Below are 56542 nucleotides of genomic sequence, written 5' to 3'. Positions count from 1 at the left end.
TCGCCGCACAGCTCGAACGGCGGGCCGACGGCACGGACGGCACCGAAGGGTCGGCCGAGGCCGCCGGGGCGGGGGCCGCCTCGTGACCCGCGCACCCGACGCCCGGTCGGCCCCCCATGCCCCCGAGGCCGACCCCTCCGACCGGCCGGCGTCCTCGCGCACCCTGGTCGCCGCCCTCGTCGCCGGCGGTGTCCTCGCGGTCGCGCTGGTCGCCCTCACGGACGGCGTCGCGGCGGCCGGCACCGCGCTGGTGCTGCTCGCCGTCGTCGCGCTCGTCGCCGCCCGCTACGTCGCCGGCGGCGACGCCCAGGACAGCGGCTACCGCAGGGCCGTCCGGCTGCTGAACAGCCGCGCCCCCGCGCTCGGCGAGTGGCAGCGGATCGTGGACCACTCGCTCGGCGAGAAGGGGGCCGTGCACTTCGCCACCACGCTGCGGCCGCAACTCCAGCGGGTCTTCGCGGCCCGGCTGGCCGAGCAGCACGGCATCGACCCGGAGCGCGCCCCGCAGCGGGCCGCCGCGCTGGTCGGCGCCGACCTGTGGCCGTGGATCGACCTGAACCAGCCGCCGCCGGAGCCCGAACTGCCGGAGCCCGTGCTCGCCGCGCTGCTGGACCGGCTCGAAGCGCTGTGACCTGCCGCCGCGGTCCACACGTTCCCGCCCGCCGCCCCCGGCCCCGCCCGCTCGCCCCCGAGCGGGCCGCCCCGTTAGCCGAGTCCACCCCCGTCCGCCTGTTCGCCCAGCCTTCGCGAAGTGAGGAATGTCGTTGTGAGTAGTGAGAAATCGTCCGTCCAGGACGCTGTGACGCTGTCGCCGCAACAGGCCGGGGCACGGGCGGCCGAGGTGCTGGACGAGGTGCGGGGCGCGGTGGTGGGCAAGCCGGAGCCGCTGGCGCTGGTGATGCTGGGCATCCTGGCCGGCGGGCACGTGCTGATCGAGGACCTGCCGGGCCTGGGCAAGACGCTGCTGGCACGCTCCTTCGCGACCGTGCTGGGGCTGGACTTCCGGCGTATCCAGTTCACCCCCGACCTGCTGCCGTCCGACGTGACCGGGGCGCCGTTCTACGACCAGCGGTCGGGCGAGATGGTGTTCCGGGCCGGGCCGGTCTTCACCCACCTGCTGCTGGCCGACGAGGTGAACCGGACCCCGCCGAAGACGCAGGCGGCGCTGCTGGAGGCGATGGCCGAGTCGCAGGTCTCCGTGGACGGCAGCACCCGGGCGCTGCCCGACCCGTTCGTGGTGGTGGCGACCGCGAACCCGATCGAGTACGAGGGGACGTACACCCTCCCCGAGGCGCAGCTGGACCGCTTCCTGCTGCGGGTGCGGATGGGATACCTGCCCGCGGACGACGAGGTCGGCATGCTGCGGGCCCGGGTGGCGCGCGCGGCGCCGGAGGCCCGGCTGCGGCCGCTGTCGGGTCCGGCCGAGGTGCTGGCGATGCGGACCGCGGTGGAGCACGTCGAGGTCGACGACGACCTGCTGGAGTACGTGGTGGCGCTGGTGGGCGCGACCCGGGCGCACCAGCACGTGCAGGTGGGCGCGTCGCCGCGTGGCGGCCTGGCACTGGTGCAACTGGCGCGCGCCCGCGCGGTGATGGCGCTGCGGGACTACGCGACGCCGGAGGACGTGAAGTCGGTCGCGGTGCCGGCGCTGGCACACCGCGTGACGCTGAAGCCCGAGCTGTGGGTGCGGCAGATCGACGCGGACGAGGTGATCCGGGAGATCGTCGCGACCGTGCCCGCGCCGCAGACGCTGCCCCGAGCCACCGCCTCGTCATGACCGGGACGGCGCCGCCCGGCGGCCCGCCCGCGCCCGGCCCCACCCGCACCACCGGCCCCACCGGCACCGGGGCCCGTATGGACCCGTCGGACCGGCGCGCGCGGGCCGTCGAACGCGCCCTGGGCGGCAGGGCGCAGGCGGGGGAGGGCGCCGCCACCCACGCGCCGCCCGAGCCGCCGCGCGGCTGGCGGGTCGGTGAACGCGCCCTGGGCTGGAGCACCGTGGCCGTGGTCGGCCTGGCCGCCGCCCTGGTCAGCGGGCATGCGTGGGTGCTCGCGCTCGCCGCGATCCCGCTGACGCTGCTCGCGTTGTCCCTGCCGCTCGGCCCCCGCCCGGGGCGGGTCGAGACCACCGTGCGGGTCGACGCGCGGCGCTGCTTCGAGGGCGAGCAGGTCGTCGCCAGGATCGCGGTGGCCCATGACGGCACCGTCGGCCGGCTCGACCCCGGGGTCATGCTCGGCCCGGGCGTGCGGCTGGACGCGCTTGCCGTGGGTGGGGCCCATCTGGAACTGCGGTTCACCGCTGAGCGGTGGGGGCGGTGGACGTTGGGCACGGTGGATGTCGATCTCTATGACGCGGGGGGTGTGGCGCGGCGGACGGTGCGGGTGGATCTGGGTGAGGTGGCGGTCTTTCCGTTGCCGGCGGCGGCGGGGCTGACGCCGATTCCGGTGCGGTTGCCGACCCGGTTGGGGGAGCACGCGTCGCCGCAGCGGGGGGAGGGGATCGAGGTGATCGGGGTGCATCCGTATGTGCGTGGGGAGCGGCAGCGGCGGATCAACTGGCCGGCGACGACGCGGCGCGGGTCGCTGCAACTGCATCAGTTCGCGGCGGAGCGTGCCGCTGACACCGTGGTGATGCTCGATGTGCTGGGCGACATTCGTGATCCGGTGACGGGTCTGTCGTCGTTGGACGAGACGTTCCGTGCGGCGGCGGGCCTGGTCCGGGCGTATTTGCGGACGCACGACCGGGTCGGGGTGGTCGCGGTCGGCGGGACCACGCGGTGGCTGCAACCCGGCAGCGGCGACGCCTACTTCTACCGGATCGTGGAGAGCGTGCTGGAGGTCCGCAAGGACTTCGCCCACCGGGGCGCGGGACCGATCCGGCTGGCCCCGCGCGCGCTGCCCGAGGGCGCGCTGGTCTACGTCTTCACCCCGCTCACCGACCAGCGCATCCTCGACGCGCTGCACCAGATCCGGGCCGGCGCCAACCCGATGGTCGTCGTGGAGATCCCCTCCGGCGACCCGCAGGTCGAACCCGGTGACGACCACGCGGCCATGGCGCTGCGGCTGTGGCGGGCCAACCGCCAGGCGATCCGGTTCGCGCTGATCGAGCGCGGTATCGCGCTGATCGCCCACCAGCCGGGCCAGACCCTCGACCTGGCGCTGGCGCCGCTGCTGCGCACCCGCATCCACGGAGGTTCCCGATGAGCCGTATGGCGGGCGGCCCGCGTGTCGCCCGGCTCGCCGTCCGCTGCGTGGGCACCGCGCTCGTGGTGGCCGCCTGCGACCCGCCGGCCGCCGTGCACGGTTCCAAGCTGATGGTGGCGCTGGTGGTGGTGGCCGCGGTCCTGGGCTGGTGGGCGAGCCCGATGGTCGACGAGCGGCCCGCGCAGACCTCGATGCGCTGGCCGGCGCTCGCGGCCCGACGCCGCTGCACCATCCTGGCCGCCGCCTCGATCGTCATCGCCGCCATGACCGACCCGCCGGTGTGGCTCGGCGCGTGCGTCGGCGCCCTGCTGCTGGCCTACCTGCTGCTCACCGACGCCTGGACCACCGGCGCCACCGCCCCCACCGGGCGCCCCGAGCCCGGTACCGCGCTGGTGACGGCGGCCGCCTGCGCGCTGGTCTTCCTCGCCGCGGAAGCGCCGCTGGCGCACACCTCGTGGGCCCGGCTGGTCGCCGCGCCGGCCGTCGCCGCGACCACCACCTGCCTGGCGCTGGCCCTGCGCCACCGCGGCGCGGCGGCCGACCGCGCCGGAGCGGCCGAGCACGACGGGGCAGGCGGTCCGGGCAGTCCGGGCGGCGCGGGCCGCCCGGGTGGGGCGGGCGGGGGCCCGGTCGCCGGCCGGTAGCCGGGCCGGCGCGCCCGCCGCGACTGGAGCGGTTCAGCGCGCGGCCCCCCGCTCGTCAAGTGCCCCCTCTGTCATGTCGTGTTCGGCGTGCTTTACCGTTTGATCCGCGCCGTCCTTTGGCGCCGACGGACCAGCAGGCAGGGGAGTACGCATGAAGGACATCACGCCGGTCGCCGACGGCTGGGAGCTGCGGCTTCCCGACCGCGGCAGCGTGCCCGCGCAGGTGCCCGGCTGCGTGCACACCGACCTGATGGCCGCCGGGGTGATCCCCGACCCGTATCTCGACCGCAACGAGACCGAGGTGGCCTGGGTCGGCCGCGCGGACTGGACGTACGAAACGGCGCTGCCGCCGCTCGACGGGCCCGGCCACGAGCGCACCGACCTGGTCTTCGACGGGCTCGACACCGTCGCCGAGGTGCGGCTCGGCGGGCGCGTGCTCGGCACCACCCGCAACATGCACCGCGGCTACCGCTTCGACGTCACCGGCCGGCCGGACGCCACCGGCGGCACCCCGCTGGCCGTCGCCTTCACCTCCGCCTACACCGAGGCCGAACGGGTCCGCGCCCTGGTCGGCGACCGGCCGAACGCCTACCCCGAGCCGTTCCAGTACCTGCGCAAGATGGCCTGCTCCTTCGGCTGGGACTGGGGGCCGACGCTGGTCACCGCCGGGATCTGGAAGCAGGTGCGCGTCGAGCGCTGGTCCACCGCCCGGCTCGCCCGGGTGATCCCGCTGGCCACCGTCGACGCGGGCACCGGCCGGGTCGAGGCGCGGATCGAGCTGGAACGCACCCCCTCCGGCACGGCCCGGCCGCTGACCGTACGGCTGCGGGTCGGCGACACCGTCACCGAGACCACCGCCGCGCCCGGCACCGACCACCTCACGGTCGCCTGCGACGTGCCCGACGCCCGGCTGTGGTGGCCGCGCGGCTACGGCGAACAGCCGCTGTACGACTGCGAGGTGACCGTCCTGGACGGCGCCGACCCGCTCGACGCGTGGCAGCGGCGGATCGGCTTCCGCACCGTCGAGCTGGACACCGCGCCCGACGCGCACGGATCGGCGTTCACCCTGGTGGTGAACGGCACCGCGCTCTTCGCGCGCGGCGTGAACTGGATTCCCGACGACGTCTTCCCCAGCCGGATCGACGCGCGGCGCTACCGGACCCGGCTGGAGCAGGCCGTCGACGCGGGCGTGGACCTGGTCCGGGTGTGGGGCGGCGGGATCTACGAGAGCGACGACTTCTACGACGCCTGCGACGAGTTGGGGCTGCTGGTCTGGCAGGACTTCCTCTTCGCGTGCGCGGCCTACCCCGAGGAGCAGCCGCTGCGCGCCGAGGTCGAGGCGGAGGCGCGGGAGAACGTGGCCCGGCTCGCCCCGCACCCCTCGCTGGTGCTGTGGAACGGCAACAACGAGAACCTGTGGGGCTTCCGCGACTGGGAGTGGGAGCCGGAACTGGCCACCGACTCCTGGGGCGAGGGCTACTACCTCGGCGTGCTGCCGCGGATCGTGGCCGAGACCGACCCGACCCGCCCGTACTGGCCCGGCAGCCCCTGGTCCGGCTCCTGGCAGCACCACCCCAACGACCCCGACCACGGCACCGCCCACTCCTGGGACGTGTGGAACCGCACCGACTACACCGAATACCGCGACAGCGTCCCGCGCTTCGTCGCCGAGTTCGGCTGGCAGGCCCCGCCCGCCCACGCCACCGTCCGCCGCGCGATCGGCGACGAGCCGCTCGCACCCGACTCGCCCGGCATGCTGCACCACCAGAAGGCCGGCGACGGCAACGGCAAGCTCGAACGGGGCCTGGCCCGCCACTTCCCGGTCCCGGCCGACTTCGACACCTGGCACTACCTCACCCAGGTCAACCAGGCCAGGGCCGTCGCCACCGGCGTCGAGCACTGGCGCTCGCACTGGCCGCGCTGCGCCGGCACGATCGTCTGGCAGCTCAACGACTGCTGGCCGGTGACCTCGTGGGCCGCGATCGACGGCGACGGCCGGCCCAAGCCGCTCCACCACGAGCTGAAGCGGCTCTACGCCGACCGGCTGCTGACCTTCCAGGAGCGGGACGGCGCCCTGGTGCTCGCCGTGGTCAACCAGGCCGGGCAGGGGTGGTCCGGCGCAGTGCTGCTGCGCCGCGTCTCGGTCGACGGCGAGGTGCTCGCCGAGGCCCGGGTGCCGTTCACCGCGCCCGCCCGCACCGTCGCCGAGCTCCCGGTCCCCGAGCAGCTCCGGCCCGCGGCCGGCAGCACGACGCAACTCCTCACCGCCGATGCCGAAGCGGATGCCGATCCCGATGCGGATGCGGATGCGGGCTCCGGCGCCGACGGGCTGCGCGCGTACTGGTTCCCCGCCCGCGACAAGGACTTCGCGTACCCGCGGCCGCGCTGGGACCTGGAGTTGGCCGTCCGCGGGGACGGCGCCGGCGGCCCGGAGGGGGCCGCGCCCGCGGTCGAGATCACCGTCACCGCCCGCACGCTGCTGCGCGACCTGCTGCTGCAAGCAGACCGGCTCGGCCCGGCCGCGACCGCCGACCGCGGCCTGACCACGCTGCTGCCCGGCGAGCGCGCCACCATCACCGTGCACGGCTGGCCGCACCCCACCGCCGAGGCCGCGACCGCCGCCCTGCACACCGTCAACGCGGCGGTCGTACGGCAGGCGGTCGTACGGTAAGTTGAGCGCGGCGCCGCAGCGCGCCCCGCGACGAGCCGAGGAGGTGGGACCGATCAACCGCAGTACCGCACACCGGTCGCTCCCACCGTACGGCCGCGCGCACTGACGTCGACGTCACGCGGCGCCGGCACGGCCGGGGGAGCGCAGCACGCTTCCCGAAAGGCACCCCACGCATGTCGGAACCCCTCGCCCGCTCCCCGCGACCGCTGTGGCCGCACACCGACGACGTCGTCACCGCACTGCGCACCGCCGGGTGCGTCTTCGCTGAGGAAGAGGCGAGCCTGCTCCTCGCGGCCGCCCGGACCCCGGACGAGCTGACCGCGATGGTGGCGCGGCGCGCCGGCGGGCTGCCCCTCGAACACGTCGTCGGCTGGGCCGAGTTCGCGGGGCTGCGGATCGAGGTCGACGCCGGCGTGTTCGTGCCGCGCCGGCGTACCGAGTTCCTCGTCGCCCGCGCCGCCGCCCTCCTGCGCCCGGGCGCGGTGGTGCTGGACCTGTGCTGCGGGTCCGGGGCGGTCGGCGCCGCGCTCGCCGCGGCCCTGCCCGGGGTGGAACTGCACGCGGCCGACCTCGACCCCGCGGCCGTACGGTGCGCCCGCCGCAACCTCGCGGGCGCGGGCGGGCGGGTGTACGAAGGCGACCTCTTCGCGCCGCTCCCCGCCGGCCTGCGCGGGCGGGTGGACGTGCTCGCCGCCAACGTCCCCTACGTCCCCACCGGCGACATCCCCCTCCTCCCGTCCGAGGCGCGCGACCACGAGGCGCCGCTCGCGCTCGACGGCGGCGCCGACGGGCTCGACCTCCTGCGCCGCGTCGCCCGTTCCGCCCGCGCCTGGCTCGCCCCCGGCGGCACGCTGCTCTCCGAGACCAGCGAGCCGCAGGTTCCCCCCGCCCTGCGGGCCCTGCGCGCCGCCGGCTTCACCGCGACCACGGCCCACGACCCCGACTTGGACGCCACGGTCCTGATGGCGACCCGGGAGTAGCCCCGCGGGGCGCCTTCGTGCGGTGCACGCCTCCCCCCGGCAGGACACCACGCAGAAGGCGGAGGGCCCGGCCGGCAGCTTCTCACGGGACGGCGCGGCCGCGTGGCGGCAGCGCGTTCACCCCTCCAGATCCTTGCGCAGCCGAGCGAGCCCGTCCCGGATACGGGACTTCACGGTGCCGACGGGGACACCCAGGCGTTCCGCCACTTCCGGATGCCGCTCGCCGCCGCTCGTCCAGCTTGAGAAGGGCGGCGGGACACCTGGCCCCGGCGAGTCCCTACGGGCGTGCGCTTGCGCCGGCTTCGACGGTCTCGGGTCGGGGGAGGCGGCCGGCGGGATGGCCGGGGATGCCGATCAGGGCGTCGCGCGTGTCAGGGTGCTGTGCCAGGTGGGTGGTCGTAGCGGGGTCGGTGCGGCTGAGGAACGCGAGGTGCCTGATCGCGTGGGTCGCGACATGGTCGGTGGCAAGGCGTGGGGGAGTGGGACGGCCAGGTCGGGCCGCGTGAGCGATCGTGTCGGGCGGGGCCACCGCTGTCGCGGGGCGGCTCGGCTCGGGGTCCGGGTGGACGAGGTAGGTCAGGACGATGTGTCCTTCGTCGGTGGCCCGCCAACTGGTGGAGTGCACGAGGTGGTTGTCGTCGTCCTCGTCGAGACACGCGAGTCCGCGGGCGGTGTCGTCGGGATCGGCCCGATGTTCGAGGCGGCCGAGGAGTCGGCGGTAGACGAGTCCTTCGACCGGGTCGTGCCGCAGCACGAGGGCCTCGACGAGGACCGGTGGCGATGCAACGTGAGGAGCGGGCGCGTCCCGTCTGACAGGACCTTTGGTGTCGTGCATGAGGAGCTCCGCCTTCGCGTTCGGGCGACGCAGTGGTGCCGGGTGTCGCGGCCGTGCGCAGTTCGACGGGGCGCGCTGAGGCCGCGACATGACCTTATTGCGCAGTATGTGCAGTGGCATGTCGAGAGCCCCGGGACGTCACCCGTACGACGGCGGAGTGGAGTGGGGAGAGGCGGGTCTCGGCCGTTCGTCCTCGGTGAGCCGCCACGTGGTGCGCTCGGCGCCGTCGCGGATCTCGACGCCTCCGGCGGCAAAGGCCGCGCGCAGTCGGTCGGCGAGTTCGTAGGCGCCCTGGGATCGCAGTGATCGGCGCAGCTCCAGAAGGGGGCCGAGGACCCGGTCCAGGGTGCGGGCGGGTTCGCTCATGCCCTGCTGGGCGGCCGGGCCGAGCTGCCGGATCATGCCGCGAAGAACGGTCCGGGCCCACTGCGTGCCGCCCTCGTCCTCCTCGGTGTCGGCGGACCACTCGGCGATCACCGCGTCCAGGTCGAGCACCGCCTCGATCATGCCTGCGGCGTCTCCGATCCCGTGCGCGGTGTCGAAGCGGGCCTCGGCCGCGCCGACGGCTTCCTGGAGGGTCACGGGCGAGGGTACGGGTTGCGCCGACGGTCGATCGCCGGCCTCGTGCGGGCCGGGTACGGATATGGGCACGGCCGTGCCGCCGGCAACGAGTTCACGCAGGTCGTCCAGCGTGAAGTTCGTGCCGGCGGGGACCGTGGTGCTGATGCCGCCGCGGCGTACGGTCAGGACGCCGTGTCCCCATACGCGCGCTCGGCGGTGCGCCAGGTCGATGACGAGCGCGGTGTGCTCGTCGATGCCGAGGACGGCGCTGCCGTCGGGGAGTTGGCGTTCCATCGCGGTGAGGCGGGTCTCGCTCAGATAGCAGTAGCGGGTGTCGTGGGTGCGGCCCTCGGCGTTGTCGTAGTGCGGGATCACGGTGACCGGAAGGCCGAGAGGGCCGAGCAGGTCGAGTCCGCTCAGCCACCGCGGCGGGTGCCCGGCCTTGTAGATCTCGTACACCGGCAACGCGGCGAGCCCCACGGTGCAGGCTGCCGCGGATGCCATCACCGTGACGCCGTGGCCCCGGCGTACCCGTTCGACGAAGACCTCGGCGAGACCCTGCGCCTCCCATCGGCCGAGTGCGTAGGAGGGACTGCCGGGACCGCTGAAGACCCAGTCGGCCCTGCGCACGTGGTCGCGAGCGGCGTCCGGGCCTGCATGCGCCGAGGCGCCCGCCGGGGCGTCGTCGTCGGGAAGCACGACGGTGGCCAGGCCCACGCTGCGCTGGAAGTACTCGCGGGCGCGGGCGGAGATGTCGTCGCGGTTGATCTGGAACCCGTAGGGCGTCTCCAGGATCAGGGCGTCCGGGTCGGCGGGCAGCAGGGCGGCGAGTTCCCGATGCAGCGTCACCATCGTGGGGCTGGTCTCGCCGGAGCCCATCAGCGCGAGAATCCCGTGTCCGGTCGTCGGCATGACCTCACCCCCCTGGACGATGCGGGAACGCGGTCTCGGGGCATCGATGCCGGACCTCACGCTCCCGCGGCGCCGCTATGCGTACCCCCGGTGCGCCGCGTCCATCCGTTGAGGGCCGCATACGGCCGGAACCGGACTGCGGCCGGGCGCCGCAGCAGTCGGGAAGGCGCTTGGGGGCTTACGGAGTTCAGGGGGTGCGAACGGTCCGGGCGGACAGGTGAGCGGGCGCGCCACCGAGCCTGGTGTAGAGGTCCGTCCACTGGCGGTCGGCGTCGGTGGGGGGTTTGCCGTCGCAGAACGCCTTGGTGCCGTTGGCGGTGTAGTAGTGCATGAGTTGGAGGACGGAGATGGTGTCGGCGTGGGCGCCCGCCGTGTAGGGGAGCGCGGGTTGCTTGGTCTGGTGCACCCGGCAGGTGGGGGAGGGGGTGGCGGTCTGGGCGTCCAGCGGTCCGGTCGTGGGGCCCGCGCAGGCGCTGAGGGCGGCCGCGGCGAAGACGGTGGTGAGAGCGGCGGCGAGCGGGCGGCGGATCATGTCGTGCTCCCGTTTGGTCAGAGGACGGTCGGCAGGCTGCGTGCCATCAGTCCGAGGCCGACGACAAGGACGAGTGCGGCGGTCAGCAACGCGGTGTGCGGGGCGATACGGCGGGCAAGGGCGAATATCGGCCGGTCACTGAGGCCGCCCAACCGGCCGCCGAGCCGTACGAGGAGGAGGCCGACGCCGGTGAGGGTGGCTGCCATGCCGAGGCCGTAGGCCACGACGAGTCCGGCGCCGAAGGCCGTCCGGCCCAGCGCGATGGCACCCAGGAGGACGACCAGGGCCGAGGGGCTCGGAACGAGTCCGCCGGCGATGCCGAGACCGACCAGGCCGCGGGTGGTGAAGGGTTGGGCGCCGGAGGGGGTCGGTGCGTGGCTGTGGTGGTGTCCGAACAGGCCATGCCGGTGCGGTTTTCCGTGTCCGTGATCGTGGGCGTGGCCCACACCGTGGTCGTGGTCCTGCTCATGGTGGTCGCGGTCGTGGGGACGGTCGTGTGCGTGGTGGCCCGCGGTGCCGTGCACGTGGTCGTGGCTGTGAGGCGGGGCGTCCTGGGCAGTGGTGGCGACCGCGGCCGGACCGCTCGCGCCGACGAGCGCGGGTTGGGGCAGGTCCGTTGCCGCCGCGTCGTCGAGTGAGGAGCGGGCCTGGTTGCGGGCGCGCTTCGTCGCGTCGAGGAGGAGGCCCGCGCCGACGACGGCGACCAGCGCGCCGCTGGCGACGCCGAGCCAGTTCAGGACGGTGTCGCCTGCCAGTGAGGAGAAGGTGGTGAGGCACAGGCCGATGATGAGGACGCCGGCGGTGTGAGTGGCGGTCACGGTCGCGCCGACGGTGATGGCGTCGCGGGTCCGCCCGCGCTTGCCGGCGAGGTAGGCGGCCATGACGGTCTTGCCGTGTCCGGGCAGCAGGGCATGTCCCGCGCCCAGGACGATGGAGAGCAGGACGGCCAGGAGACCGACGGGGACGGTGAGGCGCCGGGCCCCTGTCAGTGCGGTGAGGTGCTGGGAGAGTGCCTCGACCCGTGCGGTCAGGCCACCGCTGTGGACGGAGGGGCCGCTTCCGGCGGTGGTCGACGTGCCCTCTCCGTTGACCGCCGTGAACTGTGCGGTGATGTCGCCGCGGGGGGTGGCGAGCAGGTCGCGCGGATAGTGTCGCAGTTCGTCGGAGTCCGACTTCCGGGGGACGGTGGACTGCCGCAGGTGGGTGCCGGCGCCTGTCGCGGTGATCTCGTTCCACCCGACGCGGCTGGTGTCGGCGCCGGTGGCGACGCGCAGTGTGACCGGACCGGCCGTCAGGTTCAACGGGGCGTGCAGGCGGCATTCGAGCCGGCTGGTGTGCAGACCTGCCTGGCCCGGACGGTAGGCGAACGTGACGGAGGCCGCCGTCCAGTTCAAGCGCGTCGGGGCGGTGACCTTGAGCTTGCGTGCGGTCTCGGCGCAGCGGGCGGCTGCCCACGCCGAACGCTCCGCCGCGCTCTGCTTTCCGTCGCCGTTGCTGTCGACGCTCGGGGCGGCCTGGAGCGTGGGGATCTCGGCGGTGTCGGTCACCGCGAGGACGTCGACGCGGTCGGGGCGCAGCGTGAACCCGGTGTAGTGGTTGATCGAGAAGTTCCCCAGCGGGTGGGCCTGAGCGGCGGGCGCGGCTGCCGCGAGCAGCCACGTGACGCCGGCAGCGGTGGCCGCCACCCGGCAGGCGAGCGGGCGCTTCGTCATGGGATGGCCTCCTGGAGCAGCGGGGGAGCTCAGTGCGTGCGGCCTGTCACCGTGCTCAGGGCGTGGCCGGACATTCGGCCTGGTCCGCTGGCACCGTGGGCGTCGCCATCGGACGCCGACCTTCGAGGGCAGGGGACAACGCAGTGAGTGATGACCGGATGCGGGGTTCCCACGCCGTGGCATCGCACTCCGATCACCCACGCGGCCCTGCCGGACGACCCGGTCGGCCCCATGCATGGCCTGTTCGCGCCGACCGCACGGCTCTCGGACGCCGCCCGCGGGGCCCTGGCCCGTGGGCCACGGGCGCCGCCCGAGCGCGCGGGGGCTCGGCCGGGCTCTCCCCCCGTGTGCGCTAACACCGCCTGCCTGGTGGTCGTATCTGCCTCTACCTTGCAACAAGGAGCTTCGTGCCCTGACACCAGCGCGCCCCTGCGGACGAAAGACGAGCGCCGATGGCCGCCACCGCACCCCCCGCCCCGCCCACCGCAGCTTCTCCCTCGCGTCTCGCCCGCTTGGCGCGCCTGATGACCCGCCCCGAGTGGGGACGTCTGGCCGCGATGGGAAGCTTCATCGCGGGCCTGCACATCGTGGGCTGGTTCACGCTCGTCGCGGTGGTGGCGCCCGGGCACTACAGCGCGGGCGGGCAGTCCTTCGGTCTGGGCATCGGTGTCACCGCCTACGCACTCGGTATGCGGCACGCCTTCGACGCCGACCACATCGCGGCCATCGACAACACCACCCGCAAGCTGATGGGTCAGGGCCGGCGCCCGCTGTCGGTGGGCTTCTGGTTCTCCCTCGGCCACTCCAGCATCGTCTTCGGCCTCACCCTCCTGCTCTCCTTCGGGGTGAAATCCCTGGCCGGGCCGCTGCAGGACGACTCATCGACGCTCCACACGGTCACCGGCCTGGTCGGGACCGCGGTCTCGGGAACGTTCCTGTATGCCATCGCCGCGGTGAACCTCGTGGTGCTGGTGGGGATCTGGAAGGTCCTGCGGAGGATGCGGGCGGGGCAACTGGACGAGCAGGCGCTGGAAGAGCAACTCGACAAGCGGGGCCTGCTGAACCGGCTGCTCGGCCGGGTGATGAGGTCGATCGACAAGCCCTGGCAGATGTACCCCGTCGGGCTCCTCTTCGGCCTCGGCTTCGACACCGCCACCGAAGTCGCGCTGCTGGTACTGGCCGGCTCGGGCGCGGCCACCGGCCTGCCCTGGTACGCCATCCTGTGCCTGCCCGTGCTGTTCGCCGCAGGCATGAGCCTGCTGGACACCATCGACGGATCGTTCATGAACTTCGCCTACGGCTGGGCGTTCTCCCAACCGGTCCGCAAGATCTACTACAACCTCACCATCACCGGCCTGTCGGTGGCCGTCGCCCTGGTGATCGGCACCGTCGAACTCCTCGCGCTGCTCGCCGACAAGCTGGCCCTGCACGGCGGCTTCTGGTCCTGGGTCTCCTCGCTGAATCTCAACACGGTCGGCTTCGTCGTGGTCGGTCTGTTCGCCGTGGCGTGGGCCGGCGCGCTGCTGGTGTGGAGGTTCGCGCACATCGAGACGCGATGGGCCGCCTCGATCCCGGTGACCGCGCCGCAGGCGCAGGATGCCGAGTGAACGCCGGCCCACCGAGGCCGCGTGCTCGGTCGGTGCCGGCGCCACCCGCATGGACCCGATACCGCGGGGAACGCCCCCCCGTTCGGCGGCGACGGATTGCGACCCCCGATCGCCCGTGGTGCCTTTACATGGAGCTTAAGCCGCACAACGAGCGGGTCCTCGAGTAGCCGCCGCCCACGGGCGGCGCGGCCGTGAGGGTTTCCGTGTGGGGCTTCGAGCGTCTCTGCTCTCCGCCGCCGCGCTCCGGGAAGGGGCACGGCCTGCCCCGAACGGATGACCCATGCATCGTCCCCGCCTGCCGCGCCGCAGAATATTCGCCCGGCCCGCTGAGCGTGTGCTCGCGACCATCGGCTCCCTGACCCTGCTGAGCGCCGCTGCCGTCGCCGGTCTCACCCCGGGCGTCAGCTCCGCCTCCAGCCACCGCGAGGCGCCGCTGATCGCCGGTGACCCGAAGGCCGACAACACCGACGTGTACGCGTTCACCAGCCCGGACAACCCCGACACGGTGACCATGGTGGCGAACTGGATTCCGTTCGAGGAGCCCAACGGCGGCCCGAACTTCTACCCGTTCGCGAACGACGCCCACTACAACATCAAGATCGACAGTGACGGCGACGGCAAGGCCGACACCACCTACACCTGGTCCTTCACCGACCACCTGCGCGACGGCCAGAACCAGTTCCTCTACAACACCGGCGTCGTCAACAACCTCGACGACCCGACGCTGAACTTCCGCCAGACGTACACCCTGACGGAGACCGACGCCCACGGCGACACCCGCACGATCCTGAAGGACGCGCCCGCGGCACCGTCGAACGTCGGCAAGGCGTCGATGCCCGACTATGCGTCGCTGCGCAAGCAGGCCACCGTCGCGCTGCCGGGCGGCGGCCGGACCTACGCCGGCCAGGCGGCCGACCCGTTCTTCCTCGACCTGCGGATCTTCGACCTGCTGTACGGCGGCAACCTCAAGGAGACCGGCCACAACACGCTCGCCGGCTACAACGTCAACACCATCGCGCTCCAGGTCCCCAAGAAGGACCTGGCGCTGAACCACAACGCCACCCGCAATCCGGTGATTGGCGTCTGGTCCACCACCGACCGGCAGGGCGCGGAAGTCGCCTCGTCGGCGGGCAAGGGCAGCGAAGGCACCGCCTCCCACGGCAGCGCCTCCCAACGCACCGCCAACTCCGGCGCGGACGACGCCGTCAACGCCGACGCGCCGGCCAAGGCGCTGCCCGGCAAGGACGGTGCGACGAGCTGGCACCAGGTCTCCCGGCTCGGCAACCCGCTGGTCAACGAGGTGGTCGTCCCGCTGAACTACAAGGACGCCTTCAACACCCTCAACCCTGACCAGGACCACACGGTGACGCCGGTCGTGAACGCGGTGAAGAACCCGATCGTGCCGAAGCTCATCCAGAGCATCTACGGCATCCCGGCGCCCGCCACCCCCCGCAACGACCTGGTGGAGATCTTCCTGACCGGTGTCTGCAAGGCGTGCGGGCCGATCAAGGCCGACCTCAACTCGCAGCTGCTCAACGCCGACGTGAACAAGGCCAATTTCACCCCGTCCGAGGAACTGCGGCTGAACATGTCCGTCCCGCCGACCGCCACGCCCAACCGGCTCGGCGTGCTCGGCCAGGACCTCGGCGGTTTCCCCAACGGCCGTCGGCTGAACGACGACGTCGTCGACATCGAGTTGCAGGCCCTCGAAGGCGCTGCGCAGACCGGCAAGATCGTTCCCGGACTGGCCTCCGGTGACGGGGTCAACACCCCCTACCGTCAGCCCGGGTCCACCTTCCCGTACGTGGCGCTGCCCAACACTGCTGCGGTGAACCAGGCTGACTCCGTGCAGCCCGGTGGCGGCGTCGGCGCCGGCTTCGGCGGCACCGCCTTCAAGGGCGGCTTCCCGATCGTGCCCGTGAGCGCCCTGGGCGGCGGCTCCCTGCTGGCCGCGGCCGGCGTCCTGGCCCTGCGCCGGCGGCGTACGAGCCGGGTGTGACCAGCCCCGCCGACACCGGCCGTCCGTCCTCCGCACCGGAGGGCGGACGGCCCCGGCGCGGGCTGACCCTGCCGCTGACCGCCGCCGCGCTGGCGGTGACCGCCGGACTGGTCCTGACCGCGGTCGGTACCTGGGGGCTCGTCTCCCGGCCCCATCCGCGGGCCGCGCCGGACATAGGAGCACTGCCCGCCCTGCCGACCGCGGGCGCGGCCGCACCGGCACCGTCCGCCGCGCCGCCCACCCGTATCCGGATCGCCGAGATAGCCCTCGACGACCCGCTCACCCGGCTCGACGTCCAGCAGGACGGCCACCTCGCCGCACCCCAGCAGCCCAGCCAGGTCGGATGGTGGAGTGACGGGCCCCGGCCCGGCGACCAGGGCGCCGCGGTGATCGTCGGCCACGTCGACTCCACGACCGGCCCGGCCGCCTTCTACAACATCTCCTCGCTGCGCCCCGGGGACGCGATCACCGTCGACCGCGCGGACCACACCCGCGTCGCGTTCACCGTCCGTGCCCTGCGGCTCTACGACAAGGACCACTTCCCCGACAGCCAGGTCTACGCACTGACCGGCGCCCCCGCCCTGCGCCTGATCACCTGCGGCGGCTCCTACGACCACGCGCAGGGCGGATACCGCGACAACGTCGTCGTCTACGCCACCCTCGCCGGCCGCGCCGCCACTTCGTCGCCCCACCCGACGGCCCCCGTCACACCCACCCGGAGCAGGAATTGACCACGTCGCCTCGCAGGCGCCCCTCGCGGCGCCGCACCGTACTGGCCGCCGGATTCACCACCGCCCTGGGAGTCGGGCTGTTCCTCGCCGGTGGCGTGGGACTGGCCCCCTGGCCCGCCGCGCCGACCGGTCACGGAGCGGCCCCTGCCGCCGAGGCAGGGGCGGCAGCCTCTCCGGCCGATCCCCTCGCCGCCGACATCACCGGCATCCAGACCCACCTGCGCCAGACCCCGGACGACGCCGTCGCGCTCGCCACTCTCGGCCTCGACTACGTCCAGCAGGCCAAGGCCACCGCCGACCCGACGTACTACCCCAAGGCCGAAGGCGTCCTCAAACGGTCACTGGCCCTGCAGTCCGCGGGGAACTTCACCGCGATGGGTGGCATGGCCGCCCTCGAAGCCGGCCGCCACCACTTCACCCAGGCACTGACCTGGTCACAACGGGCTCTCGCCGCCAACCCGTACAACTCCTCGCTCTACGGCACACTCGCCGACGCCTACACCCAACTCGGCCGGTACTCCGACGCCGCGGACGCCGTCCAGCACATGGTCGACATCCGGCCCGGATCGCCCTCCCTGTCCCGCGCCTCCTACGTCGCGGAACTGAACGGCGACATCCCCACCGCCCGGACCGACATGCAACGTGCCCTCGACGACTCCGCGGGCCCCGCCGACCAGGCATTCGCCTACTACTATTTGGGCGAACTCGCCTTCAACAACGGTGACCCGGCCACCGAACTCCACCAGGCGGCGACCGGCCTGCGGATCGCCCCCACCTACACCGCCCTCCTCCAGGCCAAAGCCCGAGCCGAAACCGCTCTCGGCAAGACCGGCGCGGCCATCGCCGACCTCACCGAGGCCGTGGGACGGGTTCCCCAGCCCGAGTACATCCTCCAACTCGGCGAGCTCTACCAGTCCCTCGGCCGCACCCGGCAGGCCGAACAGCAGTACCAGGTCTTCCGCGCCGAACAGAAACTCTTCAGCACCAACGGCGTCGCCCTCGACTCCGACGCCGCCCTCTTCGAAGCCGACCACGGCAACGCCGCGCAAGCCCTCACCATCGCCCGACAAGGCATCAAGACCCGCCCCTTCATGGACACCTACGACGCCCTGGCCTGGGCCCTGCACGTCAACGGCCAGGACACCGAAGCCCTCGCCGAATCCGACCAGGCCCTCGCCCAAGGCACCCGCAACGCCCTCTTCCACTACCACCGCGCGATGATCCACCGATCCCTCGGAGACAACGCCTCAGCCCGCGACGACCTCACCCAAGCCCTCGCCATCAACCCCCACTTCAGCCCCCTGCTCGCCCCCAAAGCACGGGCCGCCCTCGCAACCCTGAAGTGACCGGAGCAGCAAAGCCGCAGTCCCGCAGCGGTAGGCGACACGTGGAAGGCGCAGTCGGGGGCAGCTCCGGAGGCACGCGCCGGACGGGCGGGGCCGCACCCGCTCGGAGCGGACGGCTGCGCCGGGACGGCAGCACGCCGTACTGGTCGGAGCTCGTGCATCCGGCGGCGCCACGTTGCTGACCGCCGCAGCGATGTAGGCGCGTGGGACGTGGGCGGGACGGCCGAGCGGCGTCGAGGACATCGAAGCGGAGGCGGAGGAGTCGGCGGGCGCGCCGATCGCGGTGGCATTGCGGCCAGGTCGGCTCCGGCGGACAGGGCCCACCCCGTCACACGGGCGATGGCACCGGTCTCGATCAGCCCGCCGACGCGAGCCCGGGTGGCTCGTCGTAGTCAGAGTGCAGGGGAGCGAGGTACGCGGAACCGCCGGACGTGGCGGGCCGGCTCGGGGCTACGGCAGGATCTTGATCGCGCTGGACCAGTTCAGGCCGAGCCGGTCCTGGAGCGTCATGTGCAGGAACTGGAACGCCTCCAGTTCCTGGGCCCGGCGCAGGGGACCCGCGTCGACGGGGCGCAGGCCGCCGCTGCTGACGAGTTCGGTGACGGCGGACCGCGCCGCGTCGTCGTCCGTCGCGATGAAGACGTCCAGGGGCAGCCCGCCCACCTCGCCCGCCACCAGCGCGGTCGAGAAGGTCGTGTTGAACGCCTTGACGAAGCGGGCCCGCGGCGCCTCGGCCGCGATCAGGGAGACGGCTGCCTCGCCGGGCGGGGTGACGAGCGAGTCGAAGGTGGAGAAGTCCACGGGGTTGCAGATGTCCACCACGACCTTGCCCGCGAGGGCCTGTGCGTGCTCGCGGGCCACGCTCTTCGCCGCCTCGAACGGCACGGCGAGCACGACGATGTCGGCGCCGTCCAGCGCGTCGAAGTCGGCGCCGCTCGCACCCCCGCCGAGGTCGGCGGCGAGAGCGTCCGCCTTGGCCCTGGTGTTGTCCACGAGGCGGACCCGATGGCCGCCCGCCAGGGCGCGCGTGCCGATGCCGCGGGCCATCTTGCCCGCGCCGACGATCGTGATCTCCATGGGTGCCTCTTTCCTTGTGAAGGGCGCCGGGCCGCGGCCGGTCCGGTCAGCGCGGGCGGCGCCGCGCCGCGGGTCGATCGGGGAGCGGTACGGTCCGGTGACGCTGCCCGGGTACTCGACTCCCCGTCCGCGGAGGGGCGTTCAGGTCGCTGCGCGGCCCTCGGGCGGCGCCGGCAACAGGTCGATACCGCCGGGCACGGCCAAGACGCGCCGGGGGATGCGCGTACCACCGGCGCCGGTGGTGCCGCGCTGCTCCGGCTCCGGCCCGGTGGGTCGTGCTCCGGAAGGCCGAGGCCGGGGTGTCGGGGCGGGGATTTCGCGGACGCGACCTGGGACGTCGGCGCCCCTGCCATCCTGCGGGAGGCCGCGGACGCCCGCATCCGGAGCGGCGTCTCGGCGTGACCGGCGGAGCGCCGTATCCAGGGCGGCGAGTGTGTGCGCCCGGGGCCCGGGGCCTGGGGCCTGGGGCCGCGACAGGGCCGACGCCCTCCGGTTCGCGTCAGCCTCGGCAGGTCGGGATCGGCCGTCGCTCCCACCGGTCACCAGCGGTCACTCGGTCACCAGCGGTCACGCGCGGGCCCTCTGTCACGCGCGTGGGTCGGACGGACGGTGGCGGGTCAGTAGATCATCCGGAGGATCACCCCGGCCAGGTCGTCCAGGGCGCGTTCCCGTTCGGCCTCGGGCAGTTCGACGATCTCCGCGAGCCTGTGGTCGCGCACGACCGACACCATGCGTGCGAGTACGGCGGCGTCGATGCCTTCGGGGGCGTGCCCGGCGGTCCGGTCGCGCCGGATCTTCTCCGCGACGCCGTCCACGAACCGCTGCTTCGCGCGGCCCATGAGCTCTTCCATCGGGGGGTAGCCGCCGGCGAACCCGCTGGGCATGGCGCAGGCGAGGACCCTGCTGTTCTCCTGCCATATCCCGGCCACTCGCCGGAGCTGTTCGCCCAGCTCGTCCGGGCTGGGACCCCCGCTGCCGAACCACACGTGGGTCTGGCCGAGGCGTTCCCACACCTGGTCCATCAGCGCGGCGAGCACCGCCTGCTTGGTCGGGAAGTAGAAGTAGAAGCTGGTCCGGGAGATGCCGGCCGCGGCGGCGATCTCGTCGATGGTGATGTCGGCCATCGAGCGCTCGCCGACCAGGCGCCGCGTCGCGTCGAGAATCCGCTCCTCGCGCAACTCGCCCTTGCTCGGCCGGCCGCGCCGCCTGGCCGGACGGACGCCGGTGTCTGATGCCATGCCCCGATCCTAGCCTCCCGTCCTGTGTTGTCGACGGGCGTCGGCAATAATCGACATCCGTCGAGTCCGCGCGTTACTGTGCTCCCCATGCCTGATGAACGAACCTCGGCCGGGGTCGAACCCGCGGTCCCGGCGCGCCTTGTCGTCGTGACCATGGCGGCGGCGGTCTTCCTTCTCTCCATGATCCAGACGCTGGTGGTCCCGGTGCTGCCGGAGATCGGCACGCAACTGGGCGCGTCGGCCACCGCCGTCGGGTGGGTCACCACCTCGACCATGCTTACCGCCTCCGCCGTGACGCCCCTGCTGGGCCGGCTCGGCGACGTCTTCGGGCACCGCCGGGTGATCCTCGCGGCGCTGGTCGTGACGCTGGCCGGCAGCATCCTGGCGGCGGTCACGCACAGCATCGAGCTGCTGATCGCCGGGCGCGTCCTGCAGGGCGCGAGCTTCGGGCTCTTCCCCCTCGCGATCAGCGTCCTGCGCCAGGCGCTGCCGAAGGAGAAGCTGACCGGCGCGATGGCCGTCACCGCCTCCGCGCTGGGCGTCGGCAGCGGGATCGCCCTCGTCGCGACCGGCCTGCTGACACAAGGCGGCGCCGACTACCGGCGGATCTTCTGGCTCTGCGTCGGCATGACCGTGGTGGTGCTCGTCCTCTCCGCGATCGCGATCCCGCGGCTGCCCGGCCAGGGCGGCCGGGTCGACTACCGCGGGGCCGCGGTCCTGGGCGTCGGGCTCGTCTGCCTGCTCCTGCCGCTGTCCCAGGGGCACGCGTGGGGCTGGGGCTCGGTCAAGGTCATCGGGCTCTTCGTCGCCGCGGTCGTCATCCTGGCCGGCTTCATCGTCCTGCAGCGCCGTACCCGCGAACCCCTCGTCGCGTTCGCCCTGCTGGTCCGCCGGCCCGTCCTCGCGACCAACCTGGCCGCGCTGTGCATCGGCTTCGCGATGTTCAGCGTCTTCCTCGGGATCACCTACTTCGTGGAGACCCCGGACGCGGTCGCCGGGTACGGCTTCACCGCGTCGATCCTGCGCACCAGCGTCGTCTTCATGCTCCCCGGCGCGATCGTCTCGATGTTCACCGGACCGCTGGCCGGCCGTCTCGTCGCCCGAATAGGCCCGCGACTGGTCCTGCTGCTGGCCTGCGTCATCGGACTGGTCGGCATGGCGCTGCTGGCCGTGCTCCACGACACGACCGCCGAGGTCATCGTCGGAGTCATCATCTGCAACGCGGCCATCGCCGTCGCGTACGCGTCGATGCCGACGCTCCTGGTCATGAACGTGGGCCCGCACGAGACCGGGGTCGCCAACTCGATCAACTCCATCATGCGCACCGTGGGCGGCGCCATCGGCAGCGCGCTCGTCGTCACGATCCTCGCGAGCCAGGTCGCCACCCACCGCCTGCCCACCGGGCCGGTCTCGCTCCCCACCGAGAGCGCCTTCGTCTGGACCTTCGGCCTGGGCGGTGCCTTCTTCCTGCTCGCCGCGCTGCTGGCCCTCTTCGGCATCCCCCGCACCAGCAGCAGCCGGCTCACCCCCACCGAGGAACGCGAGGAGGAGGCGCTGAGCCTCGCCGGCGAGTTCGCGTCCTCCTCGATCGACCTGCGCGAGGCATCCCCCGAGCGCGGCTGATCCGTCGATCGGCGGCGCCCGCGCGTCCCGACGGTCCCCCTCTCCTCCCCGGGGCCGCTGAGCCGGATCGACCGCTTCTTCGCGTTCCGGGAGCAGCGCTCCGCGCGCGGGATCGTCCGGCGGTTCGGGGCGGCGGTCGACTCGCCGATCGACCCGTTCAACCGGCACCCACACCGCCGTGACTTCGTCCTGCGGGTGCCGCCGTCGACGCGGGCGGTCGGCGGGTTCTTCGCCGCCGCCGGCGGCCGGGAGTCGGCGCACGCCCGCAAGGAGGCGGTGGCGTGCGGGGACCACGTGATGTCGACGTTGATCTACATCGTCGGGGTGCGGGCCTCGGAGCTGTGCCTGATGCGGATGAAGGACCTGCGCCGCCGGTTGGGCCCTCGGAGCGCCTGGCCCGGGATCTGGCGGCGGGCCGAGTCCGGCGCGGCCGGCGGGGACGACCCCGACGCTGCGGAAGGTGCTGCACACCGCGGCCGCGCACTACCTGTCGGGGCCGGTGGCTGGGCTCAAGGCACGCCTGGTCGCGTCGGAGAACGCGAACGGGGACCTGCCCGAATTCCGCGCCCCGGCACTCGCCCGGCTCTCGGCCCGGCACGAGGAGATCGTCCATCTTCGAGCCACGCTCACTCAGGCCCGGCCGGTGACGCGACCACCAGCCGCCCGGACCACCGTGATCGGCTCGTGCGGCTGACGTCCGGCGCGGTCACCGAGCAGACACACCGCGCGGCAGCGCGAGCACCCGCGCGCTCGGGTCCGGCGCGTCCGGGTCCCGAACTCGATCAGTGATCAGGAAGTCGGCGAGCTCGAATGCTGCGGCGTGCTCGTTCTCGGTCAGCAGGAACGTCCCTCCGACCTCGTCAGCCTCCCATCCGTGGGCCAGCGCGTATTCGACGACCGCCCGCACATCGCGGGAGGTCGGATGGGCGCCGTCCGTCGCGCAGGCGCCCCAGGGTCCCGACGGGGTCTTCGACAGCAGGTCCACCTGCAGCACTCGGCCGTTCTTCCCGGAGCCCCACACACGCAAGCGGATGACCCGGTGGCAGTCGCCATCGCCCGGCACATGGCCGATCGTGGCTGTCCACGCGCATCTGCGGTTGCCGACACGCAACACGCGCAGTCTCGTCTTCACGCCGTCCTCCCCGCCTCGGAATACCCAAGGACGCACGATGCATCCGGGCACACGGGCAGCGCCAGCGAATATCCCCACGGCACCGGCGACGGTTGCGTCTCCGGAAGTGGTGTGGCGGGTCGGACCCGATCCGGGGGTTTGCCACGGCGTTCGGGTTGGCGCCCGCATGGAAAGACGGCCACCGGCTGATCTTCGAGGTGTCCGAGTTCCTCACCCTTGGAATCGTTGCGGACATCCATGACAGCCATGGCCGCACCCTGGCCACGCCGCACCCTGGTCGCGCCGACGATTCAGCCGGCTTCGCCGGCACGGCCCCGACAGCCCGAGGGGCGAGCCCGTCGGGCTGTCCCCGCGCTTCGGTCGCTCTGCCCGGCCTTCACCGAGGGAGGCTTGCGCGCGGTATCGCGCGGTGCAGGACGCGTCGGCGGTGGCCGGGGCGTGGTGCGGGCGCCGCCGTGACCCCCGCGGTGGGGTCGGAAGCGGGCGGCGAGGGGCGGGCACATGGGCGGGCTCGCTCCAGCATGCGTGCCCGTTATGTCCGTTCTAGCCTGGGAACGGCTGCGCGGGGTCTCCGGGTGCCGGGCTGAAGCCCACCGTGAAGGGCCCGAGGAGCGCCGAGGAGCGCCGAGGAGCGGCGCGGAGTATCGCGGGCCGGCGGACTGGCTCGATCTCTGGAGGACTTGATGCGTGCCGCTGTTGCGACAGGAGTTCACGAACCGCTCGCCCTCACCACGCGTGACGTCCCCGAACCCGGACCCGGCGAGCTGCTGGTGAAGGTCACCGCGTGCGGCATCTGCTACTCGGATCTGAACCTGCTCAAGGGCGAGTACCCGTTCGCCGCGTTCCCGGTCGTCCCCGGGCACGAGATCAGCGGGGTGGTGGCGGCGCTCGGCCCGGGGGTGAGCTGGCCCGAGGTCGGGACCGCCGTGGGGGGCCAGTTCCTCCACGACTCGGACGGCCACTGCGACTACTGTGCGCGCGGCGAGCCGATCCTGTGCCCGCGCAAGCGGATCACGGGGGTGGTGGTCGACGGCGGGTACGCCGAGTACACCGTCCTCAAGGAGGGGTTCGCCACGCCCCTTCCGGCCGGCCTCGACCCGATCGCCGCCGCACCCCTGATGTGTGCGGGTCTGACCGCCTTCAACGGCCTGCGGCAGGGCGGGGCGACCGCCTCGTCGAGGGTCGCCGTGGTCGGTGCCGGCGGCATCGGCGCCCTGGCGATCCGCTACGCCGTGGCGATGGGCGCCCGCGTCGCGGTGGTCGCACGGTCGCGGCGCGGTGAGGACGCCGCCAAGGCACTGGGCGCGGAGCTGTTCGTCGCCACCGACGACCAGGACCCCGGCGAGACCCTGCGGGCGTGGGACGGCGGCGCGGACGTAGTCCTGAACGCGGCTCCCTCCAACGCGCCCGCCGTCGCGGCGATGAGCGGGCTGGCGCCCGACGGCACTCTCGTGCTGTGCGGCTACAACACGGAACCCTTCTCCCCGCCCGCCCAGTTGATGATCCTCAACCGGTTGCACATCGTGGCGAACCCGTCCGGCTCGCCCCACGACCTGCGGGACACCCTGGCGTTCTCCGTACAGCACGGCATCCTCCCCGAGATCAGCACCGTCGACCTCGAACAGGCGCCGTCCGTGCTCGACGCGATGGACGCGGGCACCGCCCACGGGCGCAGCGTCATCACCTTCGCCTGACCGCGCTCTCGACATTCGTATCGGCCGCACCGACGTCCTGGCGGGCGGGCCCCGAAATCGCTTCGCCCGCGCTCGGCCGGTCCGGTACGGTCGCGGGGTTGGTTTCCGCCGGGCGCCCACGGGTGGGCGAGAGGGTTCCCCGGCGGTTCCCCCGCGGTTCCCTGGCTGAGAGCAGGTTGCGTGATGGCGTGTCGTATCGGTGAACTCGTGCTGGGTTGCCGCGACCCCGAGGTGCTGGCGCGGTTCTGGTGCGAGGTCCTGGACTTCGTCGTGCTCGATCGCGAGGACGACGGCTCGGTGGAGATCGGGCCGCGCGAAGGGTTCGGCGGTCCGCAGCCGACGATCTTCCTCAGCCGCAGGGACGAGCCGGAGCCCGGGAAGTCCCGGCTGCACATCGACGTCAACGCCACCGACCGGGACCAGGACGCCGAGCTCGAACGCCTGCTGGGGCTGGGCGCGCGCCCGGCCGACATCGGCCAGACGGGGGAGGAGTCGTGGCATGTCCTGACCGACCCCGAGGGCAATGAGTTCTGCCTGCTCAAGGCTCGCCTCAACCCCCTGTGAGGCTCGTGGGTCCCGCCCCGGCACCAGGTGCCCGGCGCCCGCACGTCAGCCGGGGAGCCGCCGAGACGAGGAACGGACCTGGACCCCTGCCGCGCGTGCCCGGTCGGTCCAGCTCCCGGGCGGGCCGCCGACGACGGTGACCGGCACACCTTGCCGCAGGAACTGCAGGATCAGCGGCCATGCCAGGCCCGCCAGGATCGGCGCGCTGCCTTCGAGCGTGCGGGCCCACGCGTCGAGATCGATCGTGACCCCGCCCTCCGCGGGGGCGTCGGCCTGGTCCGGATCGGCCTGGTCCGGTTCGGCGGGGCTCGGTTCGGCGGGGCTCGGATCGACCGCACTCGGATCGGCCGCGTGGCCGCTCTCCAGCAGAAGGCGCCGGTTGGCCGCAAGGAAGTCGACGGGACGCCGCGAGCCGCTTCCCGTGCCGCCGGCGAGGGCTCCGGCAACGGCTCGGCCGGCGCTGTGGGTGACGCGCGCCAGGTCGTCGAGGGTCGGTGCCATGAAGTACCCGTCGATGTCGCTGTCGAGGATGTGGCTGATGGGGCCCCGGAAGTCGGCGCCGTAGCTGTCGTCGGTGAACTCGGTGGCGAGGATGCGCGCTTGGGGGAACTGCCGGCGCAGGTGGCCGAGGAGCTGGGCGCTGGCGGGTGGGATGAGCACGATGTCGGCGTCCGGTCCGGCGTGGCGGATGTCCAGGAGGATGTGACCGGGACCGAGGCGCTGGGCGAGGGCGTCGCGGACGCGCGGCTTGAGCGCGATGGCGGTGACGACGATGATCGGCCCGCCTTCCGTGGCCTCTCCGACCAACTCCTCGCCCCGGGTGTCCGCTCGGCTCTTGGGGACGGGAAGGGCGGGCTCGCCGGGCGCGGCGAGGGTGGTGGGCGTGGCGGGCGACTTTGGCCGGACGCTTTCGGACCCGCCCGCGTGGTCCTGCTGCCGGTCGGAAGCCATGGCACACAAGACGCGTGGAGCGACAGGGCCGGTTCCGTGAGAGACCGCCCGGCGACGGCCCGGCCGGGGACGGTCAACCGGTCCGGGGTACCGGTACGGGTCCCGGCTGGGCGGTCGCGCCGGCGAGCAGGGCCTGGTGCGGGAGGGCGAGCCGGCCGTCGGGAGTGGTGAACCCCGCACTGAGCAGATCGAAGTGCCGTTTGATCTCCGCCCGGGTCGCGGCCGGTTGGGCGGCGATGAGGTGACCGGTGAAGCCGACGCCCGACGCCGCGCCCTGCCACCACTGCCCGGCGGAGGTCAGATGATCCCAGGCGAGGGTGCGGCAAGAGGGGTGGGCGAGGCCGGCGGCCGGCAGGAGGTCCAGCAGGCCCCGCTCGGTGCGCGGGAAGTCGGTCTCGGGCGGCAGCACCGCTCGGTGGGGTGGGCGCCGCACGCCGGCGGCCTCGGTCGCCCGTCCCAGCAGGGCCTGCCCGCTCCCGGCCGGCACGCACCACACCGTCACCGCGATCCGGCCGCCCGGCCGGGTCACCCGGTTCAGCTCGGCCAGCGCGCGCCGCGGCCGGCCGACGTGGTCCAGCACGAAGTTGGCGGTCACCGCGTCGAAGGTGGCGTCGGCGAAGGGCAGGACCGGCAGTTCGGCGACACGGACGTCGGCCGTCGGCACCGCCTGCGCGGTGAGCTCGACCATGCCCGGTTCGGCGTCGACGGCCGTGATCCGCGCGCCCCTTGCGTACGCCGCCGCGGCGACGTTCCCCGACCCGGTGCCGACATCCAGCAGATGGACGCCGGGACCGGCCCCGACGGCGTCGAGCAGGTCCCCGATCGGATACGCGCACACCGCCGCGAAGGACTCCGCGTACGCGACGGCCCGCCCCGACCAGATCGAGCGCCCGCTCTCGTCGAACCCGCTCCCGTCGAACCCGGTCACCGCGGCATCAACCCCCCTGGGACCCGGCACTTCGAGGCCGGGATCTGACCGTAGCGGACCTGCCGGTCCGGCCGCCACGCCCTATTCCGCGGGGGTGTCCGTGGCACGCAGCCCGGTGGACCACTTCTCCTCGATGTTGCCGAACTTCCAGACGGTCAGGGCGACGGCCCAGGTGAGGAAGAACAGGCCGACGATGACATAGCCGACGATGTTGAGGTCGAGCCCGCCGACCCAGTCCCAGAAGGCGCCGTGGAGGTTCGCCTTGTCGGCGACGAGGCCGAGGAGTTCGACGGTGCCGATGATGAGGGCGACGGCGACGGACAGGCCGGTGATGGTGAGGTTGTAGTAGACCTTGCGGACCGGCTTGGAGAACGCCCACTCGTAGGCGAAGTTCATGAACGAGCCGTCGATGGTGTCGAGCAGGCACATCCCGGCGGCGAAGAGGACGGGCAGGCAGAGGATCGCGTACCAGGGCAGGCCCGAGGCGGCGCCGGAGCCGGCCAGCACGAGCAGCGCGATCTCGGTGGCGGTGTCGAAGCCCAGGCCGAAGAGCAGGCCGATCGGGTACATCTGCCAGGGGCTGGTGACCGACTTCATCAGGCGGCCGAGCAGGCGGTTCATGAAGCCGCGGTTGTTGAGCTGGTCCTCCAGCGCGGCCTCGTCGAACTCGCCGTGCCGCATCCGCCGGAAGACCTTCCAGATCCCGGCCAGGATCAGCAGGTTGACCAGCGCGATGGCGTACAGGAACGTGCCCGAGACGGTGGTGCCGACCCAGCCGGTGACGTTGTGCAGGCCGGAGTTGTCCTGCTCGACCGGGTTGGCGAGCGACTTGATGCCGATGGAGAGCAGGAAGGCCAGCGCGAAGACGATCGAGGAGTGGCCGAGGGAGAACCAGAAGCCCACCGACAGCGGCCGCTTGCCCTCGCCCATCAGCTTGCGGGTGGTGTTGTCGATGGCCGCGATGTGGTCGGCGTCGAAGGCGTGCCGCATCCCGAGCGTGTAGGCGGTCACCCCGATGCCGACGCCGAACACCCCGGTGCCGGTCTTGTAGTGGTGCGGTGCGACGATCACGGCGAGGGTGAACCAGCCGATGACGTGGAGCGCCACGATGAACGCGGCCATGCCGCCCAACCGGGTCCATTCGGCGCGCGACATCGACGCCGATATCCGGTGCAGGCGGGACACCGGAGCGGAGGGGGCCTCGATGGTGGAACTCAACGTGGGGTCCTTTGCGAGGGGACGGGGACTTCTCAACGCGACACGTTACTTGTTGCGACTCGCTTGCAACAAGCGGGCGTCGGCGTCCTCCCATCGCTCCGACCAGGCTCATCCCGGGCGCACGGGGACACGCGAGAGCGCACAGTCCCCGCACAACGCGCCCGCGTGCCCGGGCGCCGCCCGGTAGATCAGGCAGCAGCTGTTGCGCCGGAACCCGCCACCGGGGGTACGCCGTCCGCTCCCGCGCAAGCGTCCGCGCTCCAGCAGCAGCCCGGTCAGCGCCTCGGCCCGCGCGGCGGCGTCCGGGCGCGCGGCGGCGATCATCCGCGCCGCGCCGTTCACCGCGGACGCGGTGTTGCCGCGCAGGACGTGCGGCGACACGCGGAACCCCGCGCACGCCGACTCGACCTCGCGCACGGCGCCCTCGCACAGCGCGGCGGAGAACCGGTCGGCGAGCGCCGCGAGGTCCGCGCCCGTACCGACGTCCGTGACCGTACCGAGGTCAGCGCCCGTACCGAGGTCAGCGCCCGTACCGAGGTCAGCGCCCGTACGATCCGCGGCCGTCCCGGGCATGTGGTTCGTCCCGGGCGGCAGCGGCAGTGGCAACGCCAGCGGGTACGGTCCGCCGAGGGCGGGCCGCCAGCGCAGATCGGCCAGCCGCACCCGCCCGGGCACCCGCCCGTACAGCACCGCCAGCGCCAGGTACGGGGACAGCAGCCGCGCCACCAGGCCGAGATGGACCACCGACGCGGCCACCCGTTCCTCGACCGCCTCCGCCGGCTGCCCGCCGCCCGCCGCCAGCACCCCCCGTACGGCGGCCACCCGCGCGGCCAGCACCCCGCTTCCGTCGGCCGGGTCGGCCGGGTCGGCGAGTTCGGCCATCGACCGCCACGGGCCGGGGCCCTCGTCGGCCGCCTCGGCCCTCTCAGCCGCCTGGACCGGCTCGACCGCCTTGATCGCCTCGACCGCGAAGAACGGCCCCAGCTCCGCCAGGGCCGCCCTCACGTCATCGTCGTTCACCGCGCCACCATGTCACCGAAGGGCCGGGTGGCCGTGCGCGGCGCGCGCCGTCACGCCTCCACCGGGTCGGTCCGGGGCGCCCGGACGGCCCGGCCGGCCGGCGCCGGGCTCAGCACCCGCTCCGCCAGCGGCCCGAAGACCAGCCCGATCGCCGACCAGAGCAGCAACTGCGCGGCCACCGAGTAGAACCGGAACTTGAACAGCACGTCCGCCGGGAAGCCCGGGTAGACGATCCGGCCGTGCGGGTCGGTGAGCGGCACCGGTGTCTCGGTGCCGTGGTTGCCGTACTGCTCGCGGTTGGTGGCGAGATGGCCCAGCGCCGGCAGCAGGCCGATCACCACGCCGATCACGACCAGGAAGGCCGCGCCGGCGAGCAGCGTGGCGTTCCACGTGCCGAACCGCTCCTGGAGCCGCCGTCCCAGCCACACCGCCAGGGCGAGCAGCGTGATCGAGCAGACCACCATGATCAGGTAGAGCCCGGTGCGGGCCTTGATGGTGTCCTCGTGCCCGATCGCCGGCGGGTTCGCCGGGTACTTCACGAACGGCACCAGGTAGAAGCCGAGGAAGCCGCCGCCGGCCACCAGCAGCGCCAGGGTGCGCGGCCGGACGTTGCCGACCCGGCCCAGGCACACCGTGTACACCACCGCGAAGATGGCGCCCATCGCGGCGCCGAAGAGGATCAGCCCCACGCCGATACCGACGTCGGCCTGCACGGTGCGGCTGAACAGGTCGGGGCCGGCCGGGGAGACCGGCAGGCCCGCGGCCTTGTCGAGGGCGTTCTGCGCCGCGTCCCGCCCGCTCTCGTAGTCGATCGCCTTGTTGATCTGCGGTTCGGCGAAGATCCGGGCGAAGACGAACGCGAGCAGCCCCGCGATCGCGCCGGCGAGCACGCCGCGCAGTATGAGTCGCTTCTCCATGTCGAGTTGTCCGCCTGCCGTGAGGGAAGTCAGTGGCAGGGGAAACCGAGGAAGTGCCGCGCGTCGTGCACGAACTCGTGGATGTGCATGTCCCTGCCGAACACGGAGACCGCGCCCTGGTCGACGCCGATGAAGTAGTACACGGCGAGCGCGAGGATCGTGGTGCCGGCCAGCCAGAGCACGGCCTTGGAGACGGGCAGGACGACCGGCGTGGCGTCGGACGACGTGTGGGTGGACAGAGAACTCACGGTGGTGCCTCCTTCGGGGATGCTGCGTCCCTCGGTCATATGGGGCTTCGTGACGGCGAAGTGTCTGACTTCCCGGAACGCCCCTGGAGGCGACCGGGTACACAGTGGCGCGACCGCGCCGGATTCCCACCGGCTTCCTCACACCTTCACGAACCATCAGCGTACGGGCGTAGGAATGTGCACGTCAACGCATGTCACGTGCCCTTCGCCACACCGCGGTCCGGCTGCTCCCGGTCCGGATACGGCAGCCGGAGACCCGCCGTCAGCTCGCCGACCAGCGACGCCACTTGATCCACTTCGATCAGGAAGCCGTCGTGCCCGTACGGCGAGCGGACCGTCCGCATCCGGTCCGCGCCCGCGATGCCCGCCGCCAACTCCCGCTGCTGCGCGAGCGGATAGAGCCGGTCGGAGTCCACCCCGGCCACCAGCGTCGGCGCCGTCACGCGGCGCAGCGCCGCCGCGGTGCCGCCCCGCCCCCGCCCGACGTCGTGCGCGTTCATCGCCTCGGTCAGCACCACGTAGCTGCCCGCGTCGAACCTGCGGACCAGCTTGTCCGCGTGGTGGTCGAGATACGACTCGACCGCGTACCGGCCGCCGTGCCAGGGGCGTTCGGCGTGCTGCGCGGCGCGGCCGAACCGCTCCCGCAGCTCGGGCTCGCTGCGGTAGGTCAGGTGCGCCAGCCGCCGGGCCTGCCCGAGCCCGGCGTGCGGGCCGCCGCCGGGGGTCGCGTGGTGGTAGTCGCCGCCGTGCCAGCCCGGGTCCGCCCTGATCGCCCGCAGCTGCACCGACGCCCACCCGATCTGCTCGGCGCTCGCCGCCGCCGGGCAGGCGAGCAGCAGCAGCGACCCGACCCGCTCCGGCCGGCCCACCGCCCACTCCAGCGCCCGCATCCCGCCCATCGACCCGCCTACCACCAGCGCCCACCGCTCGACGCCCAGCGCGTCCGCCAGGGACGTCTCCGCCGCGACCTGGTCGCGCTGGGTCAGGAACGGGAAGGCGCTGCCCCACCGGCGGCCGTCCGGCCGCGCGGACGCCGGTCCGGTGCTGCCCTGGCAGCCGCCCAGGACGTTCGGCGCCACCACGAAGAAGCGGTCGGTGTCCAGCGCGAGGCCGGGCCCGACCAGCCCGTCCCACCACCCGGCGGTCGGATGGCCGGGCCCGGCCGGACCCGCGACATGGCTGTCACCGGTCAGCGCGTGCAGCACCAGCACCGCGTTCGACGCGTCGGGCGCGAGGCGCCCCCACGACTCGTACGCCAGCCGCACGCCCGGCAGTTCACCGCCCGCCTCCAGCGGCAGCGGGTCGGAGAGCGGGTGCCAGCGGCGCCGCCCGGGCGGGTCCCCCGGCCGCCACGCCCCGGAGGCGGGCGGCAGGGGGACCTCCGCGGCCATGCGCCCCGGCACGGTCAGGACGCGGCCTTGGCCGCGCGGAACCCGGCGTCCAGATCCGCCTTGAGGTCCGCGACGTTCTCGATGCCGACCGACAGCCGCACCAGGCCGGCCGAGGTGCCGGTGGCCGCCAACTGCTCCTCGTCCAGCTGGCTGTGCGTGGTGGAGGCCGGGTGGATGATCAGGCTGCGCACGTCGCCGATGTTCGCCAGATGGCTGAAGAGCCGCACCGCGTCCACGAAGCGCTTGCCCGCCTCCGCTCCGTCGCGCAGCTCGAAGGCGAGGACCGCGCCCGCGCCGCGCGGCAGGTAGCGCTGCCCGGCTTCGTACCAGGCGCTGGACGGCAGGCCCGGGTAGTGCACCACCGCGACCTCGTCGCGTGCCTGGAGCCACTCCGCGAGCTCCTGCGCGTTCGCGGAGTGCCGCTCCAGCCGCAGCGACAGCGTCTCGACGCCCTGGAGCAGCAGGAACGCCGAGTGCGGGGACAGCGCGGGACCCAGGTCGCGCAGCAACTGCACGCGCAGCTTGATCGCGTACGCCCCCGGGCCGAGCGCCGGCCAGTACTCCAACCCGTGGTAGCTCGGGTCGGGCGTGCTGAAGTCGGGGAAGCGGTCGGCGTGCGCCCCGAAGTCGAAGGTGCCGCCGTCGACGACCACCCCGGCGATGGTGGTGCCGTGACCGCCGAGGAACTTCGTCGCGGAGTGCACCACGATGTCCGCGCCGTGCCGCAGCGGCTGGAGCAGGTACGGCGTCGGCACCGTGTTGTCCACGATCAGCGGCACCCCCTCGGCGTGCGCCGCGTCCGCCACCGCCCGCACGTCCAGCACGTTCCCGCGCGGGTTGCCCAGCGTCTCGGCGAAGAACGCCTTCGTGTTCGGCCGCACCGCCGCACGCCACGCCCCGACGTCGTCCGGGTCGACGAACGACACCTCGATCCCGAACCGCGGCAGCGTGTGCTTGAACAGGTTGTACGTCCCGCCGTAGAGCGACGCGCCCGCCACCACGTGGTCGCCGGCGCTCGCAAGCGTCAGGATCGCCAGGGTCTCCGCGGCCTGCCCCGACGCCAGCGCCACCGCGGCGACCCCGCCCTCCAGCGCGGCGATCCGCTGCTCGAAGACGTCCTGGGTGGGGTTGTGGATGCGGGTGTAGATGTTCCCCGGCTCCGCCAGCGCGAACAGGTCCGCGGCATGTCGGGTGTCGCGGAACACGAACGACGACGTCTGGTAGATCGGCACCGCCCGCGCCCCCGTCGTCGGGTCGGGAACGGCCCCCGAGTGCACCTGCTTCGTCTCGAACGACCAGTTCGGCTCCTCCTGTGCCGCGGCGGCCGCGGTTTCGGGCGTGTGCCCTGCGGTGACGGAGTCGACGGGCTGTTGCTCGGTCATGGCTCTCCCAGGTGCTGTCGTGCGTGCGGTGTCACTGCGGGTGTGGCGTGTGGTGCGCGGTGTGAGACCTGCGGTGTCGGTGTGGCGCGGCGGCGGTGACGGCCGGCCGCTGGACGTACGCGACTCCCCGCAGGCGCCCCGGGTGCGTACCGAGGGCGGGGGAGGGGCGCGGAAGAAGGACGCGGTCGGCTGCCGGGCGGCGGCGCGGAGGCGTCAGCGCGCGCCGGGACAGCCCGTGCTCGTGACACGCGCGTAGTCCACGTGGCGGCGCCTCACCAACGGGGTCATGGCGCCATGGAAGCACGGCCCCACCCGGGTGTCCCGGCCCCGGCGAAGGCTTAACACGCCGTTGGTATTCGCCGCGCCGGGTCCGTGGCACGATGTCCGGATCTGTGGGGAGCAGGTCGCCACGGCCATGGCGGGCGGACGGGTTCGAGCCGATCCTGGAGGAGTGGCGGCCGGGACCCCGGCCGTATCCGGAGGACCGGCGAACCGGCAGGCCGGCCGATCGAAGAACTGCGCAGGTGACACCGATGACGACCGAGGCTCTCGAGCAGACAGGCGTCCGCTTCCCCGACACCGCCCTGGCCCGCGAGGCCACCGAACTGGTCCGCGACACCGCGACCGAGCTGATCTACCACCACTCCCGGCGGGTCTACTGCTTCGGCAGCCTCCAGGGCCGCCGCCGCGACCTGAGCTTCGACCCCGAACTGCTCTACGTCGCCGCGATGTTCCACGACCTCGGCCTCGGCGAGCGGTTCCACGACAGCGGCCGCCGCTTCGAGGTCGACAGCGCCGACGAGGCCCGCCGGTTCCTGCACGCCCACGGCGTCCCCGAGGACAGCGTCCGCCGGGTGTGGACCGCGATCGCCCTGCACACCACGCCCGGCATCCCGGAGCACATGGAGCCCGAAGTCGCGCTGACCACCGCGGGCGTGGAGTACGACGTGCTCGGCATCGGCTACCGCGACATCAGCGACGCCGACCGCGCCGCGATCGTCGCGCTGCACCCCCGCCCCGACTTCAAGCGCCGCATCCTCGCCGCCTTCACCGAGGGCATCCGCTCCAAGCCGGAGACCACCTTCGGCAACGTCAAGGCGGACGTGCTGGCCGCGTACGTCCCCGGTTTCGAGCGCGGCGACTTCGTCACCACGATCCTCGACTCGCCGTGGCCGGAGTGAGGCCGATGACGCGAATCCCGGGGGCGCCCGGAACCCCGGGTGCGCCCGGAACGGCGGGGGCTACGGGCCGGGCCGCCGCGCGCCCCCGCCACCTGGTCGCCGTGCTCGCCTTCGACCAGGTGCAACTCCTCGACGTCACCGGCCCGGTCGAGGTCTTCACCACCGCCAACGCCCATGGCGCCCGCTACGACGTACGGATCGTCAGCGCGGCGGGCGCCGACGTACGCACCTCCGCGGGCGTGCGGATCGGCGCCGACAGCGCGGCCGACACGCTCCCCGGCCGGCTCGGCACCCTCGTCGTCCCCGGCCGCGCCGACTGGCGGCAGGCCGTCGGCGACCCCGCGCTGACCGGCACCGTCGAGGCGCTCGCGGCCCGCTCCGGCCGGGTCGCCTCGGTCTGCGCGGGCGCGTTCCTGCTCGCCGAGGCGGGCCTGCTCGACGGCCGGCGCGCGGCGACCCACTGGCAGCTCGCGGCCGAACTGGCCGCCGCCTACCCGCGGGTGTCCGTCGAGCCCGACCCGCTCTTCGTCCGCGATGGGCGGGTGACCACGTCGGCGGGCGTCACCGCGGGCATCGACCTCGCGCTCGCGCTGGTCGAGGAGGACCACGGCGCCGACCTGGCCAGGGCCGTCGCCCGGCAGCTCGTGGTGTTCATGGCCAGGCCGGCCGGGCAGTCCCAGTTCAGCGCCCGGCTGGTGCCGCGCGAGGCCCGGCACCCGGCGCTGCGCCAGGTCATGGACGCGGTGGGCGCCGACCCCGCCGCGGCCCACCGCATGGACGACCTCGCCCGCGCCGCCGGGGTCAGCCCCCGCCACCTAGGCCGGCTCTTCCGCGCGGAGACCGGACTGAGCCCCGGGCAGTACGCGGAGTCCGTCCGCCTGGAAGCGGCCCAGGCCCTGCTGGAGGCGGGCAACGACGCCGTGGACACCGTCGCCGAGCAGGCCGGGTTCGGCTCGGCGGAGTCCATGCGCCGCGCGTTCCAGCAGTCCCTGGGGGTGGCCCCGACGACCTACCGGGCGCGCTTCCGCAGCACCGCCCGCGTCTTCGACCCCGCGCCCTGAGCCGTACCGCCCCCCGACGGCCGTACGGCTCTGGGCGCGGGGCATCAACCGATCGGTGGACGGCCGCGTCCACCCATCGCGCCCGCGCCCCGCCCCGGTGGTCGATCCGCCCGCCCGCGCCGCGGCGGGAGGCTTCTCCACGACGGCGAACACGCGCCGTCCACCGGGGAAGAACCCGACGGGAAGAGGCGCACGGCATGACGGTCATCGAGGTCGACGGGCTCCACAAGCGCTACGGCGACGTCACCGCCGTGCACGACGTCTCGTTCACGGTCGAACAGGGCGAGATCTTCGGCGTTCTCGGCCCGAACGGCGCCGGCAAGACCACCACCGTCGAGTGCCTGTCGGGCCTGCGGGTCCCGGACGGCGGCACCGTGTCCGTACTCGGCCACGACCCGGCCCGCGCGCGCGACGCGCTCCGCCAGGTGCTCGGCGTCCAACTCCAGGAGAGCGGGCTGCCGGAGAGGCTCACCGTCCGCGAGATCCTCGACCTGTTCGCGTCGTTCCACCGGCGGCCCGCCGACATCGGCGAGCTGCTGGACCGGCTCGGCCTGCGCGCCAAGGCGGACGCCCGCTACAAGAAGCTCTCCGGCGGCCAGAAGCAGCGCCTCGCGATCGCGCTGGCGATGGTCGGCAGCCCCCGGGCGGTCATCCTCGACGAGCTGACCACCGGCCTGGACCCGCACGCCCGCCGCACCACCTGGGACCTGGTCGAGCAGGTCCGGGCGTCCGGCGTCACCGTCGTCCTGGTCACCCACTTCATGGAGGAGGCCGAGCGGCTGTGCGACCGGGTCGCACTGATCGACGCCGGCCGGGTCGTGGCCGTCGACACCCCGGCGGGGCTGGCCGCGCGCGGCGACCGGACCCAGCGGATGCGCTTCCGGCCCTCGACGGGCTTCGACGAGGCCCTGGTGCGTGAGCTGCCCGAGGTGAGCACCCTGACCTGGCACGGCTCGCAGGTCGAGATCACCGGCGACGGCAATCTCGTGCTCGCCGTCACCTCGCTGCTCGCCCGGCGGCACATCATCGCCGCGGACCTGCGGGTGGAGCAGGCGACCCTCGACGACGCGTTCATCGCGCTCACCGGTGACGACAGCGGGGCGTAGGCCCGTATCCGCCCGGCCTCTCCCGCGCCGGCCCGCCCTCGCCCGTAGGCCGCCGCCGTCCCGCATCCCCGTATCCTCCGCGCCGCCACAGACAAGGACACCCCGATGAGCGCCAGCGCACCCAGCGCACCCACCGCACCGTCCGCACCCGCCGTTCCGCGCATGACCCGCCAGGGCTTCCGCGCGCTGACCGCCACCCAGGCCAGGCTGCTGCTCCGCGAGCCGGCCGCCGTGTTCTGGCTGCTCTTCCCGCTGGGCATGGTGATCCTCTTCGGCAACATCCCCGCTTTCAGGACCGACTCCGACTCCCTGGGCGGCAGGAGCGTCATCGACGTCTACGTGCCGACCATCGCCGCGATGGTGCCGCTCTTCCTCGGCTGCGTCATGCTGCCGATGAACATGGCGAGCCTGCGCGAGAAGGGCATCCTGCGGCGGCTGTCGGTCAGCCCGGTGCCGGTCGCCGGGATGCTCGCCGCGCTGCTCACGGTCATGGCCGCGCTGATCACGGTCGGCGTCGCGCTGATCATCGCCGTCGGCCGGCTCGCCTTCCACGTCAGGCCGCCGTCCGACATCGGCGCCGTGATCGCGTCCTTCGTCCTCGGCAGCACCGCAGTCCTCGCCCTCGGCCTGGTGGTCGCCGCGCTGGCGCCCACCGCCGGCGCCGCCAGCGGCTCGGGCGTGCCCGTCATGGTGCTGAACTTCTTCTTCAGCGGCCTGTACTTCCCCGTCGCGCAGATGCCGCACGCGCTGCGGGAGATCGGCGGCTACGTCCCCTTCGGCGCGGTGATGGCGGTGTGGTCCGGTGAAGGGGTCCTGTGGCAGCACCTGTTGGTGCTGGCCGGGTACACCGTGGCCGGCAGCGCGGTGGCGGTCCGCGCCTTCCGTTGGGAATGATGAGCCGGTGAACGCGGAGCGGACAGCGCGCAGTACCGGCTCGGAGCCGCCCCACGGCATCCCGCGGGCGCCCGCCCCCGTGCGGGTGCGCCCGCCGGCCGCACCCGGCGGCGAGCAGGCGAAGGACGAGCGCTTCCAGCAGCTCCAGCACTACCTGCCCTACGGCGGGCTCGCGGTCTCGCTGGTGCTGGCGGTCGGCCTGGGGCCCTACCGCGCGCTGTACATCGGGGTGGCGGTGGTCCTCTCGGCGGGCGCCGCGCTGTGGCTGCGGTTCATGGACGTGCCGTACCCGACGCCCGCCGCGCGCCAGGGCAGGGCGATCGTCTTCTACGCCGGGCTGATGGCCTTCATCGTGGGCCTGATCCTGCTCAACCCGTTCTTCGGCTTCTTCGGCTTCACCGGCTATCTCCAAGCGGCCCTGCTGCCCCGGTGGTTGCGGCCGCCGGCCATCGCGGTCAACGCGGCGGCGATGGCCCTCAGCCAGGTCGGCGGCGTCCGCAACCTGCACGGCGAGGGCGTCGCCGCGTACGTCGGGCTGGTCTTGGTCAACATGCTCGTCGCCGGTGCCATCACCTACCAGGGCATCGAGGAGGACCAGCGCAGCCGGCGGCGGGCCAGGATGATCGACGAGCTGGCCGAGGCCAACCGGCGGCTGCGCGAGACGATGGCCGAGAACGCCGGTCTGCACGCCCAACTGGTCACTCAGGCGCGGGAGGCCGGCATCCTCGACGAGCGGCAGCGGATGGCCGGCGAGATCCACGACACCATCGCGCAGGGCCTGACCGGCATCGTCACCCAGCTGGAGGCCGCCGACCGGTTCGACGCCGACCCGCAGCGCCGCACCCGGCACCTGGAACTGGCCCGGCGGCTGGCCCGGGAGTCGCTGGCCGAGGCCCGCCGCTCGGTGCAGGCGCTGCGGCCCGGTCCGCTGGACACCGCCGCCCACCTGCCCGGCGCCCTCGGCGACCTCGCCGAGCAGTGGACCCAGACCTCCGGGATCGCGGTCCGCTTCGAGGTCACCGGCGACGCCGTACCGCTGCCGCCCGCGCTGGAGGTCGCGCTGTTCCGCACCGCCCAGGAGGGCCTGGCGAACATCGCCAAGCACGCCGGAGCGTCCCGGGCCGGGATGACCCTCTCCTACACCCACGAGGTCGTCGTCCTCGACGTCCTCGACGACGGCACCGGTTTCGACGCCGCCGCGTGCGAGCGGGCCGAGCCGCGCGCCGACGGCCACGGCTTCGGGCTCACCGCGATGCGGCAGCGGCTGCGCCAGGTCGGCGGCTCCCTGGCGATCGAGAGCGCGCCGGGCGACGGGACAGTGCTCAGCGCCGGCGTGCCGGCGGTGCCCCTGGCCCCCGGCTCCGCCGATCCCGCCCCGGGCCCCGCCGATCCCGCCCCGGGCCCCGCCGATCCCGCCCCCGGCTCCGCTGACCGTGTCCCGGGCTCCGGCGACCGTGTCCCCGGCTCCGCCGACCGCGTGACGCCGGACAGCCACACGGTCCCCGAGCAGCCCGGCCCGAGCGGCCCGGCCAGTCCCAACGGCCCGTCCCGTACCGGCGCCGGACGCCCGGCGATCATGGAGAATGGCGTGTGACCATTCGCCTGCTCGTCGCCGACGACCACCCCGTCGTACGTGACGGCCTGCGCGGTGTCTTCGACGGTGACCCGGACTTCGAGGTCGCCGGCGAGGCCGCGGACGGGGCCGAGGCCGTGGACCGGGCGCTCGCGCTCGGCGTGGACGTGGTCCTGATGGACCTGCGGATGCCGCGGATGGGCGGCGTCGAGGCGATCGGGCTGCTGCGCGAGCGCGCCCCCGCCGTCCACGTGCTGGTGCTCACCACGTACGACAGCGACGCCGACGTGCTGCCCGCGATCGAGGCGGGCGCCACCGGCTACCTGCTCAAGGACGCGCCGCGGGACGAACTCGTCCGTGCCGTGCGCGCCGCCCACCAGGGCCATCCCGTGCTCGCCCCCACCGTCGCGCAGAAGCTCATCGGCCGGGTCCGCGAACCCGCCACGCCCGCCGGGACGCTCACCGACCGCGAGCTGGAGGTGCTGCGCCTGGTCGCCGCGGGCACGACCAACCGGGAGGCGGCCCGGCGGCTGTTCATCAGCGAGGCCACCGTCAAGACGCACCTGCTGCACCTCTACGCGAAGCTCGGCGTGCGCGATCGCGCCGCCGCGGTCGCCGCCGCCTACCGGACCGGGCTGCTCAGCTGATCCGACGACGCCCGGCGGACGACGCCCGGCGGACCGCTACCCGCCGAGGCGGTCGGTGAGCTGGTCGGCGAGGGCGGTGAGGGCAGGCCCGAGCGGGAGGTCGAGCCGCAGCGCCGCCAGGTCGTCACCCCGGGTGGGGCCCTGGTTGACGATGGCCACCGGCGTGCCGTGCTTCGCCGCGTGGCGGGCGAACCGCAGGCCCGACATCACCGTGAGCGAGGAGCCGACGACGAGCAGGAGCGAGGCGGCGTCGACCAGGCCGTAGCAGCGCTCCACCCGGGGCAGCGGCACCTTCTCCCCGAAGAACACCACGTCGGGCTTGAGGACGCCGCTGCCGCACGCGGTGCAGGCCACCGTGCGGAACGCGTCGATGTGCTCGGCCGGCAGCTCGGCGTCGCCGTCGGCGACGATCCGCGCGGACATCGCCCGGAACCCGGGGTTCGCCGCGTCCAGTCGCCCCGCCAGCTCCTCCCGCGAGCCGCGGGCGCCGCAGTCCAGGCAGACCACCGCGTGCAGAGTGCCGTGCAGCTCCACCGCGTCCGGTGTACCCGCGGCGGCGTGCAGCCCGTCGACGTTCTGCGTGATCACGCCCGACACCAGCCCGGCGGCCACCAGGCGGGTCACCGCCCGATGGCCCGCGTTGGGCCGGGCCCCGGAGATCGAGGGCCAGCCGAGATGGCTGCGCGCCCAGTAACGGCGGCGGCTGCCGGCGCTGCCGGTGAACTCCTGGTACGTCATCGGGTCGCCGCGCCGGCGCCGGCCGGTCTCGCCTCGGTAGTCGGGGATGCCCGACTCCGTGGACAGGCCGGCGCCGCTCAGCACCACGACCCGGCCGGGCCCGACCAGCGGAAGGAGCGCGTCGGCGAGCGCCGCCGGGCCGGACGCGGCTCCCGCGGTGCCGGGGGAGCCGGGCCGGTCCGCCGCGCTCCGCTCCAGGGGGCCGGCGCCGATGTCCACGCCAGCAGGGTACGTCCCCCGGGAGGCGGAACCGGACGATCCGCGGGAGAATGGAGTAATGCCCCTGGGGAGGTGTGTGCCCATGGACGAATATCCCGCTGTTTACGAACTGGTCTTCCAGGCCCCGGCCGTCGAGGACGACGTCGTCGTCGTACACCGCACCGACGCCTCGGGCGCGGGTGGCTACCCCGTCTACGAGGACGACACCGGCATCGTCCGCGCCGAGATCAGCGGCGAGGGCGAGGTCCGGATGATGGCCAGCGGCGGCCACCAGCAACCGGTGCCGCCGCACGCGGTCCGAGCGGCCTGAGGCGCCACGGGACGGCCGGGCGGGACGCGGCGACGGCGCCGCGCCCCACCCGGCCGTCGATCGTGCGGCGGCCGATCGCGAGCCCCTGGCCGCGGGGCAGCTCTCCCGCCCGGGGAGCCCGCCGCCCGCCGCCCGATGTGCCCCGCCGGGAACCCGCGCTCAGGAGCCGGGGCCGGCGCCGTCCACCAGGACCGCGCGGTCGCGCGCGGCCACCACGGCCGCGGACAGGCTCTCGATGTCGTAGGCGCCGTGGTGCCGGCGGCCGTTGATGAAGAACGTCGGCGTGCCCGACACCCCGCTGAGGTCGGCCGACTCCACGTCCCGCGCGACCCGGGCCGCACCCTTGCGGGCCTTGAGCGCGTGCCGGAACTTCTCCAGGTCCAGGCCGAGCCCGTCGGCGTGCCGGATCAGATCCTTGACACCCAGCTCGTCCTGAGTGGTGATCAGCAGGTCGCGCATCTGCCAGAACCCGCCCTGAAGCGCGGCCGCCTCGGAGGCCTCCGCGGCGAGTTGGGCGTGCGGGTGCACATCGGTCAGCGGCAGGTGGCGCCAGACGTAGCGCACGTCGCCGAAGTCGGCGAGCAGCTCGCGCACCACGCTCTCGGCCTGCCCGCAGTAGGGGCACTCGAAGTCGCCGTACTCCACCACGGTCACCGGGGAGTCCAGCGGGCCGCGGACGTGGTCGTGGTCGGGATCGACCGGCTCGGCCAGGTCGACCACCGACTGCGCCGTGCCCAGCAGCGCCCGGGCCCGCCGCGCCTCGGGCAGCCGGGAGGTCACCAGCGCCACCATGGAGGTGCTCAGCATCGCGAAGACCACGGCGCTCAGCACGCCGATCTTCGCCTCGTCCAGTTCCCGCCCGGAGAACGCCAGCGTCGCGATCAGCAGGGACACCGTGAAGCCGATGCCGGCGATCGTGCCGCCGCCGGTCACCGCCGCCCAGCCGACCGGCGGGCGCATCCGGCCGCGGCTGAGCCGGGTGGCCAGCGCCGTGGAACCCACGATGCCGATCGGCTTGCCGATGCCGTAGCCGAGCAGGATGCCCAGCGTGATCGGGGAGGTGTACGCCTGCGACAGCAGCGAGCCGTTGATCTCGATGCCGGCGTTGGCGAGGGCGAAGAGCGGCACGATCGCGTAGCTGGACCAGGGGTGCCACAGCCGCTGCAGGCGGTCGTTGGGGGACAGCGCCGAGGCCAGGCCCAGCCGCGCCTCCCGCTCCAGCTCGGGCGTGGGCTGCTCGCGGAAGGACCGGAACAGGCCGCTGGCCCGCTCCAGGGCGTCGCGGGGCGCCGGGTACGCGAACGCCAGCAGGCCGATGATCAGACCGACGACCACCGGGTCCACCCCGGAGTGCACGAACGCCGTCCACGCCGCGATCCCGAGCACCGCGTACGGCCCGCCGCGCCGTACCCCGGCCCGCCGGATCGCCGCCGTCAGCAGCAGGAACCCGATGCCGACCGCCAGCGGCGTCCACGAGATGTGCTCGCTGTAGGCGACCGCGATCACCGCCAGCGCCACGAAGTCGTCGACCACGGCGACGGTCAGGATGAAGGTGTGCAGCCGGCGCGGGAAGCGCGAACCGAGCAGGGCGAGCATGCCCAGCGCGAACGCGGTGTCGGTGGACATCGCGGTGCCCCAGCCGTGCCCGGAGTGGCCGCCGGAGTTCACCGCGAGGTAGATCGCCACCGGCACGATCATGCCGCTGACCCCGGCCAGCAGCGGCAGGGCGATCCTGCGCCGGTCGCGCAGCTCGCCCATGTCGAACTCGCGCCGCGCCTCCAGCCCCACCACCAGGAAGAACAGCGTCATCAGGCCGCTGTTGACCCACTCGCGCAGGTCCAGGTCGACGCCGTGGCCGCCCCACTGCACCGACAGCCGGGTCGCCCACGCCGACGCGTAGTCGCCCGGCGCCACGTTCACCCACACCAGCGCCGCGACCGTCGCCGCCAGCAGGACCGCGGCGCTGCCGGTCTCGGTGCGGATGTACGCCCAGGGCGATGCCGTGCTGTCGCGGTCCCGCTCGCTCTGGTCCTCTTCGGTCCGGTCCGACGAGGGAGCCGTGAAGCCCCGGAACATCCAGCCTCCTACCGTGTGCGCTGCTCTTCCCCGCTGCCTGCCCTCACCCTGGCATGGCTGGGTGCCGCCGGGCACGCCGAAACCGCGGACCCTGCCGCGCCGTCGCGTCCTGTGTCGTAGTCTCCCGAACCGGGAGGGTGCGCCGATCATTCCAGCCGCCCGCCCGGCGCGGGACCTGTACGGCGGGCACGGCGGAGGGGACGGGCATGACGACGGGGACGGGCATGACGACGGGGACCGGTACGGCGGACGAGCAGCACACCGTCGAACTCAGCGCGGGCACGCTGGCCTACGGGGACACCGGCGGTGACGGGCCGGTGGTGGTCCTGCTGCACGGCCTCGCCCAGGACGGCAGCGTGTGGCGGAAGGTCGTCGACGACCTGCGCACCGACCACCGCTGCCTGACCCCGACGCTGCCCGAGGGGAGTCACCGCACTGCGATGCGCCCGGACGCGGACCTGTCGCCGCGGGCGGTCGCCGCGCTCGCCGCGGAGTTCCTGGACCGGCTCGACCTGCGCGACGTCACGCTCGCCGAGGTCGACTCCGGCCGCGCCCAGCAGGTGGCCGCCTTCCACGGCGAACGGATCGCCCGGCTGGTGCTGGTCTCCTGCGAGGCGTTCGAGAACTACCCGCCCGGCCTACCCGGCAAGATGATCACCCTTGCGGCGCACATCCCCGGCGCCCTGCACGCCGTGGTGCGGATGATGGCGGCCCGGCCGCTGCGCCGCTCCACCGCGGGTCTGGGGGTGCTGAGCAAGTACCCGGTGCCGGACGAGATCATCGACGGCTGGATGCGCCCGCTGCTGACCGATCCCGCCATCCGCGCGGACCTGCGCCGCTACCTGCTCGGGGCGCGCCGCGGGGAGATGGCGGAGGCCGCCGAGGCGCTGCGCGGCTTCGACCGGCCGGCACTGGTGGTGTGGGCGGCCGAGGACCGGATGATGCCGCTCGCGCACGGCCGCCGACTGGCCGAACTCCTGCCGCAGGGCAGCTTGTTGGAGGTCGCCGACGCCCGCACGCTGGTCCCCGAGGACCAGCCCGGGCTGCTCGCCGGCGCGCTGCGCGACTTCGTGGCGACGACCGGCTGACGGCTGCGGCCGAACGGCGTACGAGCGGGACGGAAGACGGCGCCGGGAAGCCCGTCTGCGGCTGGAACCGCGGGGGCGCGGCACGCGTATTCCGTAACGACCATCGGTGATCCCGGGAGGGCCCCAGGTGGGAGGATGGTCACGGTCGGAATTCGCACAACCACGACGACAAGGGGGCGGCCGGAGATGGCACCGGACGATGCCGTGATCGGCTGCACGGGGGAACTGCTGATCGGCACGCGCGGACCCGCCGGTCCCGGCGAGGTCCTGGTGCGGGTCAGAGGCGGCTCCGAAGCCTTTCTCGCCTGGTCGGACGAACCCTTGCCCAAGGGTGCGACCGTGCTTGTGGTGGAATCCCGCGGCAGCCGCCAGGTCGATGTCATCGAGTGGCTCGACGGGCTCGACGGATCGGCCGGCTGACCGCGCTCATGAAGGACCGGCTGAGCCGCGCGACATGAAGGAGACTATGGATGTTGGGATACCGCGTACCCGCGCCGGATGAGGCGATGCTGATCTCGGGTGGTCGCCGAGGGCTGGGAGGTGCGCCCTTCCGTGTCGTGACCGGGCACGGGAAGTTCGTGTTGCCGGTTTTCCGCAAGACCCGGTTCCTGACCCTCGCGCTGTGCGAGGCGGAGGTCGCCGAGACCTGCGTGACCCGGCAGGGCATCGCGCTGACGGTGAAGGCGGTCATCGCGTTCAAGGTCGGCAACGACCACGAGAGCATCGTCAACGCCGGCCAGCGCTTCCTGTCCGACCAGGACCAGATGTCGGTCCTCACCGGGCGGATCTTCGCCGGCCATCTGCGGTCGATCATCGGGTCGATGACGGTCGAGGAGATCGTCACCGAGCGGCAGAAGCTCGCCAAGGAGGTACTGGAGACCTCCAAGTCGGAGATGGGCAAGATCGGCCTCACCGTCGACTCGCTCCAGATCCAGTCGATCGACGACGGCGCGACCGGCTACATCGACGCGATGTCGGCGCCGCACAAGGCCGCCATCCAGCGGCAGGCGCAGATCGCCCAGGCGCAGGCCACCCAGGCGTCGGTCGAGGCGCAGCAGGTCGCGGCGCGGAACCAGGCGGAGTACGCCCGGCAGACCGCGGTCGTGCAGGCCGAGTACAGCGCCGAGGTGGACCGGGCCCAGGCCCAGGCCGCCCAGGCGGGGCCGCTGGCCCAGGCGCACGCCCAGCAGGAGGTGCTCGCCGCGCAGACCGAACTGGCGCTGCGCGCGGCCGAACTGCGCCAGCAGCAGCTGGTCGCGGAGATCGTCAAGCCGGCCGAGGCCGAGGCCGAGCGGATCAGGGTGCTGGCGGTGGCCGACGCCGAGCGGATGCGTATCCAGGCCGCCGCGGCGGCGTCGCACGACCGGGTCGCGCTGGACCGGATGCTCATCGACCAGCTCCCGCAGATCGTCAAGGAGGCGTCGGCGGGTCTGTCGGGCGCGAACGTCAACGTGCTCAACGGCGCCGACGGCCTCAGCGAGATCGCGGCGGGCCTGGTCAGCCAGGGCCTCACCATCCTCGACTCGGTCCGCAAGAACCTCGGCGGCGAGCAGAACGGCGAGGCGCCCGGCACCGGGCTGACCCTGCGCGGGCACGTCGGCGGCAAGGACAGGCGCGACAGCTCCTCCGACGGGCCGGTCGACATCGACTGACCGCGTTCTTGAGGCAGCGCCCGTCCGGCCCTTCTCCGTGGGGGCGGGCGGGCGCTGCGCTGTCCGGGTGCGCGGTGTCGTCCGGGTGCGCGGCGTGGGGGTTAGGAGGTTTGTGCGGGTTTCACGGGGTATGCGGCTGACGTACGGATCTTCCCGTGAACCGCGCGATCGGATGGAGCGCCGCCATGGCGACCGCTACCCACACCAACCCGCACGTGGCCGACGAGGGGCTGAGCATCGCCGGGGACGCCCGGCCCCGGCCCGGCGAGACGCCACCGGCGGAGTCCGGGGTCTCGGACCTGGACGGCCCGGAGCGCGAACCGCTCAGCCGCGGCTGGGGCGCGCTGCCGATCACCCTGATCATGGTGGTGGTGGCACTGTTCGTGGCCGGGCTGCTCGGGTGGGCCGTGCAGATGATCTTCTGGCCGTCGAGCTGAGGTCGAGCTGAGGTCGAGCTGACGTCGCGCTGAGGTTCCGACCGGGTCAGTCCGCGAGCGGCGACCGGCGCTGCGACGGGGGCAGCAGCAGCACTTCGAGCGCCGCGGCGCAGGCCCGGGCGCGGGCGACGAACCAGGGCAGCCGGGCGTCGGTGAGCACGTCGGGCGTCGAGCGCACCGCCAGCGCGGCGTGCGCGTGGCCGCCCGCGTCCAGGACGGGCACCGCCGCGGTGCGCACCCCGTAGGCCGACTCGCCGTCGTTGAGCGCGTATCCGGCCGTCCGCGCCCGCTCCAACTCGGCCCGCAGCGCGTCCAGTCCGGTGATCGTCCGGTCGGTGTGCGCACGCAGCGGGGGCAGGGCGGCCAGGTCGCGCTCGCCCGGACGCGCCCACGCCAGGAGCACCTTGCCGAGCGCGGTGGAGTGCAGCGGGCGGCGCAGGCCCAGGCCCGCCGCCGGGTTCACCGAGCCGCCGACCAGGATCACCGCGTGGTCGCCGCTGCGGATCGCCAGGTCCGCCGTGGTGCCCGTGGCCCGTGCCAGCGCGTCGAGTTCGGGCACCGCGCGGTGCATGCCCCGCTGGTGCAGGGAGAGTTGGCCGAGTTCGGCGACGGAGGGCCCGAGCCGGTAGCGGGCGGTGTGCTCGTCCTGCTCCAGGAAGCCGGCCGCGACCAGGGTACGGGCCAGCCGGTGGGCGGTGGACGCCGACAGCTCCATCCGGCGGGCGAGTTGGGAGGCGCTGAGTTCCCCCGCGTTGTCCCGGAAGCAGTGCAGCAACCGGAGTGCGCGGGTGACCGCCTGCGCTCCCGGGGGCGCGTCGGCAGGCTTCGTGCGCGCATCCGTCGTCATGGCCCTAAGCATGCGGAGGCTGCCACCATCTGGCAACTGTTGCCAGAACATTGCGCCACGTCTCCGGCTGTGAACTCTCGCCCACAAGCGCGTCCCACATCATGGGAAGTGTTGCCCGCGGCCGAGAGTGTGTGCCAGCCTCCGTTGCAGACCGCACGCCACGCACCAGGAACGGAAGGGAGCACCCCGTGATGACCACGTCCGGCCTGCTCAGCCCCTTCCACCAGACCCTGTGCGCACGGCTGTACCTGGACCTCGGCCGGTCCCGCGGCGCCAGCTGTCGCTGACCGCACCGACACCGCCGCACCGGCGGGACGTCCCGCGTTGCGGTGTCCCCTCCGCGTACGGCCACCGGCTGCACCACCCCGGCACCGCCGCCCGCGGTCCGCACCCCGCGTCCCCCGCCCCGCCCCGCCCCCGCACGCCGCATCCCCGCGCCCAACTGCCGCCTGGAGCACCCATGTCCGAGCCGGACGAGATCTGGTTCACCCGCTGCCCCGTCCCCACCGCCACCGGCATCGCCGCCGACCGCGGCACCCTGGCCGCCGAGTTCGCCCCCGACGGCATCGCCGTGCGCTCGCTGCGCGACGCCGCCGACGACGAGCGCAGCGACGGCCTGCCCCGCAGCCACTTCACCCACGAACTGACCGCGCTGTTCCGCGAGGGCGGCAACGTCCCGGCGCTGTGGGCGCGTTCACGCGGCGAGGCGACCAGGGTGATCGCGCTGACCTGGATCGAGGAGCGGCAGTCCATCCTGGTCCGCGCGGACAGCGACCTGCGCACCCCCGAGCAGTTGCGCGGCCGGCGGCTGGCCGTCCCGCGCCATGACATCGCGATCGACTTCTGGCGGGCCATGGCGCTGCACGGCCACGCCGGAGCCCTCGGACTGGCCGGGCTGACCCTGGACGACGCGCGGCTCGTCGAGGTGCCCGGGGTCCGGCAGGGCCAGTGGGAGGGGGAGCTGGCGGCGCTGCGGGACGGCCGGGTCGACGCGGTCTACGTCAAGGGCGCGGTGGCCGTCGAGACCGCCCGCCGCTACGGCGCCGAGGTCGCGATCGACCTGGACGCGGTCCCCGACCGCCGCAGCCGGGTGAACAACGGCACGCCCCGGCCGATCACCGTCCACCAACGGCTGCTGGACGAGCGGCCCGAGCTCGTGACGCGCTTCCTCGCCGTGCTGCTCGACGCCGCCGAGTGGGCCGCGGCCCACCCTGGCGACCTGGCCCGCATCCTCGGCGCCGAGACCGGGGCCGGTCCCGACGGGGTGGCCGGCGCCTACCGCGCGGGCACCGCCGGCAGCCTCGGACTCGACCTGAGCGAGGAGCGGCTGACGCTGCTGGCCGAGCAGGAGCGGTTCCTGTACGCGCACGGCTTCCTGCCCGAACCGGTCGACGTCGCCGGCTGGGCGGACCACGAACCCCTGCGCCGGGCCCGCGCGTTGCGCGCCGCCCGGGCCGCGACCGCCGCCGAAACCACTGCCGCCGAAACCACTGCCGCGGAAACCACTGCCACCGCGACCACTGCCACCGCGCCCACCCCCGGCACCTCGCACGCACCCGCCGCCCCGCAGCCGTCCGGCACGCGGAGCCCGGCCGCCGGGTCCCATGCCGTCGCGCCGGCCGCCGGCACCGCCTCCGCCACCCCCTGAACCCGCGCCGACCACGGCCCGCCACTTCCTGGAGACCTTCCGTGAACGTCCGTCAACTAGCCCTCGCCACCACCTCCCTGTTCGCCGCGCTGGCCCTGGCCGCCTGCTCCTCGTCCTCCACCGGCTCGGCCCGCGCCGACGCCGGCGGCAGCGGCGCGACCATCACCGTCCGCATCCCCGACGGCGGCAACTCCGGAGTGCTCGCCCTCGGACGCAAGGACGGCTCGCTCGCCAAGGCCCTGGCCAAGGTGCACGCCAAGGTGGCCTGGACCGGCACCGCCGGCGCGTTCGCCCCCGCCGCACAGGAACTCGACGCCAACGCCCTGGACTTCGCCGAGGGCTCCATCACCTCCGCGATCGCCGCACTGGCCCAGACACCCGGCTTCAAGCTCTTCTCCGCCGTCGACCCCGACGAGCTGGGCGAAGGCATCCTGGTGAAGAAGAACTCCGACATCAAGAGCGTCAGCGACCTGGTCGGCAAGAAGGTCGCCGTCTGGCACGGCGGCACCAGCGAGTACCTGCTGCTCAAGGCCCTCCAGCAGGCGCACATCCCGGCCGACAAGGTCAAGCGGGTCTACCTCCAGCCCAACCAGATCGGCCCGGTCTTCAACTCCGGCCAGGTGGACGCCTGGTCGACGTGGGCGACGTACTCCATCCCGGCCCTCGCCAACTCCGGCGCGCGCTTCCTGACCACCGGCGGCCAGGTCGGCTCGGACAACTACGCCGTCTGGGCGGTCCGCAACAGCTTCGCCACCCAGCACCCGGAGGTCGTCAAGGCGCTCTACGACTACCTGCACGACGCCGGACTGAAGCAGCAGCAGAACCCCGAGGCGTACCTCAACGTCAAGACCGACTCCGGCCCGGAGGCCGTCACCCCCGCCCAGCGGGCGGTCGAACTGCCCATCGACAAGGCGCTCGGCACCGCGCAGCCGATCGGCGCGACCCAGCTGGCGCACTTCGCCACCGTCGCGCAGTTCTTCGCCGACCAGAAGATCACCAAGGGTGTCTTCGACGTCAAGCCGTACGTGATCGACATCGACAAGACCGCTGCGAGCGCCAAGTGAGCGGCGTGGCCATCGGTACGTCCACGGACCCGGCGGCACCCGGGCTGGTCGCACCGCGCCCGAAGGTGGTCCGGCCGCGGCCGCGCGCACTGAGCCTGGGGCTGCGGCTGCTCGGCCCGGTGGCACTGGTGCTGGTCTGGATCTGGGCCTCCGCCTCGGGCACGCTCAGCCCGTCGCTGCTGGCCTCACCGCGCCAGGTGCTCTCCGCGTTCAAGGAGTTGTGGACCAGCGGGCAACTCGGCGACGCGCTGTCCGTCTCGCTGACCCGGGCCGGCCTCGGCCTGCTGATCGGCGCGTCGGCCGGGCTGGTGCTCGGCGTGCTGACCGGGTTCTCCCGGCTCGGCGAGGAACTGCTCGACTCCTCCATGCAGTTGCTGCGCACCATCCCGTTCCTGTCCCTGGTCCCGCTGTTCATGGTCTGGTTCGGCATCGGCGAGACCGCCCGGGTGGTGCTGATCGCGGTGGCGACCAGCTTCCCGATGTACGTCTCGGCCGCCGGCGGGGTGCGCAACACCGACCGGAAGCTGGTGGAGGCCATGCGCAGCTTCGGCATGGGCCGGCTGGCGCTGGTCCGCGAGGTGGTGCTCCCAGGCGCGCTGCCCGCGCTGCTGTCCGGGCTGCGGCTGTCGATGACCCTCAGCGTGATCGCCCTGATCGCGGCCGAGGAGATCAACTCCACCGCCGGCATCGGCTACCTCATGTCGACGGCGCAGGAGTACAGCCGCACCGACATCCTCACCGTCTGCATCCTCATCTACGCCCTGATCGGGCTGGTCGCGGACGGCAGCGCCCGGCTGCTGGAACGGCTGCTCATGCCCTGGCGCACCCAGGGGGCCGCACGATGAGCGAGACCCTCGCGGGCGCCGTCGGCGCCCACGCAAACCACGACCGCAGCCACGACCGCGGCCAGGACCCCGGCCACGCCCAGGTCCAGGCCGACGCCGACACCGAGGCGCAGGACCGTACCGGCGCCCAGGACCGTGCCGGCGGTCGGGCCGCCGTCCGCATCCGCGGGCTGCGCCGCACCTTCGGCACCCGGCATGTGCTCGACGGCCTCGATCTGGACATCGCCCAGGGCGAGTTCCTGGCCCTGCTCGGCGCCAGCGGCACCGGGAAGACCACCCTGCTGCGGATCATTGGCGCCCTGGACCGGCACGACGAGGGCACCGTGCTGGTCCCGGAGTCGCGGACGGTCGTCTTCCAGGAGCCGCGCCTGGTGCCGTCCAAGAAGGTGCTGGCCAACGTCACCGTCGCCCTGCCGCGCGGCACCCGTACCAAGGAGACCGGCCGGCGCGCCCTTGCCGAGGTCGGCCTCGACCGGCACGCCGACGCCTGGCCGGCCACCCTGTCCGGTGGCGAGGCCCAACGCGTGGCGCTGGCAAGGGCGTTGATCCGCGAGCCGGAACTCCTGCTGCTGGACGAGCCGTTCGCGGCCCTGGACGCGCTGACCCGGCTGCGGATGCACGACCTGGTCGGCGAGTTGTGCCGCCGTCACCAGCCCGCCGTGCTGCTCGTCACCCACGACGTCGACGAGGCGATCCGCCTGGCCGACCGGGTGGCCGTCCTGCGCGACGGCCGGCTGGCGTCCGACGAGCGGATCGCCATCGACCACCCGCGCGACAGCGCCGACCCGCGGTTCGCCGCCCTGCGCACCCGGCTGCTCGCCGAACTCGGCGTGGGCCACGGCCGGTCCGCCGCCGGACCCGGCGCGCCGGCCACGGGGGAGCACCCCGCCGGCAAGCACCTCGACCCCGGCGCCGACCCGGGCGCCACTTCCGGCCCGGCCCCCGTGACAGGCCCCGCCGACGCCCGCACCACCGCACCCACGACCGGTTCCACCACCCCCGAGGAGTCCTCCGCATGACCGTCAACATCGGCGTCCACCAGGCCAATCCGTCGCTGTACCACCTCTCCCGGCTCGGCCTGCTCGAAGAGGCGCTGCGCCCGTCGGGCGAGACCGTCGCCTGGCACCGGATCGGCGGCCTGGACACCGCGGCCGCGCTGGCCGACGGCACCATCGACTTCGGCGGCACCGGCTCCACCCCGCCGCTGTCGGCCCAGGCGGCGGGCCACGACCTCGTCTACGCCGCCGTGTCGGCGCCGCGTCCGGGCCACGGTGCCCTGCTGGTCCGCGCGGACGGCGACATCGCCTCCCTCGCCGACCTCAAGGGCCGCACCGTACACCTGGCGATCGGCTCGTGGCAGACCCACTTCGTCGCCAAGTCCCTTGCCCAGCACGGCCTTTCCTACGGCGCCGACATCACCGCGCAGCGGTCCGGCGCCGGCTCCTACGCGCGGCTGCTGGACGGCGGCATCGACGCCTGGGTGGGCCAGGGCGCCGAACTGGCCGCCGCGCGCCGCGACGGCCGGGTGCGCACCCTGGCCGAGGCGGGCGACCTGATCGCCGACCGCTCGGTGTTCTTCACCCGCCGTGAACTCGCCGACAGCCGCCCCGACCTGGTCGGCCTGATCGTCCGGGCGCTCCAGGCCGCGGACACCTGGGCGGCCGGCCACCTGGACGAGGCCGCCGAGATCGCCGCGGCCGACCAGGGCGGCACCGCGGCGGACTGGCGCGAGGCACTGGCCGCGCTGCCCTGGCAGCTCGAACCGGTCTCCGCCGGCTTCGTCGCCGAGCAGCAGGAGGCCGCCGACATCCTCGCCGCGGCCGGCTTCCTGCCCCGCCCGATCACCGTCGCGGACGCCCGCCACCCGGGCCTCGACGCCGTCGCCGCGCGATCCCTCACCCCCGCCCCGTCGGAAACCGCCCCGTCCGAAACGTCCGCAGCGGTCGCCGCAGCCGCCGCCGAGACCCGCGAAGCCCCGGAGAAGTGACCGTGCCCAGCCCCGAGATCCTCTGGTACATCATCCCGCGCGAGGGCGCCTACCCCTGGGAGCCCGCCGGCCGCCGCAGCATCGACCTGGCCTACCTCCAGCAACTGGGCGTCGCCGTCGACCGGTTGGGCTACGACGGCGCGCTGTTCGCCACCGACCTGTACGACGTGTGGCCGCTGGCCAGCGCGGTCGCCGCACAGACCCGGCCGAGTTTCAAGCCGCTGCTCGCGGTCCACCCCGGCCTCATCTCCCCGACCATGCTCGCGAAGATGGCGCTGAGCTTCGCCCACCTCTTCGGCCCCGACCGGCTGCGCTTCAACGTCGTCAACGGCTCGACCGAAGCGCTGCGCCAGGCCGGCCTGCAACTCGAACACGACGAGCGGTACGAACTCAGCGCCGAGTACTGGGACATCGTCAAGCGGCTCACCGCAGGCGAGGTCTTCGACCACAAGGGCCGCTTCTACGAGCTGACCGGCGCCGGCGCGGGCCTGCGCGAACTGGCCCCGATCCAGGGCGGCGTGCACACCCCGCTGTGGTTCGGCGGCTCCTCCGCCCCCGGCATCGAGATGGCCGCCCAGCATGTCGACGTCTACCTCACCTGGGGCGAACCGCCGCACCTGCTGAAGGAGAAGCTGGACCGGGTGCGCGAGCGCGCCGCCCACTACGGCCGCGAACTGCGGCTCGGCCTGCGGCTGCACCTCATCGTGCGCGACACCGAGGAGCAGGCGTGGGCCGCCGCCGACCGGCTGCTCGACGTCACCAGCCAGGCGACGTACACCCGGATGCTCGGCGACCCGGAGAGCAAGGACGGCGAGGGCTGGGCCCGGCAGTTCCGCCAGCACGGCGGCCGAGTGCCCAAGCACGCACGGGAGTTGGAGAAGCACGCCAACCTGTGGCCGGGCATGAGCCTGTTCCGCCCGGGCCCGGGCACCGCCGTCGTCGGCAGCACCGCCCAAGTCGTGGACCGGCTGCGGGAGTTCCAGGACCTGGGCGTGGACACCTTCATCCTGTCCGGCAACCCGCTGCTGGAGGAGTCCTACCGCATCGCCGAGACCGTACTGCCCGCACTGCGGGGCACCACCTGATGAACGACCTGGTGGAGCAGGCCCGTTCGCTCGGCCTCGACCGGTTGCGGCACGCCGTCCGCGAGCACCCGGAGACCGGCCTGCACCTGCCCCGTACCCAGGAGACCGTACTCGCCGCCCTCGACGGGCTGGGCCTGAGCACCCGCACCGGCGCGGCGCTCAGCTCCGTGGTGGCGGTGGTCTCCGGTACGGGGCCGGGGCCCACGGTGCTGTTGCGTGCCGACCTGGACGCGCTGCCCTTCGCCGACGGCCCCCGGCACGCGTGCGGCCACGACCAGCACGCCGCGATGCTGGCCGGGGCCGCGCACCTGCTCGCCGCCCGGCGGGACCGGTTCGCGGGCGACGTGCTGCTGATGTTCCAGCCGGGGGAGGAGGGCCACGACGGCGCGCGGCTCATGCTGGAAGAGGGGCTGCTGGAGACCACCGGGAGCCGTCCGGTGGCGGCCTACGCCCTGCACTCCAGCGCGTCCGCGCCCGCGGGTCACTTCAGCAACACGGCCGGGCCCGCGCTGGCCGCCAACGGCACGCTGGCGGTCACCCTGCACGGCGCCGGCGGCCACGGAGCGTGGCCGCACCGCAGCCGCGACCCGATCCCCGCGCTGGCCGAACTCGTCACCGCGCTCGGCGCGTTGCCGGCCCGGCGCTTCGACCCGTTCGACCCGGTGGTGCTCACCGTCGGCACCGTGCACGCGGGCACCCGGCCCAACATCATCCCCGCGACGGCCACGATCGAGGCGACGCTGCGCGCGCTGTCCGACGCCACGCTCGCCCGGCTCGCCGAGGAGGCCGAGCGCACCGCCCGCGGCATCGGCGCGGCCCACGGCCTGGAGGTGTCGGTCACGTACGCCCCCGGCTATCCGGCGACCGTGAACGACACCGCCGAGGCCGACCTGGTGGGCCGGGTGGTGGCCGACCTCTTCGGCGCCGAACGCTTCACCCGCACCACCCGTCCGGCGCTGGTCTCCGACGACATCGGCCGGGTGCTGGCGGAGGTCCCTGGGGTGATGACGAGCCTCGGCGCCTGCCCGCCCGGCCGGGACCCGGCCACCGCGCCGGGCAACCACGCGCCCGACGCGCTCTTCGACGACGCGGTCCTCGCCGACGGCGCGGCCCTGCTCGCCGAGGTCGCCCTGCGCCGCCTCGCCCCGCCCGCACCCCCGGCGGACGGATGACCGTGTGACCCGCGTCACCCGTATGACCGCACGACCCCAGGACCGTACGGACCCGAGCCCGCGTACGCCCCCGGCCCCGCGCCACCGGGCCCGAGCCCCGGCCCCGCGCGCCCGGGGGCGTGCGGTCAGGGACGGTCGCGCAGATCCCGCAAATCCGCGACCCGCTGGATCTTGCCGACCGAACGCTCCAGCGTCTCCGGGTCGACCACGGTGACCTCGACCGTCACCCCCACGCCGTCCTTCACCCCGCGGGCGATCGACGCGGCGGCCGCCGCCCGCTGCTCGGGCCCCGCACCCGCCCGCGCCTCGACCTTCACCGCCATGTGGTCCATCCGGCCGGGCCGGGTCAGCTCGATCCGGAAGTGCGGCGCGACCGCGGGGGTGCGCAGCACGATCTCCTCGATCTGGCTGGGGAAGACGTTCACCCCGCGCAGGATGATCATGTCGTCGCAGCGGCCGGTGACCTTCTCCATCCGCCGCATCGCCGGGCGCGAGGTGCCCGGCAGCAGCCGGGTGAGGTCCCGGGTGCGGTAGCGGATCACCGGCAGCGCCTGCTTGGTGAGCGAGGTCAGCACCAGTTCGCCGCCCTCGCCCGGTGCCATCACCGCGTCGGTGATCGGGTCCACCACCTCCGGCAGGAAGTGGTCCTCCCAGATGTGCAGGCCGTCCTTGCCCTCGGTGAACTCCTGCGCCACCCCGGGCCCCATCACCTCCGACAGGCCGTAGATGTCCACCGCGTCGATCGCGAACCGCTCCTCGATCTCGGCCCGCATCCCCTCCGTCCACGGCTCCGCGCCGAAGATCCCCACCCGCAGCGAGGTGCTGCGCGGATCGATGCCCTGCCGCTCGAACTCCTCCAGCAGCGTCAGCATGTACGACGGGGTGATCATGATGATCTCCGGCTCGAAGTCCCGGATGATCTGCACCTGCCGCGCCGTCATCCCGCCGGACGCCGGGATCACCGTGCAGCCGGCCCGCTCGGCGCCGTAGTGCGCGCCCAGGCCGCCGGTGAACAGCCCGTAGCCGTACGCCACATGGACCTTGTGGCCGGGGCGGCCGCCCGCCGCCCTGATCGAGCGGGCCACCACCTCCGCCCACGCCGCGAGGTCGTGCTCGGTGTAGCCGACCACCGTCGGCAGCCCGGTGGTCCCGCTCGACGCGTGCAGCCGGCGCACCTCGGCCATCGGCACCGCGAACATCCCGAACGGGTACGCCGCGCGCAGGTCCGCCTTCGTGGTGAACGGGAAGTGCGCCAGGTCCGCCAGGCTCCGGCAGTCCTCCGGCCGCACCCCGGCCGCGTCGAACTTCCGCCGGTACGGCTCCACGTGGTCGTACGCGTGCCGCAGCGTCGCCCGCAACCGCTCCAGCTGGAGCGCGGCCAGTTCGTCCGGCCCCATCCGCTCCGCCGGGTCCAGCAGTTCGTCCGGGACGCTCCCGCTCATGCCGCTCTCCCTCGCACTTCCGGTCACTCCGCGCCGACCGGCATGCCGATCGCCGCGCCGACCGACCCCCTGCCGACCGATCGTTCGGTTTGGTCTCAGTGTCAACGAACCAGCAACCGCTCCCGCTGTCAAGGACTCGGCCGATCATCGTCGCCCAGGGTGCCCGGGACGCCCGGTCCGCGGCGGTTGATCAGTGCCACTCCCGCCACGGCCGCCGGGCGGCCCACCGCTCCCATCGGCTCCAGCGCCGCCGTGGGCGCCCAGCGGGGCCACCACCACTCGCCCGGCGAGCGCGACCGCGCGATGAGCGGCGGGACCCGCACCCGCGGCCGCCCTGATCGCCGACGTGCGCC

53 protein-coding genes, 1 pseudogene and 1 riboswitch (1 of these 55 cut by a window edge) are annotated in these 56542 nt (G+C 73.7%); of the genes and pseudogenes, 34 read left to right on the top strand and 20 right to left on the bottom strand.

What is annotated here, in order from left to right; genetic code table 11:
- The 7 genes from AB0399_RS05380 to AB0399_RS05350 all read left to right on the top strand — a co-directional run.
- Positions 1–86 carry the final stretch of a DUF4129 domain-containing protein gene (locus AB0399_RS05380; protein ID WP_329373095.1) on the top strand. It extends 853 nt beyond the left edge of the window, so only the last 86 of its 939 coding nucleotides appear in the window; its start codon lies off the left edge, out of view; it ends in the stop codon at positions 84–86.
- Positions 83–631 carry a hypothetical protein gene (locus tag AB0399_RS05375; RefSeq protein ID WP_329373097.1) on the top strand — a complete coding sequence of 183 codons (549 nt, stop codon included), beginning with the start codon at positions 83–85 and terminating at the stop codon, positions 629–631. The genes AB0399_RS05380 and AB0399_RS05375 overlap by 4 nt, the downstream gene beginning before the upstream one ends.
- Before the next feature lie 135 nt (positions 632–766).
- Positions 767–1777, top strand: a complete 1011-nt coding sequence (locus tag AB0399_RS05370; protein ID WP_366410308.1) for a MoxR family ATPase — start codon at positions 767–769, stop codon at positions 1775–1777.
- Positions 1774–3204, top strand: coding sequence for a DUF58 domain-containing protein (locus AB0399_RS05365; RefSeq protein ID WP_366410307.1), 1431 nt, complete (start codon positions 1774–1776; stop codon positions 3202–3204). Before AB0399_RS05370 ends, AB0399_RS05365 begins: the two co-directional genes overlap by 4 nt.
- A complete protein-coding gene (locus tag AB0399_RS05360; protein WP_366410306.1) occupies positions 3201–3848 on the top strand; it encodes a hypothetical protein in 648 nt (215 codons plus the stop codon). The genes AB0399_RS05365 and AB0399_RS05360 overlap by 4 nt, the downstream gene beginning before the upstream one ends.
- Positions 3849–3999: 151 nt before the next feature.
- Complete coding sequence (locus tag AB0399_RS05355) at positions 4000–6519, top strand: glycoside hydrolase family 2 protein (RefSeq protein WP_366410305.1); 2520 nt, start codon at positions 4000–4002, stop codon at positions 6517–6519.
- A 173-nt stretch (positions 6520–6692) separates the two neighbouring features.
- Entirely contained in the window at positions 6693–7499 is an 807-nt protein-coding gene (locus AB0399_RS05350) for a putative protein N(5)-glutamine methyltransferase (protein WP_366410304.1), read from the top strand.
- Between the two features lie 117 nt (positions 7500–7616).
- Here the strand turns inward: AB0399_RS05350 and AB0399_RS05345 are convergent.
- The 5 genes and pseudogenes from AB0399_RS05345 to AB0399_RS05325 all read right to left on the bottom strand — a co-directional run.
- A pseudogene (locus AB0399_RS05345) lies at positions 7617–7715 on the bottom strand (sigma factor-like helix-turn-helix DNA-binding protein); the annotation flags it as partial.
- 61 nt (positions 7716–7776) lie between these two features.
- Positions 7777–8253, bottom strand: coding sequence for a hypothetical protein (locus AB0399_RS05340; RefSeq protein WP_329373109.1), 477 nt, complete (start codon positions 8251–8253; stop codon positions 7777–7779).
- A 219-nt stretch (positions 8254–8472) separates the two neighbouring features.
- Entirely contained in the window at positions 8473–9807 is a 1335-nt protein-coding gene (locus AB0399_RS05335) for a hypothetical protein (RefSeq protein WP_366410303.1), read from the bottom strand.
- Positions 9808–9994: 187 nt separating this feature from the next.
- On the bottom strand, positions 9995–10339 hold the full coding sequence (locus tag AB0399_RS05330) for a hypothetical protein (RefSeq protein ID WP_366410302.1): 345 nt from the start codon (positions 10337–10339) through the stop codon (positions 9995–9997).
- A 17-nt stretch (positions 10340–10356) separates the two neighbouring features.
- Positions 10357–12051 (bottom strand): high frequency lysogenization protein HflD, encoded by a 1695-nt coding sequence (locus tag AB0399_RS05325; RefSeq protein ID WP_366410301.1) that lies wholly within the window; start codon positions 12049–12051, stop codon positions 10357–10359.
- A 524-nt stretch (positions 12052–12575) separates the two neighbouring features.
- On the opposite strand from AB0399_RS05325, the gene AB0399_RS05320 reads away from it, so the two are divergent.
- The 4 genes from AB0399_RS05320 (at position 12576) to AB0399_RS05305 (ending at position 17734) form a co-directional block, all read left to right on the top strand.
- Entirely contained in the window at positions 12576–13658 is a 1083-nt protein-coding gene (locus tag AB0399_RS05320; protein WP_366410300.1) for a HoxN/HupN/NixA family nickel/cobalt transporter, read from the top strand.
- Positions 13659–13938: 280 nt separating this feature from the next.
- A complete protein-coding gene (locus AB0399_RS05315) occupies positions 13939–15657 on the top strand; it encodes a DUF4331 domain-containing protein (protein WP_366410299.1) in 1719 nt (572 codons plus the stop codon).
- On the top strand, positions 15654–16388 hold the full coding sequence (locus tag AB0399_RS05310; RefSeq protein ID WP_366410298.1) for a class F sortase: 735 nt from the start codon (positions 15654–15656) through the stop codon (positions 16386–16388). The genes AB0399_RS05315 and AB0399_RS05310 overlap by 4 nt, the downstream gene beginning before the upstream one ends.
- Positions 16385–17734 (top strand): tetratricopeptide repeat protein, encoded by a 1350-nt coding sequence (locus AB0399_RS05305; RefSeq protein WP_366410297.1) that lies wholly within the window; start codon positions 16385–16387, stop codon positions 17732–17734. Before AB0399_RS05310 ends, AB0399_RS05305 begins: the two co-directional genes overlap by 4 nt.
- A 450-nt stretch (positions 17735–18184) precedes the next feature.
- Here the strand turns inward: AB0399_RS05305 and AB0399_RS05300 are convergent, their stop codons facing one another.
- Together AB0399_RS05300 and AB0399_RS05295 are read right to left on the bottom strand one after the other, a co-directional pair.
- Positions 18185–18811, bottom strand: coding sequence for an NAD(P)-binding domain-containing protein (locus tag AB0399_RS05300; protein ID WP_366410296.1), 627 nt, complete (start codon positions 18809–18811; stop codon positions 18185–18187).
- 617 nt (positions 18812–19428) lie between these two features.
- Positions 19429–20049 carry a TetR/AcrR family transcriptional regulator gene (locus AB0399_RS05295; protein ID WP_329373127.1) on the bottom strand — a complete coding sequence of 207 codons (621 nt, stop codon included), beginning with the start codon at positions 20047–20049 and terminating at the stop codon, positions 19429–19431.
- 87 nt (positions 20050–20136) lie between these two features.
- Between AB0399_RS05295 and AB0399_RS05290 the strand changes: the two genes are divergently transcribed.
- A complete protein-coding gene (locus tag AB0399_RS05290) occupies positions 20137–21672 on the top strand; it encodes an MFS transporter (RefSeq protein WP_366410295.1) in 1536 nt (511 codons plus the stop codon).
- Positions 21673–22132: 460 nt separating this feature from the next.
- Entirely contained in the window at positions 22133–22366 is a 234-nt protein-coding gene (locus AB0399_RS05285; protein WP_366410294.1) for a hypothetical protein, read from the top strand.
- A gap of 12 nt (positions 22367–22378) precedes the next feature.
- Here the strand turns inward: AB0399_RS05285 and AB0399_RS05280 are convergent, their stop codons facing one another.
- Complete coding sequence (locus AB0399_RS05280) at positions 22379–22804, bottom strand: hypothetical protein (protein ID WP_366410293.1); 426 nt, start codon at positions 22802–22804, stop codon at positions 22379–22381.
- Between the two features lie 683 nt (positions 22805–23487).
- Between AB0399_RS05280 and AB0399_RS05275 the strand changes: the two genes are divergently transcribed.
- Entirely contained in the window at positions 23488–24498 is a 1011-nt protein-coding gene (locus AB0399_RS05275; RefSeq protein ID WP_329373133.1) for an alcohol dehydrogenase catalytic domain-containing protein, read from the top strand.
- Between the two features lie 183 nt (positions 24499–24681).
- The gene (locus AB0399_RS05270) at positions 24682–25062 is read left to right on the top strand and encodes a VOC family protein (RefSeq protein ID WP_328459825.1); all 381 of its coding nucleotides are present in this window, start codon (positions 24682–24684) and stop codon (positions 25060–25062) included.
- A 45-nt stretch (positions 25063–25107) separates the two neighbouring features.
- Here AB0399_RS05270 and AB0399_RS05265 read toward each other — a convergent pair whose 3' ends face one another.
- The 8 genes from AB0399_RS05265 to AB0399_RS05230 all read right to left on the bottom strand — a co-directional run bounded on the left by AB0399_RS05265 (position 25108) and on the right by AB0399_RS05230 (position 33117).
- The gene (locus tag AB0399_RS05265) at positions 25108–26013 is read right to left on the bottom strand and encodes a hypothetical protein (protein WP_366410292.1); all 906 of its coding nucleotides are present in this window, start codon (positions 26011–26013) and stop codon (positions 25108–25110) included.
- A gap of 73 nt (positions 26014–26086) precedes the next feature.
- Positions 26087–26941, bottom strand: coding sequence for a methyltransferase domain-containing protein (locus tag AB0399_RS05260; RefSeq protein ID WP_366410291.1), 855 nt, complete (start codon positions 26939–26941; stop codon positions 26087–26089).
- An 81-nt stretch (positions 26942–27022) separates the two neighbouring features.
- On the bottom strand, positions 27023–28159 hold the full coding sequence (locus AB0399_RS05255) for a HoxN/HupN/NixA family nickel/cobalt transporter (protein WP_329373137.1): 1137 nt from the start codon (positions 28157–28159) through the stop codon (positions 27023–27025).
- A 108-nt stretch (positions 28160–28267) separates the two neighbouring features.
- Positions 28268–29179, bottom strand: coding sequence for a (2Fe-2S)-binding protein (locus tag AB0399_RS05250; protein ID WP_366410290.1), 912 nt, complete (start codon positions 29177–29179; stop codon positions 28268–28270).
- A 50-nt stretch (positions 29180–29229) separates the two neighbouring features.
- Positions 29230–30096: a CbtA family protein gene (locus AB0399_RS05245; protein ID WP_366410289.1), complete on the bottom strand. Its 867-nt coding sequence runs from the start codon at positions 30094–30096 to the stop codon at positions 29230–29232.
- Positions 30097–30125: 29 nt separating this feature from the next.
- Positions 30126–30296 (bottom strand): CbtB-domain containing protein, encoded by a 171-nt coding sequence (locus AB0399_RS05240; protein ID WP_328473715.1) that lies wholly within the window; start codon positions 30294–30296, stop codon positions 30126–30128.
- 84 nt (positions 30297–30380) lie between these two features.
- Positions 30381–30517, bottom strand: a riboswitch (cobalamin riboswitch).
- A gap of 21 nt (positions 30518–30538) precedes the next feature.
- A complete protein-coding gene (locus tag AB0399_RS05235) occupies positions 30539–31735 on the bottom strand; it encodes a homoserine O-acetyltransferase (protein ID WP_366410288.1) in 1197 nt (398 codons plus the stop codon).
- A gap of 14 nt (positions 31736–31749) precedes the next feature.
- Positions 31750–33117 carry a bifunctional o-acetylhomoserine/o-acetylserine sulfhydrylase gene (locus AB0399_RS05230; protein ID WP_366410287.1) on the bottom strand — a complete coding sequence of 456 codons (1368 nt, stop codon included), beginning with the start codon at positions 33115–33117 and terminating at the stop codon, positions 31750–31752.
- Between the two features lie 533 nt (positions 33118–33650).
- Here AB0399_RS05230 and AB0399_RS05225 point away from each other — a divergent pair.
- The 6 genes from AB0399_RS05225 to AB0399_RS05200 all read left to right on the top strand — a co-directional run bounded on the left by AB0399_RS05225 (position 33651) and on the right by AB0399_RS05200 (position 39579).
- The gene (locus AB0399_RS05225) at positions 33651–34298 is read left to right on the top strand and encodes an HD domain-containing protein (protein ID WP_329373148.1); all 648 of its coding nucleotides are present in this window, start codon (positions 33651–33653) and stop codon (positions 34296–34298) included.
- A 5-nt stretch (positions 34299–34303) separates the two neighbouring features.
- Positions 34304–35359 carry a GlxA family transcriptional regulator gene (locus AB0399_RS05220; RefSeq protein ID WP_366410286.1) on the top strand — a complete coding sequence of 352 codons (1056 nt, stop codon included), beginning with the start codon at positions 34304–34306 and terminating at the stop codon, positions 35357–35359.
- A 197-nt stretch (positions 35360–35556) separates the two neighbouring features.
- The gene (locus AB0399_RS05215; protein ID WP_366410285.1) at positions 35557–36465 is read left to right on the top strand and encodes an ABC transporter ATP-binding protein; all 909 of its coding nucleotides are present in this window, start codon (positions 35557–35559) and stop codon (positions 36463–36465) included.
- Positions 36466–36570: 105 nt separating this feature from the next.
- Entirely contained in the window at positions 36571–37359 is a 789-nt protein-coding gene (locus AB0399_RS05210; protein WP_366410284.1) for an ABC transporter permease, read from the top strand.
- A 7-nt stretch (positions 37360–37366) separates the two neighbouring features.
- Positions 37367–38953, top strand: coding sequence for a sensor histidine kinase (locus tag AB0399_RS05205; RefSeq protein ID WP_366410283.1), 1587 nt, complete (start codon positions 37367–37369; stop codon positions 38951–38953).
- Positions 38950–39579 carry a response regulator transcription factor gene (locus AB0399_RS05200; protein ID WP_329373158.1) on the top strand — a complete coding sequence of 210 codons (630 nt, stop codon included), beginning with the start codon at positions 38950–38952 and terminating at the stop codon, positions 39577–39579. The genes AB0399_RS05205 and AB0399_RS05200 overlap by 4 nt, the downstream gene beginning before the upstream one ends.
- Positions 39580–39615: 36 nt before the next feature.
- Here AB0399_RS05200 and AB0399_RS05195 read toward each other — a convergent pair whose 3' ends face one another.
- The gene (locus AB0399_RS05195; RefSeq protein ID WP_329374566.1) at positions 39616–40425 is read right to left on the bottom strand and encodes an NAD-dependent protein deacetylase; all 810 of its coding nucleotides are present in this window, start codon (positions 40423–40425) and stop codon (positions 39616–39618) included.
- 193 nt (positions 40426–40618) lie between these two features.
- Here AB0399_RS05195 and AB0399_RS05190 point away from each other — a divergent pair, with 193 nt between their 5' ends.
- On the top strand, positions 40619–40846 hold the full coding sequence (locus AB0399_RS05190) for a DUF6296 family protein (RefSeq protein WP_329373160.1): 228 nt from the start codon (positions 40619–40621) through the stop codon (positions 40844–40846).
- A gap of 159 nt (positions 40847–41005) precedes the next feature.
- Here AB0399_RS05190 and nhaA read toward each other — a convergent pair whose 3' ends face one another.
- The gene (nhaA, locus tag AB0399_RS05185; RefSeq protein WP_329373162.1) at positions 41006–42922 is read right to left on the bottom strand and encodes a Na+/H+ antiporter NhaA; all 1917 of its coding nucleotides are present in this window, start codon (positions 42920–42922) and stop codon (positions 41006–41008) included.
- Positions 42923–43128: 206 nt separating this feature from the next.
- Between nhaA and AB0399_RS05180 the strand changes: the two genes are divergently transcribed.
- From AB0399_RS05180 to AB0399_RS05165, 4 genes are all read left to right on the top strand, one after another.
- Positions 43129–44010: an alpha/beta hydrolase gene (locus tag AB0399_RS05180; protein ID WP_366410282.1), complete on the top strand. Its 882-nt coding sequence runs from the start codon at positions 43129–43131 to the stop codon at positions 44008–44010.
- Positions 44011–44196: 186 nt separating this feature from the next.
- Positions 44197–44430 carry a hypothetical protein gene (locus AB0399_RS05175; RefSeq protein ID WP_328459791.1) on the top strand — a complete coding sequence of 78 codons (234 nt, stop codon included), beginning with the start codon at positions 44197–44199 and terminating at the stop codon, positions 44428–44430.
- A gap of 50 nt (positions 44431–44480) precedes the next feature.
- Complete coding sequence (locus tag AB0399_RS05170) at positions 44481–45662, top strand: SPFH domain-containing protein (protein WP_328459789.1); 1182 nt, start codon at positions 44481–44483, stop codon at positions 45660–45662.
- A 185-nt stretch (positions 45663–45847) separates the two neighbouring features.
- Positions 45848–46099 carry a DUF6480 family protein gene (locus AB0399_RS05165; protein WP_328459787.1) on the top strand — a complete coding sequence of 84 codons (252 nt, stop codon included), beginning with the start codon at positions 45848–45850 and terminating at the stop codon, positions 46097–46099.
- A 46-nt stretch (positions 46100–46145) separates the two neighbouring features.
- Here the strand turns inward: AB0399_RS05165 and AB0399_RS05160 are convergent, their stop codons facing one another.
- Complete coding sequence (locus tag AB0399_RS05160; RefSeq protein WP_329373169.1) at positions 46146–46946, bottom strand: IclR family transcriptional regulator; 801 nt, start codon at positions 46944–46946, stop codon at positions 46146–46148.
- Between the two features lie 460 nt (positions 46947–47406).
- On the opposite strand from AB0399_RS05160, the gene AB0399_RS05155 reads away from it, so the two are divergent.
- From AB0399_RS05155 to AB0399_RS05125, 7 genes are all read left to right on the top strand, one after another.
- Positions 47407–48594: an ABC transporter substrate-binding protein gene (locus tag AB0399_RS05155; protein ID WP_366410281.1), complete on the top strand. Its 1188-nt coding sequence runs from the start codon at positions 47407–47409 to the stop codon at positions 48592–48594.
- Between the two features lie 41 nt (positions 48595–48635).
- Entirely contained in the window at positions 48636–49658 is a 1023-nt protein-coding gene (locus tag AB0399_RS05150) for an NrtA/SsuA/CpmA family ABC transporter substrate-binding protein (protein WP_329373173.1), read from the top strand.
- Positions 49659–49669: 11 nt separating this feature from the next.
- Complete coding sequence (locus AB0399_RS05145) at positions 49670–50503, top strand: ABC transporter permease (protein WP_328473711.1); 834 nt, start codon at positions 49670–49672, stop codon at positions 50501–50503.
- 161 nt (positions 50504–50664) lie between these two features.
- The gene (locus AB0399_RS05140; protein ID WP_366410374.1) at positions 50665–51522 is read left to right on the top strand and encodes an ABC transporter ATP-binding protein; all 858 of its coding nucleotides are present in this window, start codon (positions 50665–50667) and stop codon (positions 51520–51522) included.
- Positions 51519–52490, top strand: a complete 972-nt coding sequence (locus AB0399_RS05135) for an ABC transporter substrate-binding protein (RefSeq protein WP_366410280.1) — start codon at positions 51519–51521, stop codon at positions 52488–52490. Before AB0399_RS05140 ends, AB0399_RS05135 begins: the two co-directional genes overlap by 4 nt.
- Entirely contained in the window at positions 52487–53575 is a 1089-nt protein-coding gene (locus tag AB0399_RS05130; RefSeq protein ID WP_366410279.1) for an LLM class flavin-dependent oxidoreductase, read from the top strand. Before AB0399_RS05135 ends, AB0399_RS05130 begins: the two co-directional genes overlap by 4 nt.
- Entirely contained in the window at positions 53575–54747 is a 1173-nt protein-coding gene (locus tag AB0399_RS05125) for a M20 family metallopeptidase (RefSeq protein ID WP_366410278.1), read from the top strand. The genes AB0399_RS05130 and AB0399_RS05125 overlap by 1 nt, the downstream gene beginning before the upstream one ends.
- Positions 54748–54872: 125 nt before the next feature.
- Here AB0399_RS05125 and paaK read toward each other — a convergent pair whose 3' ends face one another.
- Positions 54873–56189 carry a phenylacetate--CoA ligase PaaK gene (gene paaK, locus AB0399_RS05120; protein WP_366410277.1) on the bottom strand — a complete coding sequence of 439 codons (1317 nt, stop codon included), beginning with the start codon at positions 56187–56189 and terminating at the stop codon, positions 54873–54875.
- 159 nt (positions 56190–56348) lie between these two features.
- On the opposite strand from paaK, the gene AB0399_RS05115 reads away from it, so the two are divergent.
- Positions 56349–56542: hypothetical protein (locus AB0399_RS05115; protein WP_366410276.1), on the top strand; the 194-nt coding region annotated here is incomplete at its 3' end.

Origin of the sequence: Streptomyces sp. NPDC088194, from assembly GCF_040702025.1 — a bacterium.
Lineage (GTDB): Bacteria > Actinomycetota > Actinomycetes > Streptomycetales > Streptomycetaceae > Actinacidiphila.
This window is presented reverse-complemented; position numbering and strand designations above follow the sequence as displayed.

Excerpts from the sequence above, each read along its gene's own strand:
- AB0399_RS05365 (WP_366410307.1), top strand. The coding sequence starts at position 1,774 with ATGACCGGGACGGCGCCGCCCGGCGGCCCGCCCGCGCCCGGCCCCACC.
- AB0399_RS05360 (WP_366410306.1), top strand. The coding sequence starts at position 3,201 with ATGAGCCGTATGGCGGGCGGCCCGCGTGTCGCCCGGCTCGCCGTCCGC.
- AB0399_RS05355 (WP_366410305.1), top strand. The coding sequence starts at position 4,000 with ATGAAGGACATCACGCCGGTCGCCGACGGCTGGGAGCTGCGGCTTCCC.
- AB0399_RS05350 (WP_366410304.1), top strand. The coding sequence starts at position 6,693 with ATGTCGGAACCCCTCGCCCGCTCCCCGCGACCGCTGTGGCCGCACACC.
- AB0399_RS05335 (WP_366410303.1), bottom strand. The coding sequence starts at position 9,807 with ATGCCGACGACCGGACACGGGATTCTCGCGCTGATGGGCTCCGGCGAG.
- AB0399_RS05330 (WP_366410302.1), bottom strand. The coding sequence starts at position 10,339 with ATGATCCGCCGCCCGCTCGCCGCCGCTCTCACCACCGTCTTCGCCGCG.
- AB0399_RS05325 (WP_366410301.1), bottom strand. The coding sequence starts at position 12,051 with ATGACGAAGCGCCCGCTCGCCTGCCGGGTGGCGGCCACCGCTGCCGGC.
- AB0399_RS05320 (WP_366410300.1), top strand. The coding sequence starts at position 12,576 with ATGACCCGCCCCGAGTGGGGACGTCTGGCCGCGATGGGAAGCTTCATC.
- AB0399_RS05315 (WP_366410299.1), top strand. The coding sequence starts at position 13,939 with ATGCATCGTCCCCGCCTGCCGCGCCGCAGAATATTCGCCCGGCCCGCT.
- AB0399_RS05300 (WP_366410296.1), bottom strand. The coding sequence starts at position 18,811 with ATGGAGATCACGATCGTCGGCGCGGGCAAGATGGCCCGCGGCATCGGC.
- AB0399_RS05295 (WP_329373127.1), bottom strand. The coding sequence starts at position 20,049 with ATGGCATCAGACACCGGCGTCCGTCCGGCCAGGCGGCGCGGCCGGCCG.
- AB0399_RS05290 (WP_366410295.1), top strand. The coding sequence starts at position 20,137 with ATGCCTGATGAACGAACCTCGGCCGGGGTCGAACCCGCGGTCCCGGCG.
- AB0399_RS05275 (WP_329373133.1), top strand. The coding sequence starts at position 23,488 with ATGCGTGCCGCTGTTGCGACAGGAGTTCACGAACCGCTCGCCCTCACC.
- AB0399_RS05270 (WP_328459825.1), top strand. The coding sequence starts at position 24,682 with ATGGCGTGTCGTATCGGTGAACTCGTGCTGGGTTGCCGCGACCCCGAG.
- AB0399_RS05265 (WP_366410292.1), bottom strand. The coding sequence starts at position 26,013 with ATGGCTTCCGACCGGCAGCAGGACCACGCGGGCGGGTCCGAAAGCGTC.
- AB0399_RS05245 (WP_366410289.1), bottom strand. The coding sequence starts at position 30,096 with ATGGAGAAGCGACTCATACTGCGCGGCGTGCTCGCCGGCGCGATCGCG.
- AB0399_RS05235 (WP_366410288.1), bottom strand. The coding sequence starts at position 31,735 with ATGGCCGCGGAGGTCCCCCTGCCGCCCGCCTCCGGGGCGTGGCGGCCG.
- AB0399_RS05230 (WP_366410287.1), bottom strand. The coding sequence starts at position 33,117 with ATGACCGAGCAACAGCCCGTCGACTCCGTCACCGCAGGGCACACGCCC.
- AB0399_RS05225 (WP_329373148.1), top strand. The coding sequence starts at position 33,651 with ATGACGACCGAGGCTCTCGAGCAGACAGGCGTCCGCTTCCCCGACACC.
- AB0399_RS05220 (WP_366410286.1), top strand. The coding sequence starts at position 34,304 with ATGACGCGAATCCCGGGGGCGCCCGGAACCCCGGGTGCGCCCGGAACG.
- AB0399_RS05215 (WP_366410285.1), top strand. The coding sequence starts at position 35,557 with ATGACGGTCATCGAGGTCGACGGGCTCCACAAGCGCTACGGCGACGTC.
- AB0399_RS05210 (WP_366410284.1), top strand. The coding sequence starts at position 36,571 with ATGAGCGCCAGCGCACCCAGCGCACCCACCGCACCGTCCGCACCCGCC.
- AB0399_RS05190 (WP_329373160.1), top strand. The coding sequence starts at position 40,619 with ATGGACGAATATCCCGCTGTTTACGAACTGGTCTTCCAGGCCCCGGCC.
- nhaA (WP_329373162.1), bottom strand. The coding sequence starts at position 42,922 with ATGTTCCGGGGCTTCACGGCTCCCTCGTCGGACCGGACCGAAGAGGAC.
- AB0399_RS05180 (WP_366410282.1), top strand. The coding sequence starts at position 43,129 with ATGACGACGGGGACGGGCATGACGACGGGGACCGGTACGGCGGACGAG.
- AB0399_RS05175 (WP_328459791.1), top strand. The coding sequence starts at position 44,197 with ATGGCACCGGACGATGCCGTGATCGGCTGCACGGGGGAACTGCTGATC.
- AB0399_RS05170 (WP_328459789.1), top strand. The coding sequence starts at position 44,481 with ATGTTGGGATACCGCGTACCCGCGCCGGATGAGGCGATGCTGATCTCG.
- AB0399_RS05165 (WP_328459787.1), top strand. The coding sequence starts at position 45,848 with ATGGCGACCGCTACCCACACCAACCCGCACGTGGCCGACGAGGGGCTG.
- AB0399_RS05160 (WP_329373169.1), bottom strand. The coding sequence starts at position 46,946 with ATGACGACGGATGCGCGCACGAAGCCTGCCGACGCGCCCCCGGGAGCG.
- AB0399_RS05155 (WP_366410281.1), top strand. The coding sequence starts at position 47,407 with ATGTCCGAGCCGGACGAGATCTGGTTCACCCGCTGCCCCGTCCCCACC.
- AB0399_RS05135 (WP_366410280.1), top strand. The coding sequence starts at position 51,519 with ATGACCGTCAACATCGGCGTCCACCAGGCCAATCCGTCGCTGTACCAC.
- AB0399_RS05125 (WP_366410278.1), top strand. The coding sequence starts at position 53,575 with ATGAACGACCTGGTGGAGCAGGCCCGTTCGCTCGGCCTCGACCGGTTG.
- paaK (WP_366410277.1), bottom strand. The coding sequence starts at position 56,189 with ATGAGCGGGAGCGTCCCGGACGAACTGCTGGACCCGGCGGAGCGGATG.